This is a genomic window from Allomuricauda sp. ANG21, from assembly GCF_040705235.1.
GTDB classification, from domain to species: domain Bacteria; phylum Bacteroidota; class Bacteroidia; order Flavobacteriales; family Flavobacteriaceae; genus Flagellimonas; species Flagellimonas marina.
The window spans coordinates 634,386-692,056 of sequence record NZ_JBFCVT010000011.1; the positions used below are offsets into that span (position 1 = coordinate 634,386).

A 57,671-nucleotide genomic window follows, 5' to 3' on the forward strand; every position below is an offset into this window, starting at 1 on the left:
TAAACGATAGCCATATCCTCCAGATATGTCCTTTCGGTTTTCATCGATAAACTTGAACTGCAATTGACTACTGTAATTTTGGGAAGGTTCAACAACGGACCATCTAAAAAAACGGTCGCCCCCATTACATAGCGTACTTTGAGCAATGGTATATCTTCCGGTACTGTTATTGTCCCGAAAGAACCATTCACTACCCTCAAAGCAGATATCCTCGGCATCATTGAAGATGACGGATTTGAAATTACCCGAATTGTTTTCGTAAGAAATGTTGTCCAGGGACCAGGTACCGCTAAAAAGGTCTCGTTGGCCCCTCGCACTTTTGGAAACCGAGCATGACGCTAGTAGAATTCCTGCAAGCGCTACAAAAAAGAATTGTTTTACCATAAGAATTTGGAGTTTTAGTTTTTATATATACGAGTGAGACACCAGATTAGGTGTTTCGTCTTGTTAAAAAATAGTTAACCCTTTTTATCAATAGGCATGAAGATTCAATAATTCTGATTCGAAACGCTGCCTTGGCAAGTAATTTTCTTCCAATATTTTGGCAAAAGGAACGGGGGTTTCCAAACTCCCCACCCTTTTTATGGGCGCATCCAAATACTGAAAACATTCTTCCATGACCATTGCTGAAATATCACTGGCTATTCCGCCGAACAACGTATCTTCTTGTAAAATAATGAGCTTCCCTGTCTTTTTCACCGAGGAGTAGACAGTATCCATGTCAAGAGGTTGAAGTGTTCGTAAATCTACGAGATCTGCGTCAATAATTGGATGTTTTTCCAATACTTCCAAAGCCCAATGTATTCCAGCACCATAACTGACCACGGTAATGGAGTTTCCCGTTCTCAGCAGATTGGCTTTTCCAAAGGGTATGGTGTAATAATCCTTGGGCACATCGCCATAGACGCTTCGGTACAATCCTTTATGTTCGAAGAACAAAACAGGGTTTGGGTCATTGATGGCTGTGTTTAAAAGTCCTTTGGCATCTGCTGGAAAAGCTGGATAAACCACTTTCAATCCGGGGGTTTTGGTGAACCACGCCTCATTGGTCTGGGAATGAAAAGGTCCGGCCCCTACTCCACCCCCACAGGGCATCCGGATAACCACATCCGCTTTTTCGTTCCAGCGGTAATGGACTTTGGCCAAATAATTAACGATGGGATTGAATCCAGAACTGACAAAATCCGCGAACTGCATTTCAACCACGGCTTTCATTCCGTTGATGGACAATCCCATGGCTGTGGAGACGATACCAGATTCACAAATGGGTGTATTGCGCACCCGGCTCTTCCCAAACTTGGAAGTGAAGCCCTCTGTGATTTTAAAAACCCCTCCGTAATCGGCAATATCCTGACCCATAATAATCAATTCGTTATGGCGGTACATGGATTGCTCCAAACCTTGGGAAATAGCATCGACAAAGCGGATATTATTCACTTCTTCTTTTGATTCAATATGCTGGTAATCAAATTTATGGTAAACTTCACTTAATTCTTTGGTTTCATTAGAAGAAACTGGAGCCTCATCAAATGCCATCTTTAAATTTTCGTTGATTTCCTCTGAGATTTCCTCTTTGAGTTTATCAACCTCCTCTTGACTTATGATGTTTTCTTCCAACAGAAATGTCTCGTAATTGGCAATAGGATCTTTCTTTGCCCATTTGTTCATCAATTTATCCGGAACGTATTTGGTGCCGCTGGCCTCTTCATGGCCCCGCATCCGAAAGGTTTTGAACTCCAACAGCATCGGACGAGGACGCTTTCGCATGGCTTTGCAAAGTTCATCCACCTTAGAGAAGACTTCTAAAATATTGTTTCCATCAATGATTCGGGATTCCATGCCATACCCTTTGGCCCTATCCGCCAAATGCTCGCAATTGTATTGCTCGTTGGTAGGTGTGGATAGTCCATAACCATTGTTTTCGATACAGAACAAAACCGGAAGATTCCAAACGGAAGCAATGTTCAAAGCTTCATGGAAATCACCCTCACTGGTTGCACCTTCACCAGTAAACACGGCAGTGACCCGCTTTTTTCTACCCAATAAATCTGCAAGTGCTATTCCGTCTGCCACACCCAATTGAGGGCCCAAATGAGAAATCATCCCGACAATTTTATACTCTTGCGTCCCAAAATGAAAACTTCGGTCACGACCTTGGGTAAAACCGCTTTGCTTTCCCTGCCATTGGGAAAAAAGCCGGTGCAGTGGGATATTTCGGGAAGTGAACACACCCAAGTTGCGATGCATTGGAAGAATGTACTCTTCGTCTTTCAAGGCTTGGGTCACACCCACTGAAATAGCCTCTTGCCCTATACCACTGAACCATTTGGAAATCTTGCCCTGCCGGAGCAGAATCAACATCTTTTCCTCAATCATTCTGGGCTTTAGCATTCCCACGTAAAGATCCCGCATTTTTTGCTGATCTAAATCCCCAATGTGATATCGCATATCCTGAAAATTCTACGGGATAAATGTAGTAAAAAAGCCATCCATACTCCTGCAAATTTCTAAACGTTCGGCAATATTCATTACTTTTGAACGTAATCAAAAAATCATGGCATGAGTGCAATTCCAAGTGTAAACCTTGAAGATTTTGTCTCTGGGGACCCCGCCAGAAAAGAAAAGTTTGTCAAAGAAATCGGCGCCGCTTTCGAGGATATCGGGTTCGTGGCATTGAGCGGTCACTTTTTATCAGACCAACTTGTTGATGACCTGTATTCGGAAATTAAAAAGTTCTTTCAGTTGCCCCAGGAAATCAAGGACAAGTATGAAATTGAAGGGATTGGCGGACAACGAGGATACACTTCCTTCGGAAAAGAACATGCCAAAGGCAAAAAAGAAGGAGATCTAAAGGAGTTTTGGCACTTTGGGCAATATGTGGAGGATAATCCAAAGTTGGAGGCCGAATATCCAGATAATGTCACCGTTACAGAACTGCCCAAGTTCAACAAAGTCGGCAAGGAGACCTATAAGATGTTGGAAAAAACGGCCCAATATGTCCTTCGTGCACTGGCATTGCATCTAGGGTTGGAAGAAACCTACTTTGATGAATATATTAAAAATGGAAATTCCATTTTAAGGCCCATCCATTACCCGCCCATTACCCAAGAACCTAAGAATGCGGTGCGGGCAGCGGCGCATGGCGACATTAACCTTATCACCTTGCTCATGGGTGCCCACGGAAAAGGGTTGCAAGTAAAAAACCACGAAGGACAATGGGTAGATGCCATTGCCCAACCGGATGAATTGATGATCAATGTTGGCGATATGCTTTCACGATTGACCAACAATAAATTAAAATCCACCATTCACCAGGTGGTGAATCCACCGAAGGAACTTTGGGGCACTTCGCGGTATTCCATTCCATTTTTTATGCACCCCATAAGCGAAATGCCTTTAAACTGCTTGGAAAATTGCGTGGATGAAGAGCATCCTAAAGCTTTTGAAGATATCACCGCGGGGGAATTTCTTCATGAGCGATTGATAGAACTCGGATTGATAAAAAAATAAAGTATGGACCTTAAGGATCAACTCAAGAACCTGTTTCCAGATCATGTTCCTGAGGAAAACACGGAAAAGGAAAGTGAAAAACCCGATTATTGGCTTCAGGACGACCCCATTATCTGTAAATATGAAAAACGAAAGGGAAAACCCATTACTATTTTGGAAGGATACAATGGTGCCGATTCGGATTTCAAAAAATTAGCAAAAGATTTAAAGACTTTTTTGGGTGTAGGCGGTAGCTTCAAGAACGAATCCATCATTATTCAAGGGGATTACAGGGATAAAATCATGGTGTTTTTAAAGGATCATGGATTTTCCGTAAAACGAGTTGGTGGATAGGAGTTTGGAGCGCTTTACATGTTAAATTTTCATATTGAAAACCAATGTTTTACGAAAATTTTTTTGTGTTCTTGGCAGAGTACCTTACTTTTATTCTTCCTAACCAACGAAAACTGAACTGAAAATGAAATCACTGTTGCACATAACCAACGGGGACAGTTTCACGTCTAAATTACAATCGTTACAACTACAGGGAGATATTATTACATGGAGAGAGATGCTTTGCGAAGGCAAGACTTTGTGTACGGTTGGTAGTGAATCTTTCTGGAAAACACGATTTGAATTTTTGAGTAAAAACTACAAGATTTCCAAATCTTGGTTTGTTGAAAAAACGCTCAAAGAGTATCGTTCTTTATGCAACCACAAACAGCAAGACCAGATTGTACTTTGGTTTGAATATGACTTATTTTGCCAAATCAACATGCTGGCCGTGCTCAGTTGGTTAAAAACCCACAGAAGACATGCCGAAATCTCACTCGTGTGCAGTGGAAAAGAAGACGACAGCAATAAATACTATGGTCTTAGTGAATTGAGCGATGAAAAGCTCTTGGAGCTTTACGAAAATAGGACCATGCTCTCCCAAGACGATATAGAATACGCTGATTATGTTTGGCAACTCTATTGCAGCGACAACCCAATCCGGCTGGAGAACCTCATCAACAACGATAACTTTCAGTTTGAATATCTTTCAGATGCCCTTAAAACGCATTTAAAGCGATTCCCAACCATAAAAAATGGTCTGAACGAATTGGAGAACCATATTTTGGACTTAGCGGCAACGCAGAAGCCAAAATCCAGAAAGGAACTTTTAGGAAACCTTTTGACAGATCAGGGATTCTATGGATTTGGGGATTCTCAATATGAGCGTATTATTACTTCTTTAAAACCCCTCTTCAGCTCTTTCAGTCCTGTCAAATTGACCAAAAAGGGAATGGAAGTATTGGAGAATAAAAATAATTATTATTCGCAAATACGTGATAATCAATTATATCTAGGTGGCTCATTAAAGTATAACTTTCTATACAATACAGACACCAACCGTATTTTAAAACTCTAAATAGCATCCATGTCCTTAGGCAGCTCAGAATTGATTCTGAACCCTGATGGCAGCATCTATCATCTAAACCTTCTTCCCGATGATATTGCGGACATCATAATCACCGTGGGAGACCCAGACCGCGTACATGAGGTTTCCAAACATTTTGACTCTGTTGAACTGGAAAAGAAAAAGCGTGAATTTACTACCCATACCGGTATTCTTTCAGGAAAACGCATTACGGTTATTTCCACAGGTATTGGAACCGACAATATAGATATTGTTTTGAACGAGTTGGATGCTCTGGCAAATATTGATTTTGTCTCTCGGACCATCAACGAAAAAAAAAGACAGCTCAGTTTTATACGGATTGGTACATCGGGAAGTATTCAACCCAACCTCCCAGTTGACTCTTTTCTATTAAGTTCATCAGGGGTCGGTTTTGACGGGCTCTTGCATTTTTATGATAGTGGACACGCCCGAAACATTGATTTGGAATCCAGACTCAACGATTACTTAGGATGGAAGGAACAGAAAATCTATGCGTACGCCACTGATTTTGATAGGCAACTAGCCGGCAAATTCACTTCAAATCGTATACGATTAGGCATAACAGTAACAAATTCAGGGTTTTATGGGCCTCAGGGTCGGAATCTTCGCATAGCTTCCGCCTTACCCGATTTTAATGCTCGTCTTGCTGGGTTTTCCTATCAAAACCACCAAATCACCAATCTGGAAATGGAAACCGCCGGCATCTATGGGCTGGCCAAACTCCATGGACACAGAGCAATTTCATTAAGTGCCATACTCGCCAATAGAGCTACGGGAGAATTTTCAAAAAATGGGCAAAAAACAATTAATGACCTTATTCAATTTACATTGGAAAAAATAATCTCTTCTGATTTTGACTAACGTTTTTGTTGTATTATTTGCTCAGAAACAAAAGATACCAAGTGGAATCCATATTTTTATGAAACCTTAAAAAATCTCGTGAAGACTATACGAATAATTGGAGTTCCAGAGCATTTTAACCTTCCTTGGCATTTGGCTATGGAAGATGGCGCTTTTGAAGATCGCGGCATTAACCTTGAATGGACCGATATACCGGAAGGAACAGGTAAAATGTGTCAATTGTTGAAGGATAACAAAGCGGATTTGGCCATAATTCTCACAGAAGGCATCATTAAAAGTATTTCGCAGGGGAATCCAAGTAAAATTGTCCAAGAATTTATTTCCTCTCCCCTTCTATGGGGTATTCACGTAGCAGCTGAAAGCTCTAGAAATTCCATTCAAGATTTGCAGGATGATAAAGTAGCCATAAGCCGATTTGGAAGTGGCAGTCACTTAATGGCCTATGTAAATGCCCAAAATCAAGGATGGGATCCCGAGAAATTGCAATTTGAAATCATAAACAATCTGGAAGGTGCTGTTAAAAGCCTCAATGAGGGTTCTGGCGCTTATTTCATGTGGGAGCACTTTACTACCAAACCCCTGGTGGATAAGGGTATTTTTAAAAGATTGGGGGACTGCCCTACACCATGGCCCTGCTTTGTGATTGCCGCCACCGATTCGTTTTTAGGGTCTCAACCAGGAGCGTTAAAGCATATTTTGGAAGTCATCAATACCTATACCGAAGAATTCAAGCAAATACCTAGTATAGACCGCACTTTGGCCAACCGTTACGGTCAAAAACTGGATGATATTAAAAAATGGTTGTCCAAAACCATTTGGGGGCAACATCAACTATCGGAAGAAACACTACTGAACGTCCAAGAAAAGCTATTAAGTTTAAATTTGATTGAGGAAATTAAACAACCAGATACGTTCTTGCCTCCTAATCACTAAAAAAGTGCTTGGTTACCAAAGCCCGAAATTTAATATCCGACAAGGGTTTCTGAATCATTTCCGCAACACTGGGATGTGTCATGGCCATCGCATTATCATAAATGTCCATACTCGTTAGAACCACAATAACAACATCCTTTTCAAATCGGCCACCAAACTTTTCCGTATAGACATCCAAGAACTCCCAACCATTCATAACGGACATATTTACGTCCAACAACAGTAAGCATGGCAAATCTTCGCTGGGGGAAGCTCTTTGCAAAAACGCAATGGCCTCCTCTCCATTATTCACGTTGTTTACTTTTAAAGAACTGTCAAGTTGTCTAATAAAAAAGCTGTTGACCAAATTGGTGGTTTCGTCATCATCAACCAATAAAATAGATTTCAATCTCTCCAAATTGGGGCATTTTCAGATAAAGGGACCAAACATACAGAATTCCAGACAATTACAAAATCTGTTTAGCCGAACATCACCATTCTATAGATGTTCTCCCCATTTTTGACAATAAACTGTTGGTTTTACTAAAATGCTGGTTACCAAACCACAGTCCTCTATTGGCACTCAAAGGCGAAGGATGCCCTGAAGTTAGGATATGGTGCTTGCTCTTATCAATCAAAGTCGATTTTTTTTTGGCGAAGCCACCCCAAAGCAGGAAAACAACTCCTTCCAATTCATTGGAAACCGTTTTGATGACGGCATCGGTGAACTGCTCCCACCCTTTGTTCTGATGACTTCCAGCATTGTGTGCTCTAACCGTTAAGGTAGCATTGAGCAGCAGAACCCCTTGATTGGCCCACCGCTCTAGATTACCACTCTTGGGATAGGGTTTTTCCATATCTACCTTTATCTCCTTGAATATATTTACCAAGGATGGAGGATGTGGGATACCATCCTTTACCGAAAAACACAATCCGTTGGCCTGATTTGGCCCATGGTAGGGATCCTGACCAATAATCACCACTTTTGTTTCCTGGAATGGACAATAATCAAAAGCCGCAAAAATATCCTTACCCTTTGGGTAACAGGTATGATTCTGATATTCTTGCCGCACAAAATTAGTCAATTGTTGAAAGTAGGGCATCTCAAATTCGGGTTGCAAATGTGCTTTCCAACTTGGTTCAATGGAAACATCCATATACTATGTATTCTTTTTGGTCAAAATATTAAAATAGCCAAAGGGTCTGGCTGAAGCTTTGAGTTCTCGACACAAAATTCTTCAGGAATTTCACTCGAACTGACTAATTTCATTGAGCAGACCATTTGCGAAGTCAAATGTACACATTACTATGGTTTTACTTTTTGGATAAGAAAAAACAGCAAAATTCTATATTTGTCCTGCTAACAGAAAAAGATGCGCAACATTCACCCGAAAACCCTTCAAGATCTAGAATTTCCTACGGTGCTGCAACAGCTTTCCGCCCGATGCAATACCGAATTGGGTAAAGAAATGGCCTTGACCATAACACCCATTTCAGACCAAGAGGTTTTAAAGGAAGTTTTGGGACAAACCTCGGAGTATCTCGCCTCCTTTTCCAATGATAACCGAATACCCAATCATGGGTTCGATACTATCAATTCAGAATTGTCATTGCTCAAGATTGAAAACAGCACTTTGGAAATTTCCGGGTTTAGAAAGATTGGAGGAATCTGCAAAACGGTGTCCATCCACCAGAAGTTTTTGAAGAAATTTAAGGAATACTATCCATTGCTGCATAAAAAATCGGATGCACTGGAAGCCAACAGCGAAATTGCGGATGCCATTGACCATGTTATTGACAAGTTTGGTGAGATCAAGGATTCCGCTTCGGATGATTTAAAATACATTCGCTCCCAAATCAATGAAGTCCGTGGTAAAATCAACCAAAGCTTCGGCGCGGCTTTGACCCGTTACCAATCCTCTGATTTTTTGGATGATATTCGGGAATCTGTTGTAGAAAATAGAAGGGTATTGGCAGTAAAGGCGATGCACCGCCGTAAAGTCAAAGGAACGGTAATGGGCAGTTCAAAGACAGGCAGCATTGTCTACATCATTCCCGATACCACGGTAGGGTACACCCGCGAACTCAATAATTTGGAGTTTGATGAAAAAGAGGAAATACAGCGTATTCTCAATCAGCTTACGAATACCATCCGTCCTTTTGCTCCGTTGCTCAAGGAATACCAATCGTACCTTACTGATATTGACATCACGGCTTCCAAGGCGAAGTATGCCTCAGAAATGGATGCACTGTTGCCCGAAATCAGTGAAGAGCGAGAGTTATCCCTACGGGATGCCTACCACCCGCTGCTTTATTTGACGAACAAACGCAAGAACCACAAAACGTGGCCACAGACCATTCAACTGCATAAAGAAAACCGAATCATTGTCATTTCGGGACCCAATGCAGGCGGAAAAAGTATCACTTTGAAGACAATTGGGCTACTGCAAGTGATGCTTCAAAGCGGACTATTGATTCCGGTTCATGAACGAAGTACCGTTTGTCTTTTTGATAAGATCTTGACGGATATTGGAGATAATCAATCCATTGAAAATCATTTCAGCACATACAGTTATCGCTTAAAGAACATGAACTATTTCTTAAAGCGTTGCAACGACAAAACCTTATTCCTTATTGACGAATTTGGTACGGGGAGCGACCCTGAATTGGGCGGGGCTTTGGCCGAGGCGTTCTTGGAAGTGTTCTATGAACGCGAAGCGTATGGAGTCATCACCACCCACTATGCCAACTTAAAGGCTTTGGCCAATGAATTGCCACATGCCACCAACGCCAACATGCGATTTAATTCCCAAACCTTGGAGCCGACCTTTCAACTGGTGTTGGGTGAAGCCGGAAGTTCTTTCACATTTGAGGTAGCCCAAAAGAATGGCATCCCCTACTCCTTAATCAATAAGGCCAAGAAAAAGATAGAGCGTGGCAAGGTCCGTTTTGATGCTACGATTGCCAAATTGCAGAAAGAGCGCAATAAAATGGTTCAGACGGGTTCCAAACTCAAGGAAGAAGAATCCAAAGCCCGTGAAGAAGCCGGTAAACTGGAGCAATTGAACTCCAAAATCAAATCTAAGCTGGAAAGCTACCAAGAGTTGTACGATCACAACCAACGAATGATCCAATTGGGCAATAAAGTGAACAAGGCCGCAGAACAGTATTTCATCAACAACAAAAAGCGCCCCTTGATTTCCGAATTGCTACGCATTGTGGAAACTGAAAACAGTAAACGCAAAAAAACTACTGCCCGTAAGGCAAAAGAAAAGCAAAAACAACAACAGCAAGTAGCCCAAGAATTGGAACAAAAAATCAAAAAAGTACGGGTGGAGAAAAAGGTGGAAAAGAAAAAGGCCATCCAAAAAGAAAAAAACAAACCCAGACCTGTCTTTAAAATCGGGGACCGCGTCCGACTCATGGACGGAAAGGCAGTCGGCAGTATTGACACGCTTGAAAAAGGTAAGGCTGTGGTCAATTATGGGATGTTCACTACCAACGTAAGTGTGGACCAACTGGAACTGGTGGAGGCGAAAAAATAATTAATAAGAGTTCCGATATCCCTAGGCGTCATTTTTTTGCATAAACACTATCAATTTCAAGAATTTGAGAAGGCCCCCAAGCAAATTGAACAGTATTTTTCTATCTTGTTGAGCATATAAATTTTGCCCAACCTTATAAAAATGAAAAAAACACCCTCCTCCTCAAGCAGAAGAAACTTTATCAAAAAAACAGCAATCGCCTCCGGGATTTTTATTGTACCTCGCCATGTTTTGGGCGGTCCCGGTTATTTAGCCCCTAGTGACCGCTTACATTTGGCTGCCATTGGCTCTGGTGGCAAGGGCGCGAGCGATATTGCCAATGCTTCGGTGAATGGTCGTGAGCGTGTGGTTGCGCTTTGCGATGCCGACTTTTCTGGGTCTGCAAAAAGCACAGTGGAGAAGTTTCCAAAAGCAGAGTTGTTTAATGATTATCGTGAAATGCTAGATAAGGTTAAAGGGATTGATGCGGTGACCATCAGTACTCCCGACCACGTACACGGACCCGCTGCAGCCTACGCCATGGAGCGTGGCAAGCATGTGTACGTGCAAAAACCGTTGACACACAACATCCGTGAGGCTCGCATATTGACCCAAATGGCTCGGGACAAAAAGGTCGTGACACAAATGGGAAACCAAGGGGGTTCCAACCCCTTGTTGGGTCTCGTGCAAAAGTGGGTCGATTCTGGGGCTTTAGGAAGAATCACCAAGGTGGAAATTTGGACCAATCGCCCGGTTTGGCCACAAGGTTATGCTATGCCAAAGCCCGACCCAGCTAGCAAACCAGCGGATTTAAACTGGGATTTATGGTTGGGTCCCGCTCCAATGAAGCCTTACACTCCTAACTTACACCCCTTTAACTGGAGAGGCTGGTGGGATTACGGAACAGGCGCTTTGGGCGATGTAGGGTGCCACTTGATTGACATCCCGTACCGAACCTTGAACTTAAAATACCCCACCGCCGCAGAATGTAGTGTCGGGACGGTCTTCTCCCAAATGTGGAATCCCGATTACCACCCAGAGGGATGCCCGGCCACTTCATTCATCACATTAAATTATGAAGCGACAGACAAAACTGGCGCGCCTGTTACCATGACCTGGAGCGATGGAGGTATACGTCCCTCCCACCCTGAGATCATTCCGGCTGACAGTGATATTGGTGGCCCAGGAAGTTATAATGGGGTGCTGATTCATGGGGAACATGGTATCATTTCCACCAATATCAATGACAGTTCACCACTCACTCCCAAGTTGTATATGAACAACGGGGTTACCGAATTTGGTCCAGAGGTCGAAGACATGCCAGAGCCCGAATACGGCCACCAGCGCAAATGGGTGGATGCTTGCAAGGCAGGATTTGGAAGTCCCGAGCACCAAGAGTTGACCTCCTCTTTTGACTATGCCGGCCCCATGACGGAAACTGTGTTGATGGGCAACTTGGCCATCCGTAGTTATATGTTGCGAAGAGAGAATGGTGAAGGCAATATGGAATTTTATGGCCGTAAAAAACTGTTGTGGGATGGTGAAAACATGAAAATCACCAATTTTGAGGACGCCAACCAGTTTGTTACCCGAACCTATCGTGAAGGATGGAAAGTGTAAGCCATACCCCTTGAATGAAATTCAAATATCAAAAAAGGCCGCATGATGCGGCCTTTTATTTTGCAGTGCTTCTAGGAAGCATTTCGACATGAAGAAGTAACGAAGATTGCGAAATCTGAACAAAAAGAGATTTCTCGTCGCTTCACCCACTCGAAATGACAACACAAAACCATGGTCTTTTCGACATGAGGAAGCAACATCAATTGAGTAATCTAAATGGGGTTTCTCTCGCTCCTTCATATAGGGTTCGAAATGACAGAGAAAAATCCATTCCAATCTCTTAACCCTAACTGCTAAAAGTTAACCAGTTACATAAACCAATTACACAAAACCTAATCGTATTTTAACTATATTCACTTTCCCGATTTCAACAAGTACATCAAACTAAACATCATATGAAAACAAAAAACACACTCCTAGCCTTGGCCCTTATCGTTTTATTTGGGTTTACAAAAAATGAATCCGCCGATTACCCAAAAATTGAAAAAGGCATGATTAAAATGACCATTTTCTACCCCAATACCGAAGACGCAACGTTTAACATGGACTATTACATTAACAACCACATGGCCATGGCAGCCAATCTTATGGGTGATGACCTAAAAGCCATGATGATCGACAAAGGCCTCTCGGGTGGAGCGCCAGACAGCCCCTCCCCTTATGTAGCCGTAGGCTATTTTTATTTTGAAAGCATGGAAGCCTTCCAAAAGGCCATGGGACCCATCTCGGACAAGCTAAAGGCTGATGTGCCCAACTATACCAACATACAACCTGTGATTCAATTTAGTGAGGTGAAGACCGTTCAATAGTTTTTCAGAGTGTCAGTTGGAGATGTCATCCTGAGCGCAGTCGAAGGAGCCGTCGAGAACATTTTAAAAAAAATCCTAAATGACATCCCCCAAAATTCGTGTAATTTAAAATACGGCTTCCTCAAGATTCTATCTTGTCCCTTTGTTTTTAAGCCAAAAAAGGGTGAAATTAAGAGGCAGCTATATTTCATAACACACTAATCCTTTAACTCAGAAAAATGAAAAAAATAGTATTCGCACTGTTCATTACCTCGTTTTTAAGTCATTCGCAAGTAGGAAATCAGCCCATAATAGACATGCACCTACATGACTATACCGAACAAACGTATTTTGCCGCACCTGCGCCAGACGGAACAATGGCACCGAAGGACTACAAAACCTATAAGGAAGAATTGCTTAAAACCCTAAAGGAGAATAACATTCATAAAGCGGTAGTCAGCACCATTGGAGGACCAAATACATGGGATAATGATGGAATTATGATACCTGGATATTATACAAATTCCCCGCCAAATGACACCGTTGCTTTTAAGGAACTCATTGAATCTGGAAAATTGAAGGTTTTTGGAGAAATAGGGGCCGTTTATGATGGGCACACCTTGTCTGACCCGGAATTTGAACCCTTTTTAAAAATTTGCGAAAGGTATAACATTCCCGTGGCCGTGCATACGGGCGGAGGCCCCATGAACATTACGTACAGGTGCTGCCCAAATTTTAGAATACGATTTGGAGATCCATATACCATTGAAGATGTCCTTGCCAAATTCCCTAAATTGAGAATTTACATGATGCATGCCGGCGAAGTTTTTTACGAAAATGCATTGCGACTGATGCTTCAATACGCCCAATTGTATACGGATTTAGGAGTTATACTTTGGGTGGACAAGCAACCAATGGATTATGCAGAACAATTTTTAAGGAAAGCCAAAAAATATGGCTTGATGGATAGGATCATGTTTGGATCTGACCAAATGGTGTGGCCACACGCCATTGAAAAAAGTATAAACCAATTAAACAGCTACGACTTTTTGAATGAAGAGGATAAAAGGAAGATATTTTATGACAATGCAGTACGGTTTTTACGATTGAAGGAATGATTATATTAAATCTATAGGCCCCTCTGATTCACTCGTCTTATCCATTTTTAACCCAGAAATGGTTGTTTTAAATAAATTGAATGAAGATAGTATCTCTGCTCAAATCCAGAAAAGAATCTCTTGCAATCGATATGACATTGGAGAATGTTAAAAACCTATTTGATGAAAATGAGGAAAAATTTCATTTTAGATGGCAGTCTAAACACAGCTTTATCATTATTTAAAATTTTCTTTTGGCTCGAATCTGGTATTTGATACCAATTACTACAATACAAAAAGCAATATCATCGCCAATGGTGAATTGTCCCAGCTAACTGAAACAAAGACCAAAATACTACTTGAAACCAAAAGCAAGTATTTCTTGGGCGCCCTTGTTCTCATTTTACCAATGATTATACTCTTACTTCAGCAATTACTTAAAATGCCCTTTATCGTTTTCATTATCGCCCTCTTAATTTTTCCTCTATTTTCTTTTGTGATGCTGTATTTGGTTCAAATGGAAGAGAATAAATTAATACGCCTTTTTAAAGAATCCTTAAATCACAGTACAAAGGAAAAGGTCATTTCGATATGAGGAGTGCAACGACGATTGAGAAATCTCAACGCTCGGATTAGATTTCTTGTCGCTTCGCTCACTCGAAATGACATCCTCCAACATTCGTGTATTTTAAAATGCGGCTACCACAAGATTCTGTCTTGCCCCTTTGCTTTTGCCCCAGAAATGGGTAAAATTAAATAAATGCTTGCACTAGTTGGCAAGCAAGAGATTTCCGGTCCGCTGCACAATGACAAAACAACTACAAGGTCATTTCGACATGAGGAGCGCAACGACGATTGAGAAATCTAAATCTGACCAAAAATAGATTTCTCGTCGCTTCGCTCACTCGAAATGACATCCCCCAACATTCGTGTATTTCAAAAGACGGCTGCCGCAACATTCTATTTTGCCCCCTTTGCTTTTACCCCAGAAATGGGTAAAATTAAATAAATGCTTGCACTAGTTGGCACGAACTCGAAGTGACAGTTTCGGCCGCGATGTCATTTCGACATGAGGAGTGCAACGACGATTGAGAAATCTAGATTTCTCACACTCCCTCCGGTCGGTTCGAAATGACACCCTCCAACATTCATGATAATTTGTGCAATTCCTGCCTGCGGCAGACAGGCGTGTCGGTAAAAGAGGTTTTGTATCAAGTGTAGATTGACAAACCAGTCAATTTTTTAACCCTCCCCTCCTATAACTAAAGAGGCAGCACCTTCACATTCCGAAATTCTATTTTCATCACCGATCCATCGTGTATTTGAAACCCAATCATTCCTTCCTTTGACCCTTTAGGGTCATCATCCACAAAATCCATGATCTTTATCCCATTGATCCAATACTCCAACCGGTTGCCCCGTGCCCGAATGGTCATTCTATTCCAACCATCAGTGTCAACGGTTAGCGCAATAAGCTTTGAGTCGGCATAAACACGCAACTTGGGTCGTTTGTACCAATCGCCCAAAGAACCCCAATAGTTATTATTTGGGGCGGCATCAAACTCGTAACCAGAAGGTGCTTCAAAACGATCCCTAAAAAGAAAGGTGGATACCCGGTAGTAGATGCCCGTGTTTCGGTTGTCGTCACCCGTCAATTGTAACTCGCAGGTAAAGACAAAATCACTAAAACGCTGTTTGGTATAGAGCCACTCGGGTTTATCAAGTATTTTTCCGCCCGTATCGGCAACAATAACTTCGCCCTCCAAACGCCAATGACCTGATGGTACTGTCCAAGCCTCCAAACCATTTTCCACCAAATTGATTTCTCCTTCCTCAGATACAGAGGGTTCAGTGGCCTCATTCTTGGTTTGTGAAAAGGTAAATGGCATCACTAAACAAAAGACAGTGAAGTATATGATGTGTTTCATGCTATATTCATTTGTTTAAAAATAACCATATTATCCAAAGTAGGCTATGATTGGTTTGATTCAGGTGTGTTGTATCTTTGTAGCATGGAAAACGACAAGAAAATTATTCTTTTCGATGGCGTATGCAATCTTTGCAACGGGTCCGTTCAGTTTGTAATCAAGCGGGACAAAAAGGACGTGTTCCGCTATGCAGCCTTACAAAGTGAAATTGGTGAAAAACTGGTTTCAGAACGCAATATTGATACGAGCCAAGTGGATTCCATTATTTTGATTGAGCCCGGTGTGGCCTACTACACAAAATCGGATGCGGCCTTGGAGATTGCCCAAGAATTGGGTGGGTTATGGAAACTGAGCGCCATTTTCACGTGGATTCCCACTTCATTTCGGAATGCCATTTACGACTTTGTGGCCAAAAATCGTTATAAATGGTTTGGCAAACAAGAGTCGTGCATGATTCCCACCCCTGAATTGAAAGCCAAGTTTTTGGGTTAACTGCCTTTAACTTGATCTAAATGATCGTCCCAGTCTTCCACATGGGGGTCTCCCAGTTTACCAACAGATTTGGCCACCACCATGGAGACCATAGCATCGCCAGTTACATTTACAATGGTCCGGCACATATCCAAGGGGCGATCTACCGCAAAAATCAAGGCTAGACCGATGGCTAATTTATCTGACGGGAATCCAATGGATTCCAATACAATGACCAACATCACCATTCCAGCACCTGGAACGGCCGCGGAACCGATGGAAGCCAGCAGAGCTGTTAAAATAATGGTCAATTGACCTGAAAAAGTGAGGTCAAACCCAAGAGCCTGTGAAATAAAAACCGCGGCAACACCTTGGTACAAACTTGTTCCATCCATGTTGATTGTAGCCCCTACGGGCAACACGAAACTGGATACCTCCTTGTCCACACCAATATGTTCTTCCACACGTTCCATGGTTACGGGTAAGGTGGCTGCACTGGAACTGGTGGAAAAGGCCAATAACTGTGCCGGGCTCATCTCCTTTAAAAACCAAAACGGATTCTTTTTGGTGTATGCCGTTACCACAACGGAATAGAATACTATCATTAAAAAAAGTCCCAATACTACAACACCGGCATATTTTAATAGAGCCAATAATAAATCAGGATCACTGGAGGAAACCACAACCCCGGCCAAAAGTGCAAAAACCGCATAAGGCGCGGTGAGCATAATCAAATCCACCATCTTTAGGACCACATCATTCAAGGAATCAAAGAAATCCTTGAGGGGCTTTGCACTCTTCTCCCCAATCAACAACATGGAAATCGCCAGTATAATGGCAAAGAAAATCACTTGGAGCATAAGAGCATTATCACTCATGGCCGAAAAGGCATTGTCCGGCACCATGTCAATCAGAAATTGTAATGGACCACTTTCCTTTTGGCGAGAAGCTTCTTCCAGCTTAGAGGTAACTCCAACATCTCCTGCATAAGTATCGGTAAGTTTTGTCACCGTTTCTTCGGAAATCCCATTGCCTGGTTTTATAACATTCACCAAGAGCAATCCAATGGTAATGGCCACCACCGTTGTTACGATATACGTGCCAATGGTACGTAAACCAATATTCTTGAATTTTGATATATCCTTGAGGTCGGAAATCCCCTTGACCAACGACGCCAAAATCAGCGGAATCGCAATCAGTTTAAGTAGTTTCACAAAAATGGTTCCCAAAGGTTGGATCCAGTCCGATACAAAATCTATACCCCAAGTCACTTGGGTCATTGCAAATCCGAATAGGATACCTAGAAGCATCCCAATAAGAATCTGCCAGTGCAGTTCGAGTTTACGCATGAGTAGTTTTTAGGAAAGGAAGATAGTATTTTGGCGCGAAACGCCCTAATGCTCCTAAATTTTATTGGTGCGGGCCAATAGCGTAAAATCCGCCAAGACCAATGCTGCCATAGCTTCCACAATAGGCACCGCTCTGGGCACCACGCAGGGATCATGCCTTCCTTTACCTTGGGTGGTCACGGGTTCGCCTTCTTTATTAATGGTCTCATAGGACTGCAATATCGTGGCCACGGGTTTAAAAGCTACATTGAAATAGATGTCCATCCCATTGCTGATACCCCCTTGCACTCCCCCACTTCGATTGGTTTTTGTGGTACCGTCTTGGTTATAGGCGTCATTGTGCTCGCTGCCTTTCATCTTGATGCCCTCAAAGCCGCTCCCGTATTCAAAGCCCTTTACCGCATTGATGGAGAGCATGGCCGCTCCCAAAGTAGCATGGAGCTTATCAAAAACCGGCTCGCCCAAACCAATGGGTACATTTTGCGCAACACAGGTAATGACACCGCCTATGGTATCCCCTTCTTTTTTAATGGATTTGATGTAATCCTCCATTTTTTGGGCCATCTCTGGGTCCGGACAACGTACCGGATTGGATTCAATCAAAGAAAAGTCCAATTCTTGATACGATTTTCCCATTTTTAATTCCCCAACTTGGGAAACAAAAGCATTGATTTGAATATCGCTCAAAAATTGTTTGGCAATGGCGCCGGCCACTACCCTACTTGCAGTTTCGCGGGCCGAACTTCGACCCCCGCCTCTATAATCGCGAAAACCGTATTTTTTATCATACACATAATCTGCATGGGAAGGCCTGTATGAATCCTTGATGTGGGAGTAATCTTTGGATTTTTGATTGGTATTATGAATGGCAAAGCCTATGGGCGTACCCGTGGTCTTTCTTTCAAAAATTCCTGAATAGACTTCAACCGTGTCAGGTTCTTTGCGTTGGGTAACAATTGCGGATTGACCTGGTTTTCTTCGGTTTAATTCCAATTGGATTTTTTCGATATCCAATTCCACCCCAGCGGGGCATCCGTCCAACACGCCGCCAATGGCTTTTCCATGTGATTCACCAAAGGTGGTCAACCTAAAAAGTTGTCCAAAAGAATTTCCAGCCATCCGGTATAAAAATTAATGGTTGCCCAAAGGTAGATGTTCTCAGCCGAATTCAAAAGCAACTCCTTTAGTTAATCTTTAAGTAACATAGGTTTTGTGAACTTCATGTTTTATTAACCATATCCTCATGAATTATTGATTTGAAATTGATTTTAAGTTTATTCCTACACTGTTATTTTGCATACAAACCCTATTCATTTGAAAAAAAGGAAGATAGAACTGGCGGTTATTTCAGATGTCCACCTTGGAACCTATGGCTGCCATGCTGATGAACTCATTGCTTATCTTAACAGTATTCAGCCTAAAAAACTCATTTTAAATGGTGATATCATCGACATTTGGCAGTTTAGCAAACGTTATTTCCCGCCGTCCCATTTAAAGGTTTTGAGAAAGGTAATTGGAATGGCGTCCAAAGGCACCGAGGTTTACTATATCACTGGAAATCATGATGAAATGCTCCGTAAGTTCAGCGATACTTCAATGGGAAATTTTAAAATCACAAACAAGCTAGTACTCAACCTAGATGGCAAAAAAGCATGGATTTTCCATGGAGATGTGTTCGATGTCTCTATTCAAAATGCAAAATGGTTGGCCAAGCTGGGTGGGTACGGGTATGACCTTTTGATTTTGATCAACAGCTTTGTGAATTGGTGGTTGGTAAGGTTGGGGCGCGAAAAATATTCCTTGTCCAAACGTATCAAAAATAGTGTGAAAGGTGCGGTAAAATACATTAACAATTTCGAAAGAACTGCCGCCGACCTTGCCATAGAAAATGATTATGATTACGTGATTTGTGGGCACATCCATCAGCCTAAAAAAGAACATTACGAAAATAAATATGGTAGCTGCACCTATCTTAATTCAGGAGATTGGGTAGAGAACCTCACTGCCTTGGAATACTCCTTCAAGCGTTGGAGAATTTACCACTACAACCATGATAGACTATCCCCTTTCTTTGTGGATGAAGATCTTAAGGAGATGGACATGAACGAACTTATTGCCTCAATCACCGATAAGGAAGTGGACATGGAGGAAATCAACCAAGAAGATTTCTTTATTGAAAATCCCTTGGAAGACGAACCAACAAACGAACCCAACAAAAAAGGTTTAGACAATCAAGGCTTTACGCAGGATTGACACTGGATGCTCCGCATCTCTGTTGGTGCCATCCTTAATTTGATGCCTACAGCTGGTTCCATTGGCAGCAATCAAGGTGTTTTTCTCACTTTTTTGGACCGAGGGGAACAGTTTTAAACTCCCCACCTTCATACTGGTTTCATAATGCTCCTTTTCATAGCCAAACGAACCTGCCATACCACAGCAACCAGAGGAAATGATGGTGACCTTATAGTTTTTAGGAAGATTCAATACGTCAAAGGTCACTTTTTGATCGCTCAACGCCTTTTGATGGCAGTGGTTATGAATTTTCACCGTACGCTCCTCTTCTGTAAAACTCTCAGCAGTAATATAACCTTGAGCGATTTCTTTTGCCAAAAACTCCTCAATCAACAAAGATTGAGCCGCCAGCTTGGCCAATTGAGGTTTATCCTCATGGAGCCTTTGGTATTCATCCCTAAACGAGAGAATGGCCGAAGGTTCCAGACCAACTATGGGAATATTTTTATCCAAATACGGCGCTAGTTTCAACATGTTTTTGGACACCAACTTTTTAGCTTGCTTTAAAAAACCTTTGGATAAATAGGTTCGTCCGCTTTCGGCATAGAAGAGTTCCACATCATAGCCCAATTTGCACAAAAGCTCAATGGCATCCTTACCTACTTCAATGTCAAGATATTTAGTGAACTCGTCCAAATAGAGCACCACTTTCTTCTTGGAAAGGTCCGTGTTCTTAAGATTGAATTGTTCCAAATGTCGTTCAAAATTGAAGTTGTACACCTTGGGAAAACTTCGCTCGGAAGCTACGCCAGCGGTCTTTTTCAAGAATCCACCCAAAATTTTGGACTCATATACAGCATTGGTGATACCCGAAATCTTACTTCCCAAAGCATTCAACTTGGTGTTATGGGCAAACAGTTTACTGCGTAATGGATACCCATTGGATTCTTGATACTGATACAGGAACTCCGCCTTTAAAGTGGCTACATCAACATTACTTGGGCATTCGCTGGCACAGGCCTTACAGCTTAAACACAGGTCGAATACTTCCTTGAGTTCTTTTTGGTCGAACCGATTGGTTTTTTCAGATTGGGTCAAAAACTCCCGAAGCGCATTTGCCCGTCCCCGAGTTGTGTCCTTCTCATCTTTAGTGGCGTGATAACTCGGACACATCCCTCCAGACATGGTATGGTTTTTTCGGCAATCCCCGCTTCCGTTGCATTTTTCAGCAGCCTTTAAAATACCTTCACTGTCCGAGAAATCCATCAAGGTTTTTACCTCGGGTTCTTCCCGGTCCACTTCATAACGTAGGGATTCGTCCATAGGGAAGGCATCCACAATTTTGCCGGGATTAAAAATATTGTTCGGGTCGAACGTCTTTTTAACCCGTTTCAACAGCTCGTAGTTGGCATCGCCAATCATCAACGGGATAAATTCAGCACGAACAATACCATCCCCGTGCTCCCCACTAAAACTTCCTTTGTATTTTTTGGTGAGCTTGGCCACATCGGTGGTAATGGAACGGAACAAAACCACATCTTCCGACTTTTTTAGATTAAGGATAGGTCGTAAATGTAATTCTCCGGCTCCAGCATGAGCATAATATACCGCCTGCTGGTCATACCCCTTCATAATTTGTGAGAACTCCATGATGAAATCCTTCAAATCCTCCAAAGCAACCGCTGTATCCTCAATACAGGCAACCGCCTTTCGATCACCCACCATGTTCCCAAGTAAACCAAGACCTGCCTTACGCAATTCAATAGCCTTGTTAATGTCCTCTCCCATTAAAATGGGATTTGCATAACTCAAACCTGATTTTTCAATAGTTTGTAGCAATTCCTTTAGTTGCAATTGAAGGTCTTCTTCGGAATAAGCTTTTAATTCCAACATTAAGATTCCGGCGGGATCACCATCCACAAAAAAACGATTGGCCAACTGTGCCCTGTTGTTCTTGGTGCAGTCCAAAATCACCTTGTCCATCATCTCACAGGTATGCAGGTTATGCTGCATCACCGGCGCCACATCGCTCAAACAATCTTCCAAGGTTTTATAATGTGTGGCCACCATGGCGGACAATGGTGGTGGCAAATCATCCAATTGCAGGGTGATTTCGGTGGTGAAAGCCAGGGTTCCTTCACTTCCTGCCAACAACTTGCAGAGGTTGAAGTCCTCTTTCTCACTTCCGAAGAGATTATTTTTCAAAAGTTCATCCACCGCATAGCCTGTATTTCTTCGGTGTATGCTGGGTTTTGGGAACTCGGCCAGAATATTTTTTCTGTTCTCTCCATTGGAAAGTTCTTGTTCCAAGGATGCGTAAATCTTACCTTCCAAAGTGTCTTTCTGTTTTTTGACATCAAAAGTTGCTTTGGAAATGTCCGAGATTATTGCATCACTTCCATCAGAAAGCACACAGTGCATTGCTATGACCTTATCCCGGGTTACCCCATACTGAATGGAAGTGGTCCCCGAAGAGTTGTTGCCCACCATCCCTCCTATCATGCATCGATTGGAAGTTGAGGTATTCGGTCCAAAAAACAAACCGAATGGTTTTAAATATTGATTGAGTTCATCACGGACAACTCCAGGCTGAACTTTTATCTGCTTTTTTTCTTTGTCCAGTTCCAATATTTGAGTGAAATGCCTGGAAACATCCACCACAATACCATCACCCACACATTGGCCCGCCAAAGAGGTTCCAGCGGTTCTGGGAATTAGTCCAACCTTATGGGCATTGGCGAACTGAATCAGTTTTTTGAGGTCCAGTGTATTTTTAGGGTAAGCCACTGCAAGAGGTCGCTTTCTGTACACCGAAGCATCGGTGGAATATAATGCCCTGCTGAGGTCATCCACCATCAACTCCCCCTGTAGTTCTTCAGAAAGGGCTTTTAACAAATTTTTATTCAATTTGGAATACTTTTTGGGAACCAAAATGGTTTAACAAACGTAAATTTAGTTACAAAACTATCTCTAATTTTTAACTTAACGAGTAAACTTATGAAGATTACCACATTATTTGCTGCGCTTTTTTTGTTTGCAACAGCCTCCGTTAGTGCACAGGAGATTTCCGAGCACGCCCTAGGTCTCCGTTTGGGTGACAGTGACGGTTTTGGGGCCGAAATATCCTATCAGAAATCCATAGGAAGATATAATCGGGCAGAGTTCGACCTGGGCTGGCGTGATAGTAGGAACTTTGACGCTTTTAAACTTACCGGCGTTTATCAATGGGTACATCAACTGGATGGAAACTTTAACTGGTTTTACGGTGTAGGTGGTGGATTGGGTAGTGTTGATTTTGAACCAAACCCCAATTTTGACGACGACAATGATGGTCTTTTTGTGTTTGCTGCCGGTGATATTGGTGTGGAATACAATTTTGACATACCCCTGCTCATTTCATTGGATTTTAGACCTGAAATCGGACTAGTGGGCTATGATGGATTCGACAATGATTTTGACTTCGATATCGCCCTGGGAATTCGATATCAATTCTAACAAACAGCATAATTCTGAACTCACCCTTGACTTTCATAAGGTCAAGGGTTTTTTTATGCAATAAGTTATGAATACCTTAGCGGCTTAAACAACGAGAAATGAAAAAAGTATTTGCAATTGTGCTGGGAGTTGTGTTCTTGGCATCATGTGGTTCAAAATCCGATGGATATACGCTAAATGGCAAGGTTGACGGCGAATTGGAAAATGGTACGCCAGTATACCTAAAAACTACGGATTCCATCAATCAATTGGTTGATATAGACACGACCACGGTTGAAAACGGTGTCTTCAGTTTTAAGGGCACCCAAACTGAACCCAAACTACACTACATATTTTTGGAAGCCAACAGAGGCAACGTTCCTTTCTTTCTGGAAAACGGAGAAATCGACATCCAGTTCCAAAAGGATAGTATGAACTATGCAAAGCTTAAGGGTACTCCACAGAATGAGCTTTTTATGGACTTTTTGGATGAATCCAGAATCCTTTCCGATAGGGCCATGTCCATGCAAAATGATATGAGAACCGCTGCGCAACAGCGCGATACCGCAACAGTCAATGCACTTCGGGAAGAATTTATTGAATTCCAAGAAGAGGCAAAAAACTTCAACGTAGACTTTGCCAAGAACCATCCAGATGCTATGATTTCAGTGTTGATCATTGGAAATCTAATGATGAGCAAGGCACTTCCTGCGGATGAAATCAAAGCACTGTTCGAAGGACTGTCCCCAGAAATGAAGGCCACCAAGCCTGCCATGGAGCTAAAAGAACGTTTGGACAGTATGAAATCCACAGAAATTGGGGCAGTGGCCCCAGATTTTTCTGCTCCTACGCCAAGCGGTGAACCCTTGGCCCTTAGCGAGGTCACCAGTAAAGGCAAACTTACTTTAGTGGACTTTTGGGCTGCATGGTGCAGACCGTGCCGTATGGAAAACCCCAATATTGTATCCGTTTACAATAAGTACAAAGACAAAGGATTCAACGTGCTTGGCGTTTCTTTAGATACCCGTGCCGAAGATTGGAAAAGCGCCATTGAAGCCGATGGATTGGCATGGAACCATATATCCAACCTAAAGCGTTTTCAAGACCCCATAGCAGAAATGTATAATGTTGATGCCATACCTGCTGCTTTTTTATTGGATGAAAATGGAGTCATCGTGGCCAGGAACTTGCGCGGAGCTGCTTTGGAAGAAAAAGTGGCAGAACTTCTCAATTAAGACAAGATACTTTCAAAATAGAGAAGGTTCAGGTTTTACTTGAACCTTTTTTTATGGTTTAAATTTTACCCATCTTCTCCAAAACAAAGAGAATCAGAATAGGAACAGCCAAAAGAACAACTATAAAAGTATCCGTTACAAACAATTCTGGCCTGAACAACAACGTAGTGGCATAACCCCCAATGGCACCGCCAAAGTGGGCTGTATGGCCAATGTTGCCCAGTCTGCTTTTCATTCCGTAAATGGAATAGAGCAAATAAGCAATTCCCAGAACGTAAGCGGGCAATGGAATGGGAATGAACATTATCCCAAGTTGCATATCAGGATTCAACAGAATTGCAGCATATAAAATACCCGTGACGGCACCACTGGCCCCAACGGCACTGTAGTAGGGTTCATCCTTATGGAAAAACATGGCCAAGAGGCTTCCGGCAAGCAGGCTGATGAAGTAAATGATCAAAAACTTTCCGGGTCCAAACCAATTAATGACCACATTGGCAAAAAAATACAGGGTAAACATGTTGAAGAACAAATGGGAAATATCAACATGCAAAAAGCCCGATGTAACGGTTCTTTCCCGTTGTCCGGCACGTATGGCACCAATACTGAATTTATATCGGTCAAAAAAAATGGAGTCGCTAAAGCCGCGCAAGGACACAATTACATTGGCTGCAATAATGCCAATGGTTGCTATATGTAAATTGAACATGGTAACTCAGGTTTGGATTCAAATATAGCTATATTTGCACACAAGAATTACCAATGCAGCTAGTAGTTTATATCCTTTCTTATCCTTTACTCTGGTTGATTTCCAGGTTGCCTTTTAAAATCCTTTATGTCATTTCTGATGGAGTCTATGCCCTCCTCTACAATGCCATAGGATACCGTAAAAAAGTGGTGCGCAACAACTTGGCCCTTGTGTTTCCCGAAAAATCGGAAGAAGAGCGTTTATTGATAGAAAAGGAATTCTACAAACATTTCTGTGATATGTTTTTGGAGATGATAAAGACCTTGGGAATCACCACTGAACAAATAAAAAAAAGGTATGTTTTCACCAATGTTGAGGTTTTTCAAAAACTTGAAAATAGTGGTAAAAGTGTTATGATAATGATGCCCCATTATGCCAGTTGGGAATGGGTTTTCTCATTAAATACGCTAATAAGCTCAAAAGCTTATGCCATATATCAACCCATCCAAAATAAATATTTTGATAAGTTGGTCCGAGATATACGGAGCAAATATGGCACTACATTGATAAAGACCTCTGAGAGTCGAAAAATTATAGCCGATTCAAAAAAAGCATCCGAATTGATTACGGTCGGGATTATTAGCGACCAATCCCCTATGTTGAACAGAGCAAGACATTGGGCCAAATTCATGGGCATTTTGGTCCCCATACATGTTGGTGCGGAGGAAATCTGTAAAAGCACCGATATGATTCCGGTATACCTGAAGGTTAAAAAAACAGGGCGCGGATACTATGAAGCCACCTTTAAAGTTTTAGCCGAAAATCCCAGCGAAATACCGGATTATGAGATTTCAGAAGCTTTTATGAACGAAACAGAGAAAGTTATTCTTGAGGCACCTGAATATTATTTCTGGACACACAAACGCTGGAAACATAAAGATAAAGCTCCCAAAGCCCTACAAAATTCTTAAGCTTGTATAGAACAGCTACTTTCTTTAACGTAAATGTGCCTTAAATGGGTGTTGGTCGAAATTTTATAGACTTTTTTTCCAAGTTTTCTATTTTCTGTACCAACTAAACAAACCCACATGGAATTTTTAGAAACCCTTTATAACGAGATCATAGGCTTTCTGGGCATCTCGCAGGCCTTGGAGATTCTCCGCTCTGGGGATTATTCTACCTTTACCACTTATGACGGTATTGTTTCCCTAATTTACCCCATTATTCCCCTCTTGCTTATTCTTGAACTTATTTTGGGATTCATCTACAAAAAACCCCAGGCCAAGGTCTACAAGGTAAATTTCCTTATCTACATTTTCAATCGGTTTGTGGGTCGGTTTATTGCCATTGCCATGGTCGCCCTTTGTATTGGACTTTTTCAACAATACGCGCCGTTCCAGACCACAATGACGTGGTATTGGTTCATTTACGGGTACATTATTTGGGAACTGGGTCATTTTGTCTACCACTATCTGGGTCATAAAGTACGATTGTTCTGGTGTTTACATTCCACGCACCATGCCCCCGAGGACATGAACTTATCCGTGACCCATGCGCATTTCTTTTTGGAAGCTCCGTATGCAGACACCATTAGGACCACCGTTTGCATTCTCTTGGGCGTGCAACCGGAAATGTTGTTCCTTATCATGTTCATTGACGGCACGTATGGTGCCTTCATCCATATTGGGGAAAATATATTGAAAAACGGTCGCTTGGGCTTTTTGAACAAAATTATCTTGACCCCATCGCACCACCGGGTGCATCATGCCAAAAATCCACTCTATATGGATACCAATTTTTGCAATCTGCTCAATATTTGGGATAAGGTCTTCAAGACTTATCAAGAAGAGCAGCGCCATATCCAGATTGAATACGGCATTACACGCGAGATGGATTCCGGAAATTTTCTGGACGTATATTTTGGTGAAATCGTAGCCTTGGCCAAAGATGTCTGGAACGCTCCGGGCATGGGCAACAAGTTCCGGTATTTACTGATGCCCCCGGGCTGGAGCCATACCGGCAATCATAAAACCGCGAAAGTAGCACGTAGCACCTATTTGGAAAGCGCCAAAGCCAATTGATTCCAAAATGTCTAAAGGGTTCTGTAAGAACAGGCAAAATCTTATACTTTTCTTAAAAAGGAAGCTTGATCTAAGGATGTTTTATACATTGAACACAATTCAAACTTCAAAAAATGAAACAGTTAACTACACTCTTGCTCTTAGGTTGCTTTGCACTTTCTTATGGACAACAACCGCCAAAAGACATTCCCCAAGAAATCTTGGAGGCTATCAAAACTGATGTATGGATTCCCTTTATGGAAGCTTATGACCAATCCGACTCCCAAAAATTAAAATCCATCCACACCAATGATATTGTTCGAGTCACCTTGGATCAAAATCAGGTAGAGATGGGAGAAACCTATTTAGAGAGTTTCGGAAACTTTGTAGAGAGTGTAAAATCCAGAGGTGACCATGTTAATATTGCCTTTGCCGTAGTTTCCACGGCCATTAACGACAACTATGATGTAGCCCACCAAACCGGGTATTATCGGTTCAGCTCTAAACGCAGTGGTGAAGAGGCCTTTACAGTGAGAGGCTATGGCGAATTCAATGTAGGTCTTCGTAAAGAAAACGGTTCATGGAAAATTTGGCTGGATTCTGACAAACGGATCCAACTCTCTCCTGAAGATTTTAACGCGCAGGAAATCGTTTATGAATTAGGAAAATCCTAGCTCAACCCTGCCACTTCCTTTATTTCGTCAATAATTCGGTCTGCAAGATTGTTCGCCGCGTCCTGTGTTTTGGCTTCGGTGTAAATTCGGATAATGGGCTCGGTATTGGACTTGCGTAAATGCACCCAATTTTCAGGGAAATCAATCTTTACCCCATCAATGATTGATACTTCTTCGTCTTTATATTTTTGGTGCATGGCTTCCAATAGGGCATCCACATCCAATTCTGGGGTGAGTTCAATCTTCTTTTTGCTCATAAAATAGCTGGGGTAACTGGCCCTCAATTCGGCCACGGTTCCGCCCCGCTCTGCCATCAACATTAAAAAAAGAGCCGTTCCCACCAAGGCATCCCGTCCATAATGACTTTCAGGATAGATAATTCCACCATTTCCTTCTCCGCCGATAATGGCTTTGTTGGCTTTCATTTTAGCTACCACATTCACTTCGCCCACGGCAGCGGCCTCATAGGTTCCCCCATGTTTTTCAGTAACATCCCGCAAAGCCCTTGAAGATGACAAATTAGAGACTGTATTTCCTTTGGTCTTCCCCAAAACATAATCAGCGCAAGCTACCAGTGTATATTCTTCGCCAAACATTTCCCCATCATTGCTGATGAATGCCAAACGGTCCACATCGGGGTCAACCACAATACCAAAATCGGCCTTTTCTTCCACAACTTTCTTGCAGATATCCCCCAAATGTTCCTTTAAAGGCTCTGGATTATGCGGAAAATGACCCGTAGGGTCACAATACAGTTTCACCACTTCCGCGCCCAATTCTTCCAATAACTTGGGAATGGCAATGCCTCCTGAAGAATTTACGCCGTCCACTACCACTTTAAAACCAACTTTTTTTATGACCTCTGCATCCACCAAGGGAAGTGCCAATACTTCATCCACGTGAATGTCCATATACGAATCGTTTTTTGTGATTTCGCCCAAATCATCCACTTCAGCAAAATCGAAATCCTCTTTTTCTGCCAAAGCCAAAATTTTGGCACCTTGCTCAGCATCCAAAAATTCTCCCTTCTCGTTCAACAATTTAAGGGCATTCCACTGCTTTGGATTGTGACTTGCGGTAAGAATAATCCCTCCATCTGCCTTTTCAAGTGGTACGGCAATTTCAACGGTTGGTGTGGTAGACAAACCCAAATCAATCACATCAATTCCAAGCCCCACCAAGGTGGAGACCACCAGATTTTGAATCATTTCACCCGAGAGTCGGGCATCCCTTCCAATAACCACGGTGAGCTTATCTTTGTTGGCGTACGCTTTTAACCAAGTACCATATGATGCTGCAAACTTAACAGCATCCAATGGAGTAAGGTTGTTATTTGTTTTGCCACCTATGGTGCCTCGTATTCCCGAAATTGATTTGATCAGTGTCATAAATTGTTAAAAAAGTTTTTGCAAATATAGCGGGGCATTCGGTAATCCAAGTTTTGAATTTGTAAATTTCGACAGAAAAGAAAAAGCCCCGATGAACTTCTTGGCACATATTTATTTGTCCTTTGATGACGAAGAAATCACTTTGGGGAATTTTTTTGCCGACCATATTCGGGGGAATAAGTACAAGCACTTCCCGGATAAAATACAAAAAGGAATTCTCCTGCATCGTGAGATAGATACCTTCACCGATTCCCATCCCATTGCCAAGCAAAGTAGCAAACGGCTCCATAAAAACTACAGCCATTACAGTAGGGTCATCGTGGATATTTTCTACGACCATTTTTTGGCGAAAAATTGGAGTGATTATTCTCAGGTACCGCTTGAGGATTATGTGGAAAATTTTTATGACTTATTGGAAAACAATTATGAGATTCTTCCATTGGGTACCAAACGACTGATGCCTTACATGATTGCGGACAATTGGTTGTTGAACTATGCCAATCTTAACGGGATAGATCGAGTTCTCAATGGTATGAACCGAAGGACGAAGAACAAATCCAGGATGAATTTTGCCATCATGGACCTTGAAGAACACTATTCTGATTTCGAAAATGAATTCACCGCTTTTTTTAAAGAATTGATTACCTTTTCCCGGCAAAAATTTATTTCCCTATGCGAAGACTGATCCTCTTTCTGCCCCTCATCCTATTCATTCATTGTAAACAACAACCAGCTAGCCCAACCGGGCTGGTCACTGAAAAGGCCATGGTGGTCTCCGCACGTGAGGAAGCTTCCCAAATTGGGGTTGCCATCATGGAAAAAGGAGGGAACGCTTTTGATGCCATGGTTGCCACCGAACTCGCCTTGGCGGTGGCTTATCCCTATGCTGGAAATCTTGGCGGAGGAGGTTTTATGGTCTATCGAAAGAAGAACGGAGAAATTGGCGGATTGGACTACCGGGAAAAAGCCCCACTTGCTGCCCATAAGGATATGTATTTGGATTCCCTTGGGAATGTAATTCCTGACATGAGCACCTTAGGTGCTACAGCAGTGGGTGTACCAGGCACGGTAGCCGGGGTAATGGAGGTGCACAAAAAATTCGGGTCTCTTCCCCTACCGGAAATTTTGGAGCCCGTAATCAACTTGGCCAAAAAGGGGGTTGTAGTCACTCAGAAACAAGCAGAAAGATTAAAAAGTTATAAAGAGGCCTTTATAGAAGTAAACGGAGACAGTACCAAGTTTGCTACCAATTTTAAAGAAGGGGATACCATAAAATATCCCGAACTGGCCAGTACCCTGCAAAAAATCCTTGATAATGGAAGAGATGGTTTTTATAAGGGTGAAGTTGCCCAAAAACTAGCCGCTTTTATTCAGGAAAGCGGCGGTTTTATCACCGAAGAGGATTTAGCGAAGTATGAAGCCAAATGGAGAGACCCTATTGTTTTTGATTATAAGGATATCAAGATCATTTCCATGAGTCCACCCAGTAGCGGTGGGGTCACCATCAATCAGATTTTCAAGATGATGGAACCGTATCACCTATCCGATTTTGGCCATAACTCTGCCAAGACCATACAATTATTTACTGAAGCTTCGCGACGCGCTTATGCCGACAGAAATTATTTTTTGGGTGACCCTGATTTTGTGGACATTCCGTTGGACAGGCTTTTGGATGATACCTATCTGCAAACAAGAATGGCCGACTTTTCCTTTGATAAAGCTACGCCTTCATCTAAAGTGAGTCATGGTGAGATGGAGATTGTTGAAAGTGCTGAAACCACCCACTACTCCATTGTGGATAGCGAGGGTAATGCCGTTTCGGCCACTACCACCCTTAACGGTGGGTATGGCTCAAAACTTTATGCTGCAGAACTGGGCTTCTTTTTGAATAATGAAATGGATGATTTCAGTGCCAAACCCGGAGTTCCCAATATGTTTGGACTGGTAGGGGCCGAAGCCAACAGCATCGCGCCGGAAAAACGAATGTTGAGCAGTATGACGCCTACTATTGTGGAAAAAGATGGGGAGTTGTATATGGTCGTGGGCACCCCCGGGGGCTCAACCATCATCACAGCGGTGGCTCAGACCATTCTCAATGTATATGAATTCAACCTGAGCATGCAGGAGGCCGTGAATGCTCCTCGTTTCCATCACCAATGGCTACCTGATGTAGTTACGTTTGAAGAAGAAGGTTTTTCCAATACTTTAAAGACCGAACTGGAATCCAAAGGCTACGAAATCTTGGAGGGCCGTACCCCGGTTATCGGAAAAGTAGATGCCATTCGCGTACTGCCCAATGGCAAATTGGAAGGTGGCGCTGACAAACGCGGCGACGATACGGCAGTTGGTTTTTAAATACTATGGGTATGCGTTATGACGTGGTAGTACTTACCGATTCGAGGTACATCAATCCTAAAAAGCAAAGTGTTTATATCGATAATGTGCTCTTGGAAGACCGATTGGTTCTGGAAGCTCTACAAAATCAAGGGTTGAAGGCTATTCGCAAATCATGGGACGATCAAGAATTTGATTGGTCCTCTACCAAATATGCCCTCTTCAGAACCACTTGGGACTATTTTGACCGCTTTCCCGAGTTTGCCAAATGGTTGGAGGCCACTTCACAAAAAACCCAATTTATCAATTCCAAAAAGCTCATCCATTGGAATATTGACAAACACTATCTGCAAGATCTTTCTAAGGCTGGGGTCACCATTCCAAAAACCTATTTTGTGGAATCGGGTACAAAAATCACCTTGGAAGAGGCTTTTCAACATGCAATAAATACGATGGGATTTCAACCTTCAGCATTTATTTTGAAACCCTGTGTGTCCGGTGCAGCCCGGCATACGTACAAAATCAAGAAAGAATCCATTGAAGCACATGAAGCTGTATTTCAGAAATTAATTTCCGAAGAAGCCATGATGCTACAAGAATTTCAAGAGAATATTATAAAGGAAGGGGAAATCTCCATGATGGTCTTCAATGGAGAGTTCACCCATGCCGTATTAAAAGTTGCAAAACCGGGTGATTTTAGGGTGCAGGACGATTTTGGAGGAACCGTTCATCAGCATGAACCTACCCAAGAACAAATTGACTTTGCCACGAGTGTGGTACATGCCGCTCCTGAGCTTCCCATATATGCCCGTGTAGATATTTTTAAGGACAACGATGACGATTGGGCCTTGGCCGAACTGGAAATCTTTGAGCCAGAACTTTGGTTTCGACTCAATCCCAAAGCGGCAGATATTTTGTCACAATCTATAATGAAATCGTATTTTTAGTTGTGCTCCTCAGGTTCCTGCCCAGAGTTATGATTATATTTAATCCAGTAAATTATCAAAATGAAAAAAATAGCATTCCTAATGTTAGGAATAACACTGGGGTGTACAGCACAAGAAAAAGCTGCACCAAAATTAGTAGCCGAAAACGACGCATTTTACAATTATCTTGATGAAAATGCTGAAATAGAGGTTTTGGCCGAAGGCTTCACTTGGTCCGAAGGACCAGTTTGGATTAAGGAAGGGGGTTATCTTCTCTTTTCTGATGTTCCCAAAAACACCATTTTTAAATGGAAGGAAGGTGAAGGAATTTCCGAATTTTTAAAACCTTCAGGGTACACCGGCGTGCTGCCCTACAGTCGTGAGCCGGGCAGTAATGGTCTTACCATAAACAACAATGGTGAGTTGGTCGCCTGTGAACATGGTGATCGCAGAATTACCCGAATGCCATTGGTTGGAGGTGGAAAATTCACCTTAGCCGACACATGGCAAGGCAAACGGTTTAACAGCCCCAATGATGTGGTCCAAGCTTCCAATGGAACGTATTATTTTACAGACCCACCTTACGGCTTGCCCAAGCAACAGGATTCAGAAATTCGGGAAATCGATGCATTTGGTGTTTACAAAATAGGAACCGACGGCAGTGTGGAAATGGTAATCAGCAACCTTAACCGTCCCAATGGCGTAGCGCTTTCCCCAGATGAGAAAACACTCTATGTGGCCCAATCAGATTTCAATGCCCCTTATATTATGGCGTACAACATACAAGATGATGGCTCTGTGGATGAAGGAAAAGTGTTTTTTGATGCCAAAACTGTATTAAAACCCGATTTAAGGGGATTGCCCGATGGCTTGAAGGTAGCCAAAGACGGAACTATATTTTCCACAGGTCCCGGTGGTGTTCTAGTCATTACTTCGGAAGGCAAATACTTGGGAAGGATAGAAACAGGTCAACCCACGGCCAACTGCGCTTGGGGCGATGATGGTTCGGTACTTTACATGACCGCCAATAATACGTTGATGCGAGTTCAGACCAAAACGGTCGGTGATGGGTTTTAACTATTTGATTTGACCCATCTGCTTTTTTAATTCCTCCATGGATTGCTGCAATTGTTTCAGCAATCCAGTTTCTGTAGTGGCGTCTATATTGAAAGTAAGTTTGCTACTTACTTCCCATATTTCCTGAATTTGGAAGGGTTTAATATCGTACGGAGGATAAGACTCGTTCAGAGAAACCAAGGTAATGTTATTGGAATTCGGCTTTCGCTCAATTTTCTTCACCATCACCGAATCTTGAAGGACCACCACATACATTTTATTGGGGCTCACATAGTCTATATGCTCTATGGCACGCGCCAATACCCAATCATTGGGCCGTAAATTGGGCAACATACTGTCACCTTCAACCTGAAAACCACGATACGTAGCATTCCGAAACTCTGGAATGGGCATATCAAAAGCTGGAAGTTGTTGGTACCAACTCGTGTCTGTAATATTTTGAGGATACCCAGCAGCGGCTTTGGCATTGACCAATACCATATTATCCTGATCGGAACTATCTACAGTGACCACTTTTGGAATTACACTGGTTTTGGAGGTATCCAAATGTTTTTGGTCACTATCGCCAAAAAGCCACAGTGGGTTTATTTTGAACTGTTTCAATAGTTCCTCTACCACTTTCCCTGACAATTTGGTCCGGCCTCGCTCAATATCCGCAGTCGTATTTTTCACCCCCAACAACTGGGCGAACTCGGTTTGGGTATACCCCAATTCCCTTCGAATATCAATAAACCGTTTTAGTGTAAGTTCGTTTTCCATTTCTGCATTTTTGTGCCACTTCGGACTATCATCCTGAGCGCAGTCGAAGGAGCTTTCTAGAAGTCATTGACCTTTACCTTAAAATTAGGTCTCGACTGCGCTCGACCTGACATATATTTTCAAATATATACATTTTGGAATATTTCCAAAAATAAATTTGGATTATATCCATTTATTGGAATATTTCCATATCTTTGATTGGAATATTTCCAAGTTATGAAATTTGACAGAATACGGGAAAAATTAAATATCCTTGCGGACGCCGCCAAATACGACGTGTCCTGTGCCAGTAGTGGCAGTGACCGGACCAACAAGAACAAAGGGTTAGGGAATGCTTCACGCATGGGGATTTGCCATAGTTATACCTCAGATGGTCGCTGTATCTCCCTATTAAAGATTTTATTGACCAACCACTGCATTTTTGATTGCGCCTATTGCGTCACCCGAAAAAGCAACGATGTCAAACGTGCCGCATTTAAGATTCAAGAGGTGGTTGATTTGACCATCAATTTTTACCGAAGAAATTATATTGAAGGACTTTTTTTGAGTTCGGGAATCTTCAAAAGCCCTGATTACACCATGGAACGCCTAGTTGCTGTGGCCAAAAAATTGCGGGAAGAAGAAAACTTCAATGGGTACATCCATCTCAAATCCATTCCGGGAGCCAGTGACGAACTGATGTATGAAGCTGGTTTGTATGCAGACCGGCTTTCGGTGAATATTGAGGTGCCTACCATATCAGGTTTAAAGTTGTTGGCTCCTGATAAGAAGCATGAGGATTTTACCAAACCTATGCTAAAAGTCAAAAATGAGATTGTACGATACAAGTCAGAGAAAAAAATCATTAAGAGTACACCCAAATATGCTCCTGCGGGGCAAAGTACCCAAATGATCGTGGGGGCGTCTGGGGAAACGGACAAGGACATCATGTACTCAGCGACATATTATTATAAAAAATATGCGATGCGAAGGGTATATTATTCCGGATATGTGCCAGTGGCAGATGATGCCCGCCTTCCGGCCATTGGCTCGCAAGTCCCCATGCTTCGGGAGAACCGATTGTATCAAACGGATTGGCTATTGCGCTTTTACGGCTTTGCCGTGAATGAAATTTTGAACAATAACCATCCCAATTTAGATATGGAGGTAGACCCCAAACTTTCATGGGCTTTACGCAACCTGCATCACTTTCCTGTGGATGTAAACGTAGCGGATAAGCGGCTTTTGGCACGCATTCCCGGTGTTGGCATGCAATCCGTTGAAAAAATAATAAAAGCTAGAAAGTTTCGAAAATTGAACTGGGACCATCTCAAGAAAATTGGAGTGGCCCTCAACCGTGCCAAATATTTTATGGTGTGCGATTCCCGCCATTGGGAGCGCCGTGATTTGGATGCGGAGAAAATTAAAGGTATGATTCTACAGACTTCGTCTGGCAAGTTTCGGAATCAGTACAGTACACAATTGTCATTGTTCAATTGACAATGAGCAATGGATAGGAGTATGTCATTTCGAACGCATGTGAGAAATCTGGATTTCTCAGTCGTAGACTCCTTCGAAATGATATTGAAAAACTATAAAAACGAACACTATGAAACCCTCAACAACCTTAATTTACGACGGCAGCTTTAACGGTTTTCTCACAGCCGTCTTTGTCGCTTTTGATGAAAAACTTAATGTGGCCGATATTCAAAAAAATAGCGAATGTCAAAATGGTTTGTTTTCTGAAACCGAAACCATCTTCACCAACGTTGAAAAAGCCAAGCGCGTATGGAATGGTGTTCGGAACAAGAGCCATAATGCCATTGCCAATGTGTATTTTGCCTTTTTGAGCGAAACTGAGGGGGTGGAATTGATGCTGTATACCTACATCCAAAAATTGATGGCCGCCAAAAGTGGAAAACAGTTGGATTATTCGGACGGGATTGTGCTGCACATTAGCCAACTGGCGCGGAAAGTAGGTCGTGAAAAGCACCGTATGGAAGCCTTTGTCCGTTTTCAATTGACCAAGGACGATATCTATTTTGCCAATATTGAACCTGATTTTGATGTCTTGCCTTTAATCTCCAAACATTTTCGGGACCGTTACGCGGACCAGCAATGGCTGATTTATGATGTAAAACGGAAGTATGGCATCTTTTACAATCTGGACCATGTAGAAATGGTATCCCTAAACCTCAAGGACATCCACTACAACAAGACCGTTAAAGGTGATGCTTTTAAAACTGAGGAATACGATTACCAAACCTTGTGGAACGATTATTTTAAAAGCACCAGCATTAAATCCCGTATCAACCCTAAATTGCATACGCAACATGTACCGAAGCGGTATTGGAAGTATCTTAGTGAAAAGAAAGAAGCTGTTTAAATGCCAAACATGGATGTTTTCAAAGAATGGAAGCTAAATATCCTTGAGAGAAAGTGGAATACTGTACAGCACACAGAAAAGATTTTCTCAGAAAAGTTCATCAATGAGAAAATTAATATTATCAAATCTTTTTTTCATGCTGATGATTTAACGCCACCTAGTAAAAACAGTATATCTAATTTTTCGATTACAAACCCATCCAATTTGTGGATAATCTTCCTATTAAAACAAAGGAATATGGGCTCTTATGAACTTCTCATTCAAATATGTGAAGTAATTGAATTTTTCTTGGAAAAAGACCCAGAATATTTAACATTAAAACTTTTACAATCGGATGGAAGAATCAACAAGAAGGCTTTCAGAAATGACTTTTTTGAAGTGTGGTTAAATTACTGGCTCTATCAACAAAAAATTAAAGTTGACCTTAAAAAATGTTATCGAAATGATACAAATCCTTATAGTGAAGGTTTTGATTCTGCTTTTATCACTGATGAAAATAAATATATCGTTGAATGCTTGAAACTGCAGTCATGGAATGAAGAGGTTTGGGAACTTTCATATCAAATGATTAGAAATGTTTATATCTGGCAAGAGAAACTAAGTCGCACTTCGCAACCTTTTTTTGATTCATTTACAATTTTAGCAGAACCCAATGCCATCATTCACGATGGTGGTGTCGAACTAAGAAAACATCTTAAACAGTTTATTAAAAACAAGGAAGAATTATATATTTCATCTTCACAAAGTTTCTCTAAAATTTTCATTTTTAAAAATGACAACTCCAATGATATTGCAATCGAAAAATCAATAAAAAATAAAAATAGAGTCAAGCTTGTCACCAAATTTGTCGGATATGAGGCTAAAGATGTTAAGGGAAACATCTTAATTGATTTTGACCCTAAATCGGTTGAGGAAAAAGTTTTTTTTAATATCAGTGCTGAGTCCAAGCTAATTAGATCCCCTAAAAAGTTTGAAGAACATTTAATAAAAAAGGTAAAAAAGAAAATAGCTCAGCACAGGGATAGACTAAATCATCAAAAACTAATTATTGCAATAGAACTCGAAACTTTTAATGGGTTGACGGCATTTCCAATAAAAACTATAGAAAATTTCGAAAATCTTAAAAAGCTAACTAGTAATAAAATTTCAATACTTGTATTCTTTAAGAATTCTCAAGGGGAAAACCTCGAAATAAAAAGCCAGCATTTTCACCTCAAAGGAGATGAAATTTCCAATTTATTCTATTAATTACTCCTCTCCCCCACAAAATGGTCGCTCTTATTTTTAAACAGCACGTTAAAACTGGTTAAACTACCGTAAATGCGGGTAATGTATTGTTGTAGATCTATTTTTTCTTGGTCATCCAAGTTCTTGCTACTGTTGATTTTTTGCTCCATGACACGGATGCGGTCCCGCACCATTACTATCTTGTGAAAAAAAGTGTCAATGGGCATTTCCTTGTTCTGCGTAGCATCCCCAGGGTCCAAAATGAGTTTTCCACCTTTCCATTTATCTGCAATGGCCACTTTTTCATGGGTGTCGCTCCACTTTTCCAAAATCTTGACCAAGGAACGCTCAACCTCAAAAAAGCTTACAGTGTCCACTTCGTCTTCCACCGCTTCAATGGTTTCAAATTCGGAATCGAGGTCAATGGTTTCCAGTCCATTTTCCAAAAAAGTAACCCAATAATGCTTTGAGGATACGTTGGTCACTACCCCTTTTCCATATTCGGGGTGATCTATACGGGAGCCGATGCCTAGTAGTTTCATTTATTATAATTAATGTCATTTCGAAGAAGCTTTGCGACTGAGAAATCTAGATTTTTTCACTTATGTTCGAAATGACTGTTTCAAAACCCAAAAATAAATCAACAATTAAAAATAACGAAAACCAAACCTCTTTCTTTTTTACGCACCAAATCGCTATTTTTGAGGTTTGCTATGATTTATGATCAATTATGAAGAACATATTGAGGTTAGGGGCGCCAGAGTCCATAATCTTAAAAATATAGATGTTACCATACCCCGCGAAAAGTTGGTTGTAATCACCGGACTTTCGGGTAGCGGAAAATCTTCTTTAGCCTTCGACACCATTTATGCCGAAGGACAACGCCGGTACATAGAAACTTTCTCAGCCTACGCTCGGCAATTCTTGGGCGGACTGGAACGTCCCGACGTAGATAAAATTGATGGCCTCTCCCCAGTCATCGCCATAGAACAAAAAACCACTTCAAAATCTCCGCGCTCTACCGTTGGAACCATTACCGAAGTGTATGATTTTTTGCGTCTGCTTTTTGCCCGGGCCGGGGATGCCTACAGCTACAACACCGGGGAGAAAATGGTGAGCTACAGTGATGAGCAAATCAAAGATCTGATCATTGAATCGTATCTAGACAAAAAAATCAATGTGCTGGCCCCGGTGGTCAAGTCCAGAAAGGGGCATTATCGCGAATTGTTCGAGCAAATTGGCAAGCAAGGCTTTGTGAAAGTTCGTGTGGATGGCGAAATTTTGGATATCACCAAAGGCATGAAGGTGGACCGGTACAAGACCCATGACATTGAGATTGTCATTGACCGCCTAAAAGTTGGTGACACGGAAGATTTTCACAAACGACTCAGTGAAACCATCAACACGGCCATGTACAGTGGCGAAAATGTGCTTATGGTCTTGGAAGAGGGCGAAAGTGTCCCACGCTATTTTAGTAGGGACCTAATGTGTCCTTCATCGGGCATCTCCTACCCCACTCCAGAACCCAACACCTTCTCCTTCAATTCGCCGAAAGGCATGTGCCCCGCCTGCAGCGGATTAGGTCATGTTCACGAAGTGAACGAAAACAAAATCATCCCTAATAAAAAATTATCAATCAAGGCCGGAGGGCTGGCACCCTTGGGTGAGTACAAGAAATCATGGGCGTTCAAACAACTGGAGACCATTGCCCAGCGGTACGGTTTTGAATTGTCCGACCCTATTGAAAAAATTCCTGATGAGGCCATGGACATCATTTTAAATGGTGGAAAAGAAAGTTTTGAGGTCGATTCCAAAACATTGGGGGTAAAACGGCAGTACAAAATCGACTACGAGGGCATTTCCAATTTTATAAAGACCCAGTTTGAAGAAGCCAACTCCACTTCCATAAAACGGTGGGCGAAGGATTATATGGACAAGGTGAAATGTCCAGAATGTGAAGGTGCCCGTTTGCGTAAGGAATCGCTCTATTTTAAAATTGGCGAAAAGAACATTGCCGAACTCGCCCACATGGACATAGCCGAGCTGGCCCAGTTTTTTGAACAGTTGGACAACTCCCTTGAGGGCAACCAAAAAATTATAGCAGAAGAAATCATTAAGGAAATCAGGACCCGTATCCAATTCTTGTTGGATGTGGGTTTGGACTACCTTTCCCTGAACCGAGGTTCCAAATCGCTATCAGGTGGAGAGGCACAACGTATCCGATTGGCCACACAGATTGGGTCCCAATTGGTGGGGGTACTCTACATCTTGGACGAGCCCAGCATCGGTCTGCACCAAAGGGACAATGAACGTCTGATTCACTCTTTGGAATCCCTTCGGGATATTGGAAATTCTGTGATTGTGGTGGAACATGACCGAGATATGATCGAGAGTGCGGACCATGTTATTGACATTGGCCCAAAAGCAGGAAAACATGGCGGGGAAATCATTTCCGAAGGAACACCGCAAGAATTAAAGGACCATCATACACTCACAGCCCAATACATTACCGGGGAATTGGAGATTCCGGTACCTGCAGAGCGACGAAAAGGTACAGGGAAAAAAATCGTACTCTCCGGTTGTACGGGTAACAATCTTAAAAATGTTACCGCTGAATTCCCTTTGGGAAAATTGATTGGTGTTACGGGCGTTTCAGGAAGTGGCAAATCCACCTTGGTCAACGAAACCCTTTATCCTATCATGAACGCCCATTATTTCAACGGGGTGAAAAAACCGATGCCCTACAAAAAAATTACGGGGCTGCAACATATTGACAAGGTCATCGACATTAACCAATCACCTATTGGAAGGACACCACGCTCCAATCCGGCTACGTATACTGGGGTTTTCAGTGAGATTCGGGCTTTATTTGCAAAGACTACCGAAGCTTCAATACGGGGATACAAACCCGGGCGGTTCAGTTTTAATGTGGCCGGAGGCCGATGCGAAACCTGTCAGGGTGGCGGATTAAAGGTGATAGAAATGAACTTTTTGCCCGATGTGTATGTGGAATGTGAGACCTGCAACGGCAAACGTTTTAACCGCGAAACCTTGGAGATTCGGTATAAAGGAAAATCCATTGCCGATGTATTGGAGATGACCATCAATGAAGCGGTGGACTTTTTTGAGAACATTCCCAAAATACATCGTAAGTTAAAGACAATAAAAGATGTAGGACTCGGTTATATATCATTGGGGCAACAGTCCACTACCCTTTCCGGCGGAGAAGCGCAACGGGTGAAGTTGGCCACTGAACTATCCAAACGCGACACCGGGAACACATTTTATATCCTCGACGAACCTACAACCGGACTACATTTTGAAGACATCCGTGTGCTCATGGAGGTTTTGAACCAACTTGTAGATAAAGGAAATACCATTTTGGTGATTGAACACAATATGGATGTCATTAAAATGATGGACCACATCATAGACATAGGTTACGAGGGTGGTCGTGGTGGTGGGATGGTCATTGCAACCGGCACACCAGAAGAAATTGCCAAGGACAACAAAAGCTATACGGCAAAGTTTTTGAAGAAGGAATTGGAAAGTAATAAGCAAAAAATAGCAAAAGCCGTTTAAATAAAAAGATATTCAAATGCGAAAAGAACAGCACACCAAAGGCTGGAACGAGATAAAGACCAATGACTCATGGGCCATTTTTAAAATTATGGGTGAATTTGTCTACGGTTTTGAAAAAATGAGTGCCATTGGCCCCTGTGTCTCAATATTTGGCTCTGCCAGGGTCAGGGAGGGTCAACCCTATTATGATTTAGCCGTAAAAGTGGCCCAAAGAGTAGCCGAAGCGGGGTATGGAATCATCACAGGAGGTGGGCCTGGTATTATGGAAGCTGGTAACAAAGGAGCACATTCAGCGGGAGGTACTTCTGTGGGCTTAAACATTGATTTGCCCTTTGAACAACACGATAACCCCTATATTGATGATGACAAGAGCTTGGATTTTGATTATTTCTTTGTTCGAAAAGTCATGTTCGTAAAATATTCCCAAGGCTTTGTAGTTATGCCCGGTGGATTTGGAACCTTGGATGAGTTCTTTGAAGCACTCACCCTGATACAAACCCACAAAATACACACGTTCCCCATAATCTTGGTAGGTTCCGAATTTTGGAAAGGTCTAATGGATTGGATTAAAGACACCATGCTCGCAGCAGGCAATGTAAGCCCTAGGGACCTTGACCTTATCAAATTGGTGGACACAGAGGACGAAGTAGTGGAAATCTTGGATTCCTTCTACAAAGAACGCGACCTCAGTCCAAATTTCTAAATCATACCCTATTGATTACCCGTTGCACTCCATTTAGATTGTTCCTAATCCTTTTTGCATTTTGCTCCCAGTTGTGGGCACAACACCGCAATGAGGTAACGGCCCTATTGGATGGAGATGCCCACGACATTAAAATTACCCAAAAGTTCACCTATGTAAACGAATCTACCGAAGGGCTTTCCGTGTTGTATTTCAACGATTGGAACCATGCCTACTCCAACAAGAATACCGCATTGGCCAAACGTTTTGGGGAAGAGTTCAATCGTAGTCTTCATTTGGCAAAGGACCGGGAAAGAGGATTTACCGATATCAAGAGTGTGGTTGCCAACGATTACGCTGGGTTGGATTGGAAACGTTTAGGAAACAGGGATATCATATCTGTCACCTTAAATGAAATACTCCAACCCAATGATTCCATTGAGTTGTTCTTTACATATACCATTCAGCTTCCAGATGCTAAATTCACCTCCTATGGTTATTCGCCCGGTTTTGGCTACAACCTAAAGAACTGGTATCTGACCCCAGCGGTTTATAGGGGTGAATGGAAATTGTATGACAACATCAATTTGGATGACCTCTACACAGGCATCACAGAAAGTGTCATCAACTTCACCTATCCAGAAAAACTACATCTGGTGTCCAATTTTGGCGAATCTAGCAGTACAAAATTCCCTGGTGGACAATATGCCAAGCTTATTGGAAGGAACAGAAAGAGTTGCGAGATCATTCTAACAACAACCGACCGATTTACCAAGCACAAATTTGAAAATCTTACGGTAACCAGTGATTTGGAATCCAATAAATATGATGACGTATATCAGGGCATCTCAATCAACAAAATAATACACTATTTGCATGAGCACCTAGGTGAATATCCTCATGACAACCTGCTGGTCAGTGAATTTGATTACAGCCGTTCTCCTCTATACGGAGTAAATCAGCTTCCTTCATTCATAAGGCCGTATGAAGAGCAGTTCCAGTTTGAAATGAAATTCTTAAAAACGGCCATCCGCAATTATTTGCAAGAAACACTCTTCCTTAACCCTCGAACAGAGCGTTGGGTAAATGATGCCATCACGTACTATCTCATGATAAAATATGTGGAAGAGTACTATCCGAATCAAAAATTGGCTGGGAAACTTTCCAAAATCTGGGGTTTCAGAGGGTTTCATTTGGCCCAAATGGGCTTCAATGAACAATATACCATGCTAAGTATGCTTTCGGCAAGAAAGAATATAGACCAGGCATTGACCACACGCAATGACTCCTTGATAAAGTTCAACGAGAAAATTGCAAACGGGTACAAGGCCGGGTTGGGTATGTCCTATCTATCAGAATATCTCGGGGAGAGAAAAATTGATAGCAGCATCACCACATTCTACAAAGAATTTCATTTGGAGTCAAAAGTGACCGCAGATGATTTTAGAAAAACTATAGAAAAGTTTTCAAACAAAGACATTGACTGGTTTTTTGATGAGTATGTTGCCACTGACAAAAAAATCGACTTTAAAATCAAAAGTATACAAAAGACAGAGGATTCCATCTCTTTGATCATTAAAAACAAGAGGGGTACAAATGTTCCCATTTCGTTGTTTGGCCTTCAGAATGATTCTGTGATTTCCAAATACTGGTTTACGGATATTGACACTACTAAGTTGGTGACCATTCCTCGAAACGGAGAAGATCGCATGGTACTCAACTACGATCAAAAAATTCCAGAATTCAATCAACGGGACAACTGGAAAACCCTCAATGGTTTTTTCTCCAGTAACAAAAAATTAAAATTCCAGTTTTTTAAGGACACAGAGGACCCGTATTACAATCAAATCTTTTACGTGCCCATTGCCAACTTTAACCTTTATGATGGTATCACCCCAGGAATGCGCATTTATAACAAGACCTTTTTGGAGCGGCCCTTCCAATACGACATCGCCCCAACTTACTCGTTTTTGGAGCGTACCATGGTGGGCAAGGCAGGATTTCGTTATCGGAAATATCACAAAAAAACAGGTCTTTATGTGTCGGAGTATTCCATTTCAGGTTCTACCTCCCACTTTCAGGAAAATTCGCGCTTTTCCACACTTACTCCTGCAATAAGTTTTGGATGGAGACCCAATGATCTTATATCCAATCGCAGACAAACTTTACTTTTTCGGTACAGAAATGTGTTCAGAAGTATTGATGAGAATATTGCCGATGAGATTGATACTGATCCTGATTATGGCGTTATGAATGTCCGTTTCATAGATAGGGACAACAACATTTTAAACTATAACTCATGGTTCTTGGATGCGCAGCATTCCAACAATTTTACAAAACTTTCCTTTGAATATGAGTATCGGAAGTTGTTTCAAAGCAACAGACAGTTAAATTTTAGACTTTTTGCAGGGAAGTTTTTACGAAATAACACGGAGTCTGACTTTTTTAGTTTTGCGCTGGACAGACCAACCGATTACATGTTTGACCTTGCATATTTAGGCAGATCTGAGAGTTCTGGACTATATAGCCAACAAATCATTATTGCCGAAGGTGGGTTCAAATCCAAGTTGGAGAACCCTTTTGCCAATGATTGGATCGTGACCACAAATGCCAGCACAAACATCTGGAGATGGGTTGAGGCCTATGGTGATCTTGGGTTTATTCGAAGTAAAGGACAAGATGCCCGCTTTGTTTATGATTCAGGTATTCGATTGAATTTAGTGACGGATTATTTTGAACTCTATTTCCCAGTTTACTCAAATAGAGGTTGGGAAATTGCCCAAGATGACTACGGGCAACGAATACGTTTTGTGGTTACCATAAGCCCTAGAACACTTATAGGCCTATTCACCCGAAAGTGGTTTTAATATTATAATATCCGCAACAAAACCACTGTTAAGCACATCTATTTTACAGTATTCTCTTTTAATAGTCTCTGTTTTTATTAAATTGATATTTTATTAACAAGGTTTGATATTGATAAATTGAATGTATTTTAGTAATTTCGCAGAAATACACTAAAGCCTACATGAAACCTGACCCAAGTACGAGCAACGATATTTCCTTTGCAGATTTTCAATCACAGATTCTTCAAGATTACGAGACTGCGGTTATAAGCCGGGAATGCAGCTTATTGGGAAGGCGTGAGGTACTATCAGGAAAAGCTAAATTTGGGATTTTTGGAGATGGAAAAGAACTTCCACAATTGGCGATGGCTCGGGCTTTTCAGGATGGAGATTTTAGAAGCGGCTATTATCGTGACCAAACTTTTATGATGGCCCTTGGCTATCTAAGCCCAAAGGAATTCTTCCATGGCCTATATGCCACTACTGATTTGGAAAAAGAACCGATGAGCGCTGGAAGGCAAATGGGAGGACATTTCGTGACCCACAGCCTTAACGAAGATGGTTCTTGGAAAGACCTTACCCAACAAAAAAACAGTAGCGCCGATATTTCCTGTACTGCCGGGCAAATGCCCAGATTGGTCGGGTTGGCCCAAGCGTCAAAAATATACAGAAATGTAAAGGAAATAGACCAAACCAATTTCTCAAAGAATGGCAATGAGGTGGCTTGGGGTACCATAGGAAACGCAAGTACAAGCGAAGGACACTTTTTTGAGGCGCTTAACGCCGCTGGTGTTATGCAAATACCTATGGTCATCTGCATTTGGGACGATGAGTATGGAATTTCGGTTCCGTCTGAGTATCACACCACCAAAGGAAACATCTCCGATGCATTAAAGGGATTTCAACGAACGGAGGATAAGGACGGATTTGAAATCTTAAAGATCAAGGGATGGGATTACACGGGACTTATCCATGCTTTTGAGAATGCCGCTGATATGGCAAGGGAAAGTCATGTCCCCGTTTTGATTCATGTGACCGAACTGACCCAGCCCCAAGGACATTCCACATCCGGTTCGCATGAGCGGTACAAATCGCCCGAACGTTTGGAATGGGAACGGGAGAACGACTGTAATAAAAGGTTTCGGGAATGGATTCTTGAAAACGGCATCAGTACGGAAGAGGAACTTAAAAAATTGGAGCGTGAAATCAAGCATAAAGTGCGCTCTGCAAAAAAAGAGGCTTGGAGCGAGTTTTTAAAACCTCACTTGCAGGCTAAAAAGGAGCTTGTACATTTACTGGAAAGTGTTGCTGGTCAAAGTCCAAATCGTTCGTTTATCACAAAAATAAAGAACGATCTCATTGCTATTGAAGAACCCTTGAAAAAGGATTTGGCCTCCAAATCCAGAAGTGGGCTGCGCTATCTTTTGGGCGAATCAAGTCCAGAGAAAAAACAACTTCAAGAGTGGGTAAACACATTTTTAGCTACTACACAGCCAAAATATAGCTCGCATCTCTATAGCGAATTGCCCAACAAGGCCACGAAAATTGATTTGGTTGCGCCAACGTATGAGGACACAAACGAAGAGGTGGACGGCAGAATCATTCTCCGCGATAATTTTGATGCCCTATTCTCAAAGTATCCAGAAGCCTTGGTTTTTGGGGAAGATACAGGAAACATTGGAGATGTGAACCAGGGGTTGGAAGGGCTACAAAAAAAATACGGCGATATGCGGGTTTCCGACACTGGAATCCGGGAAACCACGATTATTGGTCAAGGTATTGGGCTTTCCCTGAGAGGTTTACGTCCAATTGCTGAAATTCAATATTTGGATTATATCCTCTATGCCATTCAAACATTGAGTGATGATTTAGCATCGCTGATGTATCGCACCGTGGGCAAACAAAAGGCGCCACTCATTGTCCGAACACGAGGGCACCGTTTAGAAGGGATTTGGCACTCAGGGTCACCAATGTCTGGATTGATAAGCTTATTAAGGGGAATGTATATTTTGACCCCTAGAAATATGACACAAGCTGCTGGTTTTTACAATACCTTAATGAAAAGTGATGAGCCCGCCTTGGTTATTGAAAGTCTAAACGGATATCGACTCAAAGAAAAGAAACCCACCAATTTGGGCGAATTCTGCACTCCCATAGGTAAGGTGGAAACCCTAAAAATGGGGGCTGACATAACCCTGCTGTCCTATGGGTCAACTTTGAGAATCGTTGAAAAAGTTGCACAAGACCTATTGGAAGTGGGAATAGATGCTGAGGTAATTGACGCACAATCTTTGTTGCCATTCGATTTGGACCACGATGTTGTTAAAAGTTTAAAAAAGACAAACCGACTTTTAATAGTGGATGAAGATGTTCCTGGTGGATGTTCGGCCTATTTATTACAGGAAATCCTTGAAAACCAAAAAGGGTATAGATATCTGGACAGTGCTCCAAAAACCCTCACGGCAAAAGCGCATAGACCGGCCTATGCTTCGGATGGGGACTATTTCTCCAAACCCAATGCTGAGGATATTTTTGAAAAAGCATATGAAATCATGCATGAGGCCGACCCAAATTCCTATCCCAAGCTCAGGTAGTTGAATTTCAACGAAAATATCAATTGAGAACCATATTTCATCAATTATTTTTATCAGCATTACGACAGAATTCATACTTTCACGTGAATTAAAAATTCCCCATAATGAAAAATAATGCTTTGGTTCACTTGGGATTGGCCATTTTGAGAATAGTGCCCTCTGTTTTTATGATCACCCATGGATACCCAAAACTCTTGAACTTAATCAATGGCAACACAGAATTTGCCAATCCATTTGGAATCGGTCAGGCACCTAGCCTATTTTTAACCGTTATTGCCGAGTTTCTATGCCCAGTTCTGATGATCATCGGGTTTAAAACGCGATGGGCCGCTATACCGACAGCATTTACCATGTTCGTTGCTGCCTTCGTAATTCACGGAGCAGACCCATTCGGTACCAAGGAAATGGCGCTGCTTTATTTTACCGTTTTTTTGGTGGTCTTTTTGTTGGGCCCTGGCAAATACAGCGTGGACAAAAAGTAGCCTTAGATTATTTCGGTGAGTAATTCTTTGAGAAGTTCTGATTGTGCCATGTTATTGGCACCCACACCTTTACTTTTCAAATCCAGCGCTCTCAAACTTGAAATGATTCCACTGACACGTTTCATGGGATAGTTTCTCGCCGCTACAGTGTACTCTTTTACAAAATAGGGGTTAACCCCCAATACCTTGGCCACATTACCCGGGGAATGGTCTTTTAACCCATGATATTGCAATAACTGCGTAAAGAAAGTGTTCAGTAAGGTTACCGTTACCACAAACGGGTTGTCCTTAGGGTTTTGGGCAAAATAATCGATGATTCGGGAAGCTTTGCCCACATTCCGTTCACCAATAGCCTTCTTGAGCTCGAAATTATTGAAGTCCTTACTGATGCCAATGTGCTGTTCTATCAATTCTGGAGTGATTTCAGTGGTAGGCGGAACCACCAAGGCTAATTTGTTGAGTTCATTGTTGATTTTGCTCAAATCTGTTCCCAAAAACTCCACAAGCATTACACAAGCCTTAGGTGAAATCTTGTAATTTTTGCCGCTCAACGTTTTACGAATCCATTCTGCGACCTGATTTTCATACAGTTTTTTGCTCTCAAAAAGCTCTCCATTCTTTTGAACGGCCTTGTATAACTTCTTGCGTTTGTCAAGTTTTTTGTACTTATAACAAATGACCAGAACTGTAGTTGGTTGAGGATGTTCCACATATGCCGTTAGGTTCTCAATGGTTCGGGAAAGGTCTTGGGCCTCTTTAACAATGACCACCTGATGCTCGGCCATCATGGGAAACCGTTTTGCGTTGGAAATCACCTCATCCACAGAAGTATCACGGCCATAAAGCACCATTTGGTTGAAGCCTTTTTCATCCTCGGAAAGCACGTTATCAGAAATATATTGACAGATTTTATCAATATAATACGGTTCCTCCCCCATTAAAAAGTAAATTGGTTTTGGATTTCCCGAATCAATTGCCGCTACTATTTCCTTTACCTTGTCCATTCCGAAAAAAAAATCATCAATTTTGTCCAATGCAACCGTTGAACTTTCCTGCGTATTCATTTCGAATCAAAAATAGCCAAAATAGGCACTACATTTTTGACGGCATCCGTAAAAAATTTGTTTTGCTACAACCCGAAGAATGGGTGCGCCAGCATGTGGTCCATTTTCTGGTCTTCACTAAAAATTATCCCAAGAGCCTCATTAATGTGGAAAAGCAATTGCTTGTGAACAGAATGAAAAAGCGATATGACATTGTGGTTTTCAATCCTGATGGCTCTATTTTTCTTTTGGTGGAATGCAAGGCTCCAGAAATTAAAATTGACCAATCCACATTTGACCAGATAGCGCGCTATAATTACGAATTACAATCCAACTATTTAATGGTGTCCAACGGACTGGAACATTACTACTGCCAAATGGACCATGAAAATGAAAAATACACGTTTTTGAAGGATATTCCTGATTTTAGCCGTTAATTTGCCCTCGTTTTGAAAATTGCCGTAGTCATACTAAACTGGAACGGGGAATCCTTGCTCAAACAGTTCCTTCCCTCGGTCATGGCCCACTCTACCGGGGCAAATATCTACGTGGTGGACAATGCCAGTTCGGATGGTTCCGTTGCTTTCTTAAAAAAGGAGTATCCAGAGATTGGGATTGTGCAAAATTCAGAAAATGGAGGTTTTGCCAAAGGGTACAATGATGGCCTAAAACATATTCAAGCAGATATTTTCTGTCTTCTTAATTCTGATGTAGAAGTTACACCAAATTGGCTGGAACCCATTCGCAAAGCATTCAGTAGTTTTCCAGAAGCTGCCATCATCCAACCCAAAATATTAGACCTAAAAAACAAAGACTATTTTGAATACGCCGGTGCTGCTGGCGGTTTTATCGACATGCTCGGCTATCCCTTCTGTAGGGGGAGAATTTTCCAAGCTTTGGAAAAGGATAAAGGTCAGTATGATGACATTACAGAAATTTTCTGGGCCACTGGTGCCTGCATGTTCATAAAAAGTGAGGTTTTCAACTCTCTTGACGGATTTGATGAGGACTATTTTGCCCATCAGGAAGAAGTGGATTTATGTTGGCGTGCAAAAAACGCGGGGCATAAAGTCCTTTATGTGGGGAAAAGCCATGTATTTCATTTGGGCGGCTCAACCTTGAGCAACATGAACCCCAAGAAGACCTTCCTTAACTTCAGGAACTCACTCTATTCCATTACTAAAAACTTACCAAGAAAAAAAGCGTTTCCCATTATCGCCATGCGACTATTACTGGACGGTATAGCTGCGCTTCGATTTGTATTTCAGTTGAAGTTTGAACATTGTTGGGCCATTCTCCGTGCACATATCAGTTTTTATGGTAACTTTAGAACACTTTACAAGAAGCGGGAAAAAGCTAATTTTTTATTAAAGTACTATACTACGACATCCATAGTCTGGTCGCATTTCGTAAATCAAGTAAAGAATTTTAACATTTTAGTAAAAGATTAACTATAGCGAAATATGGACATTTTGCTTTTTATCTAATTTTGGCTAACAAATTTTAACATTGATATATCTAACAATCCTTAAATTATACATTGAACTATGAAAAAAGTTTTTCTAGGAACATTGGCTATGGCCGTCTTATTATCATCATGCGTATCCCAAAAAAAATACGCCGAGCTTGAAGCCAAACACAAAGAAACCCAAGATTTATTGAACTCTGCCACCGTTAAACTTAACGACTGCTTGGAAGAAAAAGCTACAGCAAGTTCAAGATTGAAAACTCTCGAAGATCAAAACGCATTTTTGAAAGCGAACAACCAAGAACTCATCAACAACATGGGTAACTTGACAACGCTTACCACCAAAGGTGCAGAAAACCTTGAAAAATCTTTGGAGAGCCTTAAAGAAAAAGACCTTACCATCAGAAAATTGCAAGATGCGGTTACCCGAAGAGATTCTGTAAACCTTTCTTTGGTACAAAGTCTAAAAGGTGTATTGGGCAACTTGGATGATGAGGATATTGAAATCAGCGTTGAGAAAGGCGTGGTATTCGTTTCCATCTCTGATAAATTGTTGTTTAGAAGTGGTAGCTATAACGTAACCAGTGCAGCCAAAGAGGTATTGGGCAAAGTGGCCAAAGTAGTGAACAACAAGCCTGATTTTGAATTTATGGTTGAAGGTCACACAGACAATGTACCATATCGTAGCGGTGTCCTTTTGGACAACTGGGACTTGAGCGCGAAAAGAGCAACATCTGTGGTCAGAATCCTTCAAAACGATTTTGGCGTAGATCCAGCTAGAATGACAGCTGCAGGACGTAGCTACTACGTACCATTGGTTAGCAACGATACTTCTGCTGATAGAGCCAAAAACAGAAGAACCCGAATTGTAGTACTTCCAAAAATCGATCAGTTCTATAGCATGATTGAAGAAGGCATGAAAGACCCTGCCATCAACGGAGGTCAATAAGACCAGATAATTTATATTGAAAAGCGGCCCGTGAGGCCGCTTTTTTTATGCTAAAATATTTCAAGGCTACCTTTCCCTTCACGTATCACCCCGGGAATGCTTTCAGAAAGGTCAATCACTGTGGAAGCTACATTGTCCCCATACCCCCCATCAATCACCACATCAACCAAGTTCTGCCACTTCTCAAAAATAAGTTCGGGGTCTGTGGTATATTCCAAAATATCATCTTCATCATGGATAGAGGTAGAAACAATGGGATTGCCCAACTCCATAACCAAAGCCCTAGCGATATTGTTATCGGGAATCCGTATCCCAACCGTTTTCTTTTTTTTAAAATCTTTAGGTAGATTGTTGTTCCCAGGTAAAATGAAGGTGTATGGCCCTGGCAGGACACGTTTTAAAATTTTAAATGTGGAGGAATCTATTTGCCGCACATAATCCGAGAGGTTGCTCAGGTCAGCACAAACAAAGGACCAATTGGCCTTTTCCAGCTTCACCCCCTTAATCCGTGCTATTCGCTGTAACGCCTTGGAATTGGTAATGTCACATCCCAACCCATAGACCGTATCCGTAGGATATATGACAAGTCCGCCCTTCCGAAGCACATGGCCAATCTTTTCAATTTGCCTCGGATTTGGATTTTCTTCATAAAGTTTTACGAATTCTGCCATGTCGTTTACGAATATCATACAAAGTAAGAAAGAATGTGGTCATGTTGCATGATTAAGGTCAAGAGAAAATGTTAAAAACAGCTTTATGAGCCAACCTTTTATCATAGAGCAACTCCATAGTAATGCAGTATACATCAATTGAAAATGGGTATTCATGCATTTACCCCCATACACTCAACCGAAAATAAACAGTTTTGTACACAATCCTTATCAAAAATAAAATGAGACGCATCGACCTTATAAAATCCATACTTGTAGTTCTATTGATTCCAATAGTCCTGAATTGCAGTCTTCAAAAAAAACAAAGAAATAAATTAGAATCCGGAGAAGCCATTGTGAAGCATCTGGACAGCCTATTCGGTGTATTATCCAACACAAATAGTAACACCAAAGATTTCCAGGAAACTATTGTTTCTGTTAACGAAAACATCAGACAGGCCATTGAACACAACATAACCAGTCCACGGATAGTAAGCGAAATCAATTCATATTATTCTAAGGGAAAGCATGACTTTTCTTTTGCGCAAAGTGCGGACAAGGGCTTTACAGTGTTCTCCTGGAATACGCGAAAATTAGACTATCCAATAAAAAGTATTGGTTTCTATGTAAGTGAGAACAGAACCATACCTACTTCCCTTTTTGGAAAACCTTTACGATATGACCAAATAGAAATCATTGAAAACAGATCTGGAATACACACATACATCCTTGGCGGGCTTGCAAACCCATCAAATCACCCGAACCAATACCAGTTAAGCGCATATAGGGTTCTAAAAGACGGCATTGAGGAAGCTAAGGTTTTTCCAAGCGGTGAGAGTGCGGTTATGGTTCGGTGTTCAGAAAAAGACTCAACAACATGTTTGGGCAACGTGCCTGCAAAATCCCTTTACAAAGCCATTGCACAAGAATCATTGGCTTATACTAATGGTGAATATGTCCTAAATTGATTATTCTACAAGTATTGATTCCTGCTCCATTACAGGGGTGGTATAAATCCCAATATCATCTATTACCACAATGCCCAGTGAATCTTTATCGAACATCAAACTAATGGTTTTAAGCTTACTAAGGTCTAGTTTTTCATTCTTTGCCATAAATGTTGAAATAGGCACAAAACAGCTTTTCAATTGAACTTCCCAGTCGCTACCAATCATATCTTTATCCAAGAACTTGAATTTCGTGAACTTACTTCTAATGGGTACGGGTAGAACATTAGTACTGCCCAAATCTATTGAGGCCTTGTTGCCCAAGCTATCTTTTAGGAGGATGCTGAAATTAAATCCAGGATTTGAAACATCTTTTTCCTTTTCTTCTAAATCCAGTTCTGAAATATCCCCAACTCCAACAGACAAAGCCAGTGTATCCATACCACTGAAATTTTTCAAAGTATCGGGTATGTGGATATGATATTGGGGCAACGAATCTTTTCCTGCTTGTTTTAGATACTTCCACCCCAAAACCAAGGCATTATTTTGCTGTTCGCCATCATCACGGGACTTTAGTTCCTCTTCCCGCCATATCTTAAAATTCTCCGCAGTAATTTGAAGACCATGTTTTCCTGAAGTTATATCGATGTCATCCTCAAAATCTAATAGTATTTTCTTGGAAGCATCCGCATATTGACTTAAATAGGTATCATTGGGCAACCAATTTTTGACGCCATCCACGCTTTTAAATACGTTTCTATACACCTTTTTGCCCTTTAAAACAGCCTCCACAAAAGCACTGACATACACCTTTGCCATCTGACGCTGCTCCTCTCCAGACACTAACGGTTGGAGATTCAACAACCATTTCATCGGTGCTCCAAAATCTGAACGCCCCCATGTGGAATTGAACTGTCCGTGATTGGCATGGTTCATATACACTCCAGCCTTAAAGCCATCAAAATCATCCGAAAATTTTAGCCGATGATAAGGCCGCATACCCCAAAAACTTACTTCATCCGAATCATAAGCACCTTGCAGAGACAAATAATTAATGTTTTTTAGTGTGATTTCCCGGTCATACCGATAGTCTGTTGGTGCAATGGAAATGACCCCTTTAATTCCGAATCCAAAATTGAAGGTTTCTTGGGCATTATCGGGAAATCGCTCCAATTCATTAAACGCCGCTGCAATAGAAACAGCTTCCCCTCCTCTGGAATGGCCCACCAAAACAATATTGCCCATATCCACTTTTCCTGCCAAATCAGCATGGTCTCCGTTATTCCATTTTTGCCATTGTTCCAAATGCTTCAACAAAAGCCACGCCCTTGCTGGCATTTCTTTCCCCCTGAAATCTCCGGACCAATGGGCATTGATGAAATTTTCATCAACAGAAACCGCAATGGAACCTCTGCTGGCCAATAATTCTCCAAGATAGGCGTAGCCTGCATCGGAAAAATCAATCATACTATGATTGCCGTGAACCATAAGCACAAGCGGAAATCGACCATCCCCCTTTGGCATATACACTCGCCCATTCAATGGGAAGTTTTCCACCCCAAAACCCCAGAATTTTTCGCGCCACTTTTTCTTTTTGCCCTTCCATTCGGGTAAAATTCGAGATGCATCAACTGTGGGTGTTTTTATCTTTACAAGCTCGGCATATTCGGGTCGTTTTTCATCTGTTCCGCTGCCATAGGTAAAAGTCGCTATCTCAAATGAGCCTTTTTTTGAAGGGTCTTCCAACCCCATTTCCGAAAGCATGGTAATTTGCGGGCTTATTTCTGACCCTGTTCTCGCTTGAATGTATGGGTCACCTTCCAAACTGTTGAATCCATAAAAGCCCAATGCCACAATTAACAATGATACGATAACCAATATCCAACCCTTACTGTCCTTGTTTTTGATAACTTTATTCAATCCAAAAGTCAATAGTAAGCAACATACAAAACCCCATGCCGCCAAGACGTAATACATTGATGAAGGCCAACGAAAGGCATACGATTTTAAAATAACCAAAGCCAACAAACCGCTTAAGAAAGTTGTGAGAAAACCAATAGAAATCGTTTTGAACAAGGGTTTGGCCAAGGAGATGAGGAGCTTTAGGCCGACTAGGATAACAATTCCAATGATACTCCCCAGCACCATTCCCATTAATGGTGGAAATCCCAACTCAAAATGATATCCTGCAATTCCAAAAAGAAATACAACAAGTAAAATGGCGGCCAGAAAAATAGGATCGGAGAACAGTTTTTTCATAGGAGTTTGGTATGCTATTCAAAAAGTAATTGGTTTTGAATTTAAACATTTTTTTAGCCTCCTACTCCTTTAGCAAACTATTTTACATCATCCCTAATCCGAAGCAAGTTTGATTATGGTAATGAATTTAGAACCCAGCCAAAATTGGTTTATGTGTTATCAATGACCTCCAACTTGGCAAAACGGAGCAACAGTTTCTTCATTCCACCTTGCTCAAATTGAATTTCAGCCTTTTTGTCATTGCCCAAACCTTCAATCTTAAGCACCTTGCCCCTTCCGAACCGGGTGTGGTTCACCAAAACCCCCTCCGCTAAGTTTGAATCTACAACGTTGTTATTTGTAGTCGATGTGGAAAGCTCTGGTTTTAGCTTTCGTAACTTTCGCAATTGGTTCTCGTTGGGTCTATGGGTACTGGGTGGGGTTCCGCTTTTGGGTTTTATCTGCCGAAGTTTGCTTTTGTCTACCTCGCCAAAAATGTCGGCGTTTAACATAGATTTATAGCGGTAACCATCATTTAGGGGAGTCAGGTTTTCCACATATTGCTCATCAATTTCCTCTAAAAACCGGCTGGGTTCCGCATCAATCAACTTTCCCCATCGGTAGCGGTTTTGGGTATAGGTGAGGGTGGCCTGTTTTTCAGCCCGAGTTAAGGCCACGTAGAACAATCGGCGCTCTTCTTCCAATTCGCTGCGTGTGTTCATGCTCATGGCAGATGGAAACAAATCTTCTTCCATCCCAACCACAAATACGTAGGGAAACTCCAATCCTTTGGCTAAGTGGATGGTCATCAAAGCGACGCGATCATCATCCCCGACCTCTTTGTCCATATCCGTTGCCAAAGCCACATCTTCCAAGAACTCGGTCAAGCTGCCGGTGGCATCAGCCAACTCTTTTTGCCCCTCTACAAAATCCTTGATCCCGTTCAAGAGTTCCTCAATGTTCTCCATTCGGGCAATACCTTCTGGGGTTCCATCTTTTTTGAACTCCAACAACAATCCCGTTTTTTTGGAAACATGCTCTGCAAGCGTAAAAGCATCCGAACCTTCATTCATGATTTGGAAACTCTTGATCATAGTCACGAAATCCCCCAGTTTGCGCTTGGTGCCTGCATTGATATTCAGGTTGAGCTTGTCCAAATGTTCCATCACTTCAAAAATGGACCGCCCATAATGATTTGCAGCTACAACAAGTCGGTCTATGGTGGTTTGACCAATACCTCGTGCCGGAAAATTGATGACCCGTTTTAACGCCTCTTCATCCTTTGGGTTGACGATCAAACGTAAATAGGCCAATACATCCTTGATTTCCTTACGCTGATAAAAAGAAAGTCCTCCATAAATTCGATATGGAATGTCCCGCTTTCTTAGCGCATCCTCAATGGATCGCGATTGTGAGTTGGTTCGGTACAACACGGCAAAATCCCCATTTTGAAGCTGTTCCTGCATTTTCATTTCAAAAATGGAACCTGCCACGTACCTTCCTTCCTCGGCATCGGTGGGACTTCTGTGGATTTTTATCTTGTGGCCCTCACCATTGGAGGTCCAAACGACTTTCTCCAACTGATCACGGTTTTTGGCGATGATGGAATTGGCCGCGTTGACAATATTTTTGGTGGATCGGTAATTTTGTTCCAATCGGTATACGGCCACGTCGTCATAATCCCGTTGAAAGTTGAGAATGTTGCTGATGTTCGCCCCACGGAAGGAATAAATACTTTGGGCATCATCCCCCACCACACAGATATTTTGGTAGCGGTCCGACAATGCTTTTACAATCAAATACTGCGAGTGGTTGGTATCTTGGTACTCATCCACCAAAATATACCGGAACCTATCTTGATATTTCATCAAAACCTCTGGAAAACGGGTCAACAGCTCGTTGGTGCGTAGCAAAAGGTCATCAAAATCCATTGCACCCGCTTTAAAGCAACGATCTACATAATTCTTGTAAATCTCTCCCATTCTGGGTCTTTTGGCCATGGCATCCGCTTCCACCAATTCAGGATTTTGAAAATAAGCCTTTACAGTAATTAAGCTGTTTTTATAGGATGAAATTCGGTTTTGAATCTGCTTGTATTTATAAATATCCTTGTCCAACCCCATCTCTTTAATGATGGCTGCAATCAACCGCTGGGAATCCTGAGTGTCATAAATGGTAAAGTTGCTTGGGAATCCCAACTTATCGCCATCATACCGCAACAATTTGGCAAAAACAGAGTGAAACGTACCCATCCAAAGGTTTTTGGCTTCA

The 57,671-nt window shown here is 41.8% G+C and carries 49 protein-coding genes (2 of these 49 cut by a window edge); 33 read left to right on the plus strand and 16 right to left on the minus strand.

Features of this window, described 5'->3' with window-relative positions; genetic code table 11:
• Nucleotides 1-384, minus strand: the 5' portion of a protein-coding gene (locus AB1A65_RS11700; protein WP_366589253.1) for a lipocalin family protein. 99 nt of this gene lie to the left of the window's left edge; the window shows 384 of its 483 coding nt (coding positions 1-384); its start codon is at nucleotides 382-384; its stop codon lies off the left edge, out of view.
• A gap of 87 nt (nucleotides 385-471) precedes the next feature.
• On the minus strand, nucleotides 472-2,448 hold the full coding sequence (locus AB1A65_RS11705) for a dehydrogenase E1 component subunit alpha/beta (protein WP_366589256.1): 1,977 nt from the start codon (nucleotides 2,446-2,448) through the stop codon (nucleotides 472-474).
• A gap of 111 nt (nucleotides 2,449-2,559) precedes the next feature.
• On the opposite strand from AB1A65_RS11705, the gene AB1A65_RS11710 reads away from it, so the two are divergent.
• The 5 genes from AB1A65_RS11710 to AB1A65_RS11730 all read left to right on the plus strand — a co-directional run bounded on the left by AB1A65_RS11710 (nucleotide 2,560) and on the right by AB1A65_RS11730 (nucleotide 6,724).
• Nucleotides 2,560-3,510: a 2-oxoglutarate and iron-dependent oxygenase domain-containing protein gene (locus AB1A65_RS11710; protein WP_366589259.1), complete on the plus strand. Its 951-nt coding sequence runs from the start codon at nucleotides 2,560-2,562 to the stop codon at nucleotides 3,508-3,510.
• 3 nt (nucleotides 3,511-3,513) lie between these two features.
• Entirely contained in the window at nucleotides 3,514-3,843 is a 330-nt protein-coding gene (locus AB1A65_RS11715; protein ID WP_366589261.1) for a translation initiation factor, read from the plus strand.
• Nucleotides 3,844-3,967: 124 nt separating this feature from the next.
• Nucleotides 3,968-4,900, plus strand: coding sequence for a DUF1835 domain-containing protein (locus AB1A65_RS11720; RefSeq protein ID WP_366589264.1), 933 nt, complete (start codon nucleotides 3,968-3,970; stop codon nucleotides 4,898-4,900).
• Nucleotides 4,901-4,909: 9 nt separating this feature from the next.
• On the plus strand, nucleotides 4,910-5,791 hold the full coding sequence (locus tag AB1A65_RS11725; RefSeq protein ID WP_366589266.1) for a nucleoside phosphorylase: 882 nt from the start codon (nucleotides 4,910-4,912) through the stop codon (nucleotides 5,789-5,791).
• A gap of 78 nt (nucleotides 5,792-5,869) precedes the next feature.
• Nucleotides 5,870-6,724, plus strand: a complete 855-nt coding sequence (locus tag AB1A65_RS11730) for a substrate-binding domain-containing protein (protein WP_366589268.1) — start codon at nucleotides 5,870-5,872, stop codon at nucleotides 6,722-6,724.
• Here the strand turns inward: AB1A65_RS11730 and AB1A65_RS11735 are convergent.
• Together AB1A65_RS11735 and AB1A65_RS11740 are read right to left on the minus strand one after the other, a co-directional pair.
• Complete coding sequence (locus tag AB1A65_RS11735; RefSeq protein ID WP_366589270.1) at nucleotides 6,714-7,112, minus strand: response regulator; 399 nt, start codon at nucleotides 7,110-7,112, stop codon at nucleotides 6,714-6,716. The genes AB1A65_RS11730 and AB1A65_RS11735 overlap by 11 nt on opposite strands.
• A gap of 82 nt (nucleotides 7,113-7,194) precedes the next feature.
• A complete protein-coding gene (locus tag AB1A65_RS11740) occupies nucleotides 7,195-7,860 on the minus strand; it encodes a uracil-DNA glycosylase (protein ID WP_366589272.1) in 666 nt (221 codons plus the stop codon).
• 216 nt (nucleotides 7,861-8,076) lie between these two features.
• On the opposite strand from AB1A65_RS11740, the gene AB1A65_RS11745 reads away from it, so the two are divergent.
• The 5 genes from AB1A65_RS11745 (at nucleotide 8,077) to AB1A65_RS11765 (ending at nucleotide 13,977) form a co-directional block, all read left to right on the plus strand.
• Nucleotides 8,077-10,248: a DNA mismatch repair protein MutS gene (locus AB1A65_RS11745; RefSeq protein ID WP_366589275.1), complete on the plus strand. Its 2,172-nt coding sequence runs from the start codon at nucleotides 8,077-8,079 to the stop codon at nucleotides 10,246-10,248.
• A 141-nt stretch (nucleotides 10,249-10,389) separates the two neighbouring features.
• Nucleotides 10,390-11,847, plus strand: coding sequence for a Gfo/Idh/MocA family oxidoreductase (locus AB1A65_RS11750; RefSeq protein ID WP_366589278.1), 1,458 nt, complete (start codon nucleotides 10,390-10,392; stop codon nucleotides 11,845-11,847).
• A 395-nt stretch (nucleotides 11,848-12,242) separates the two neighbouring features.
• Nucleotides 12,243-12,656, plus strand: a complete 414-nt coding sequence (locus AB1A65_RS11755) for an EthD family reductase (RefSeq protein ID WP_366589281.1) — start codon at nucleotides 12,243-12,245, stop codon at nucleotides 12,654-12,656.
• 218 nt (nucleotides 12,657-12,874) lie between these two features.
• Nucleotides 12,875-13,753, plus strand: a complete 879-nt coding sequence (locus AB1A65_RS11760; protein ID WP_366589283.1) for an amidohydrolase family protein — start codon at nucleotides 12,875-12,877, stop codon at nucleotides 13,751-13,753.
• Nucleotides 13,754-13,833: 80 nt separating this feature from the next.
• Nucleotides 13,834-13,977 carry a hypothetical protein gene (locus AB1A65_RS11765; RefSeq protein WP_366589286.1) on the plus strand — a complete coding sequence of 48 codons (144 nt, stop codon included), beginning with the start codon at nucleotides 13,834-13,836 and terminating at the stop codon, nucleotides 13,975-13,977.
• Between the two features lie 1,017 nt (nucleotides 13,978-14,994).
• Here AB1A65_RS11765 and AB1A65_RS11770 read toward each other — a convergent pair.
• A complete protein-coding gene (locus AB1A65_RS11770; protein WP_366589288.1) occupies nucleotides 14,995-15,660 on the minus strand; it encodes a DUF1080 domain-containing protein in 666 nt (221 codons plus the stop codon).
• 84 nt (nucleotides 15,661-15,744) lie between these two features.
• On the opposite strand from AB1A65_RS11770, the gene AB1A65_RS11775 reads away from it, so the two are divergent.
• Complete coding sequence (locus AB1A65_RS11775) at nucleotides 15,745-16,152, plus strand: thiol-disulfide oxidoreductase DCC family protein (protein ID WP_366589290.1); 408 nt, start codon at nucleotides 15,745-15,747, stop codon at nucleotides 16,150-16,152.
• On the opposite strand, the gene AB1A65_RS11780 is transcribed toward AB1A65_RS11775, so the two are convergent.
• Nucleotides 16,149-17,480 (minus strand): dicarboxylate/amino acid:cation symporter, encoded by a 1,332-nt coding sequence (locus tag AB1A65_RS11780; protein ID WP_366589292.1) that lies wholly within the window; start codon nucleotides 17,478-17,480, stop codon nucleotides 16,149-16,151. The two genes, AB1A65_RS11775 and AB1A65_RS11780, sit on opposite strands and share 4 nt — an antisense overlap.
• 54 nt (nucleotides 17,481-17,534) lie before the next feature.
• Entirely contained in the window at nucleotides 17,535-18,599 is a 1,065-nt protein-coding gene (gene aroC / locus AB1A65_RS11785; RefSeq protein WP_366589294.1) for a chorismate synthase, read from the minus strand.
• Between the two features lie 195 nt (nucleotides 18,600-18,794).
• Between aroC and AB1A65_RS11790 the strand changes: the two genes are divergently transcribed.
• Nucleotides 18,795-19,733 carry a UDP-2,3-diacylglucosamine diphosphatase gene (locus tag AB1A65_RS11790; RefSeq protein ID WP_366589297.1) on the plus strand — a complete coding sequence of 313 codons (939 nt, stop codon included), beginning with the start codon at nucleotides 18,795-18,797 and terminating at the stop codon, nucleotides 19,731-19,733.
• On the opposite strand, the gene AB1A65_RS11795 is transcribed toward AB1A65_RS11790, so the two are convergent.
• Entirely contained in the window at nucleotides 19,704-22,619 is a 2,916-nt protein-coding gene (locus AB1A65_RS11795) for an FAD-linked oxidase C-terminal domain-containing protein (RefSeq protein ID WP_366589299.1), read from the minus strand. The genes AB1A65_RS11790 and AB1A65_RS11795 overlap by 30 nt on opposite strands.
• Nucleotides 22,620-22,709: 90 nt before the next feature.
• On the opposite strand from AB1A65_RS11795, the gene AB1A65_RS11800 reads away from it, so the two are divergent.
• Both AB1A65_RS11800 and AB1A65_RS11805 read left to right on the plus strand, forming a co-directional pair.
• Nucleotides 22,710-23,207: a hypothetical protein gene (locus AB1A65_RS11800; RefSeq protein WP_366589301.1), complete on the plus strand. Its 498-nt coding sequence runs from the start codon at nucleotides 22,710-22,712 to the stop codon at nucleotides 23,205-23,207.
• 98 nt (nucleotides 23,208-23,305) lie between these two features.
• Nucleotides 23,306-24,421, plus strand: a complete 1,116-nt coding sequence (locus tag AB1A65_RS11805; RefSeq protein WP_366589303.1) for a TlpA disulfide reductase family protein — start codon at nucleotides 23,306-23,308, stop codon at nucleotides 24,419-24,421.
• Between the two features lie 58 nt (nucleotides 24,422-24,479).
• On the opposite strand, the gene AB1A65_RS11810 is transcribed toward AB1A65_RS11805, so the two are convergent.
• Nucleotides 24,480-25,130 (minus strand): rhomboid family intramembrane serine protease, encoded by a 651-nt coding sequence (locus AB1A65_RS11810; RefSeq protein ID WP_366589305.1) that lies wholly within the window; start codon nucleotides 25,128-25,130, stop codon nucleotides 24,480-24,482.
• 53 nt (nucleotides 25,131-25,183) lie between these two features.
• Here AB1A65_RS11810 and AB1A65_RS11815 point away from each other — a divergent pair, with 53 nt between their 5' ends.
• The 3 genes from AB1A65_RS11815 to AB1A65_RS11825 all read left to right on the plus strand — a co-directional run bounded on the left by AB1A65_RS11815 (nucleotide 25,184) and on the right by AB1A65_RS11825 (nucleotide 27,843).
• Nucleotides 25,184-26,080 carry a lysophospholipid acyltransferase family protein gene (locus AB1A65_RS11815; RefSeq protein ID WP_366589308.1) on the plus strand — a complete coding sequence of 299 codons (897 nt, stop codon included), beginning with the start codon at nucleotides 25,184-25,186 and terminating at the stop codon, nucleotides 26,078-26,080.
• A 117-nt stretch (nucleotides 26,081-26,197) separates the two neighbouring features.
• Nucleotides 26,198-27,190 carry a sterol desaturase family protein gene (locus AB1A65_RS11820; RefSeq protein WP_366589310.1) on the plus strand — a complete coding sequence of 331 codons (993 nt, stop codon included), beginning with the start codon at nucleotides 26,198-26,200 and terminating at the stop codon, nucleotides 27,188-27,190.
• A 113-nt stretch (nucleotides 27,191-27,303) separates the two neighbouring features.
• On the plus strand, nucleotides 27,304-27,843 hold the full coding sequence (locus tag AB1A65_RS11825) for a hypothetical protein (protein ID WP_366589313.1): 540 nt from the start codon (nucleotides 27,304-27,306) through the stop codon (nucleotides 27,841-27,843).
• Here the strand turns inward: AB1A65_RS11825 and glmM are convergent.
• The gene (glmM, locus tag AB1A65_RS11830) at nucleotides 27,840-29,231 is read right to left on the minus strand and encodes a phosphoglucosamine mutase (RefSeq protein ID WP_366589315.1); all 1,392 of its coding nucleotides are present in this window, start codon (nucleotides 29,229-29,231) and stop codon (nucleotides 27,840-27,842) included. The two genes, AB1A65_RS11825 and glmM, sit on opposite strands and share 4 nt — an antisense overlap.
• A gap of 91 nt (nucleotides 29,232-29,322) precedes the next feature.
• Here glmM and AB1A65_RS11835 point away from each other — a divergent pair, with 91 nt between their 5' ends.
• From AB1A65_RS11835 to AB1A65_RS11850, 4 genes are read left to right on the plus strand one after another with little or no spacing between them, the layout of a single operon-like run.
• Nucleotides 29,323-29,916: an acyl carrier protein phosphodiesterase gene (locus tag AB1A65_RS11835; RefSeq protein ID WP_366589317.1), complete on the plus strand. Its 594-nt coding sequence runs from the start codon at nucleotides 29,323-29,325 to the stop codon at nucleotides 29,914-29,916.
• The gene (ggt, locus tag AB1A65_RS11840; protein WP_366589319.1) at nucleotides 29,904-31,586 is read left to right on the plus strand and encodes a gamma-glutamyltransferase; all 1,683 of its coding nucleotides are present in this window, start codon (nucleotides 29,904-29,906) and stop codon (nucleotides 31,584-31,586) included. Before AB1A65_RS11835 ends, ggt begins: the two co-directional genes overlap by 13 nt.
• Before the next feature lie 11 nt (nucleotides 31,587-31,597).
• On the plus strand, nucleotides 31,598-32,512 hold the full coding sequence (locus AB1A65_RS11845) for a hypothetical protein (RefSeq protein ID WP_366589321.1): 915 nt from the start codon (nucleotides 31,598-31,600) through the stop codon (nucleotides 32,510-32,512).
• A 60-nt stretch (nucleotides 32,513-32,572) separates the two neighbouring features.
• Nucleotides 32,573-33,568 carry an SMP-30/gluconolactonase/LRE family protein gene (locus AB1A65_RS11850; RefSeq protein ID WP_366589323.1) on the plus strand — a complete coding sequence of 332 codons (996 nt, stop codon included), beginning with the start codon at nucleotides 32,573-32,575 and terminating at the stop codon, nucleotides 33,566-33,568.
• Here AB1A65_RS11850 and AB1A65_RS11855 read toward each other — a convergent pair whose 3' ends face one another.
• Nucleotides 33,569-34,327, minus strand: coding sequence for a LexA family transcriptional regulator (locus AB1A65_RS11855; protein ID WP_366589325.1), 759 nt, complete (start codon nucleotides 34,325-34,327; stop codon nucleotides 33,569-33,571).
• 216 nt (nucleotides 34,328-34,543) lie between these two features.
• Between AB1A65_RS11855 and AB1A65_RS11860 the strand changes: the two genes are divergently transcribed.
• The 3 genes from AB1A65_RS11860 (at nucleotide 34,544) to AB1A65_RS11870 (ending at nucleotide 37,940) form a co-directional block, all read left to right on the plus strand.
• Nucleotides 34,544-35,806: a putative DNA modification/repair radical SAM protein gene (locus AB1A65_RS11860; protein WP_366589327.1), complete on the plus strand. Its 1,263-nt coding sequence runs from the start codon at nucleotides 34,544-34,546 to the stop codon at nucleotides 35,804-35,806.
• Nucleotides 35,807-35,915: 109 nt separating this feature from the next.
• Nucleotides 35,916-36,692 (plus strand): TIGR03915 family putative DNA repair protein, encoded by a 777-nt coding sequence (locus AB1A65_RS11865; protein ID WP_366589329.1) that lies wholly within the window; start codon nucleotides 35,916-35,918, stop codon nucleotides 36,690-36,692.
• 9 nt (nucleotides 36,693-36,701) lie between these two features.
• Entirely contained in the window at nucleotides 36,702-37,940 is a 1,239-nt protein-coding gene (locus AB1A65_RS11870) for a hypothetical protein (protein WP_366589332.1), read from the plus strand.
• On the opposite strand, the gene AB1A65_RS11875 is transcribed toward AB1A65_RS11870, so the two are convergent.
• Entirely contained in the window at nucleotides 37,937-38,461 is a 525-nt protein-coding gene (locus AB1A65_RS11875) for a hypothetical protein (RefSeq protein ID WP_366589335.1), read from the minus strand. The genes AB1A65_RS11870 and AB1A65_RS11875 overlap by 4 nt on opposite strands.
• 178 nt (nucleotides 38,462-38,639) lie before the next feature.
• Between AB1A65_RS11875 and uvrA the strand changes: the two genes are divergently transcribed.
• From uvrA to AB1A65_RS11900, 5 genes are all read left to right on the plus strand, one after another.
• Nucleotides 38,640-41,501 (plus strand): excinuclease ABC subunit UvrA, encoded by a 2,862-nt coding sequence (uvrA, locus tag AB1A65_RS11880; RefSeq protein ID WP_366589338.1) that lies wholly within the window; start codon nucleotides 38,640-38,642, stop codon nucleotides 41,499-41,501.
• Nucleotides 41,502-41,517: 16 nt separating this feature from the next.
• Nucleotides 41,518-42,204 (plus strand): TIGR00730 family Rossman fold protein, encoded by a 687-nt coding sequence (locus AB1A65_RS11885; protein WP_366589341.1) that lies wholly within the window; start codon nucleotides 41,518-41,520, stop codon nucleotides 42,202-42,204.
• An 11-nt stretch (nucleotides 42,205-42,215) separates the two neighbouring features.
• Nucleotides 42,216-45,050 (plus strand): metalloprotease, encoded by a 2,835-nt coding sequence (locus tag AB1A65_RS11890; protein WP_366589343.1) that lies wholly within the window; start codon nucleotides 42,216-42,218, stop codon nucleotides 45,048-45,050.
• A gap of 161 nt (nucleotides 45,051-45,211) precedes the next feature.
• Nucleotides 45,212-47,623: a thiamine pyrophosphate-dependent enzyme gene (locus AB1A65_RS11895; RefSeq protein WP_366589345.1), complete on the plus strand. Its 2,412-nt coding sequence runs from the start codon at nucleotides 45,212-45,214 to the stop codon at nucleotides 47,621-47,623.
• 104 nt (nucleotides 47,624-47,727) lie between these two features.
• Entirely contained in the window at nucleotides 47,728-48,105 is a 378-nt protein-coding gene (locus AB1A65_RS11900; protein WP_366589348.1) for a DoxX family protein, read from the plus strand.
• A gap of 2 nt (nucleotides 48,106-48,107) precedes the next feature.
• On the opposite strand, the gene holA is transcribed toward AB1A65_RS11900, so the two are convergent.
• The gene (gene holA / locus AB1A65_RS11905) at nucleotides 48,108-49,109 is read right to left on the minus strand and encodes a DNA polymerase III subunit delta (RefSeq protein ID WP_366590197.1); all 1,002 of its coding nucleotides are present in this window, start codon (nucleotides 49,107-49,109) and stop codon (nucleotides 48,108-48,110) included.
• Between the two features lie 29 nt (nucleotides 49,110-49,138).
• Between holA and AB1A65_RS11910 the strand changes: the two genes are divergently transcribed.
• From AB1A65_RS11910 to AB1A65_RS11920, 3 genes are all read left to right on the plus strand, one after another.
• Nucleotides 49,139-49,585 carry a type I restriction enzyme HsdR N-terminal domain-containing protein gene (locus AB1A65_RS11910; protein ID WP_366589350.1) on the plus strand — a complete coding sequence of 149 codons (447 nt, stop codon included), beginning with the start codon at nucleotides 49,139-49,141 and terminating at the stop codon, nucleotides 49,583-49,585.
• 12 nt (nucleotides 49,586-49,597) lie between these two features.
• Complete coding sequence (locus AB1A65_RS11915) at nucleotides 49,598-50,599, plus strand: glycosyltransferase family 2 protein (RefSeq protein WP_366589353.1); 1,002 nt, start codon at nucleotides 49,598-49,600, stop codon at nucleotides 50,597-50,599.
• 96 nt (nucleotides 50,600-50,695) lie between these two features.
• Nucleotides 50,696-51,565 (plus strand): OmpA family protein, encoded by an 870-nt coding sequence (locus tag AB1A65_RS11920; protein ID WP_366589356.1) that lies wholly within the window; start codon nucleotides 50,696-50,698, stop codon nucleotides 51,563-51,565.
• A 50-nt stretch (nucleotides 51,566-51,615) separates the two neighbouring features.
• Here the strand turns inward: AB1A65_RS11920 and AB1A65_RS11925 are convergent, their stop codons facing one another.
• Nucleotides 51,616-52,236, minus strand: coding sequence for an L-threonylcarbamoyladenylate synthase (locus tag AB1A65_RS11925; protein ID WP_366589359.1), 621 nt, complete (start codon nucleotides 52,234-52,236; stop codon nucleotides 51,616-51,618).
• 221 nt (nucleotides 52,237-52,457) lie between these two features.
• On the opposite strand from AB1A65_RS11925, the gene AB1A65_RS11930 reads away from it, so the two are divergent.
• Nucleotides 52,458-53,183 (plus strand): hypothetical protein, encoded by a 726-nt coding sequence (locus tag AB1A65_RS11930; RefSeq protein WP_366589361.1) that lies wholly within the window; start codon nucleotides 52,458-52,460, stop codon nucleotides 53,181-53,183.
• Here AB1A65_RS11930 and AB1A65_RS11935 read toward each other — a convergent pair whose 3' ends face one another.
• Both AB1A65_RS11935 and AB1A65_RS11940 read right to left on the minus strand, forming a co-directional pair.
• The gene (locus AB1A65_RS11935; RefSeq protein WP_366589364.1) at nucleotides 53,184-55,421 is read right to left on the minus strand and encodes a hypothetical protein; all 2,238 of its coding nucleotides are present in this window, start codon (nucleotides 55,419-55,421) and stop codon (nucleotides 53,184-53,186) included.
• A 149-nt stretch (nucleotides 55,422-55,570) separates the two neighbouring features.
• Nucleotides 55,571-57,671, minus strand: partial view of a UvrD-helicase domain-containing protein gene (locus tag AB1A65_RS11940; RefSeq protein ID WP_366589366.1) — the 3' portion only. 233 nt of this gene lie beyond the right edge of the window; only the last 2,101 of its 2,334 coding nucleotides appear in the window; its start codon lies beyond the right edge, outside the window; its stop codon occupies nucleotides 55,571-55,573.

Excerpts from the sequence above, each read along its gene's own strand:
- AB1A65_RS11800 (WP_366589301.1), top strand. The coding sequence starts at position 22,710 with ATGAAGATTACCACATTATTTGCTGCGCTTTTTTTGTTTGCAACAGCC.
- AB1A65_RS11745 (WP_366589275.1), top strand. The coding sequence starts at position 8,077 with ATGCGCAACATTCACCCGAAAACCCTTCAAGATCTAGAATTTCCTACG.
- AB1A65_RS11770 (WP_366589288.1), bottom strand. The coding sequence starts at position 15,660 with ATGAAACACATCATATACTTCACTGTCTTTTGTTTAGTGATGCCATTT.
- AB1A65_RS11865 (WP_366589329.1), top strand. The coding sequence starts at position 35,916 with ATGAAACCCTCAACAACCTTAATTTACGACGGCAGCTTTAACGGTTTT.
- AB1A65_RS11720 (WP_366589264.1), top strand. The coding sequence starts at position 3,968 with ATGAAATCACTGTTGCACATAACCAACGGGGACAGTTTCACGTCTAAA.
- ggt (WP_366589319.1), top strand. The coding sequence starts at position 29,904 with ATGCGAAGACTGATCCTCTTTCTGCCCCTCATCCTATTCATTCATTGT.
- glmM (WP_366589315.1), bottom strand. The coding sequence starts at position 29,231 with ATGACACTGATCAAATCAATTTCGGGAATACGAGGCACCATAGGTGGC.
- AB1A65_RS11835 (WP_366589317.1), top strand. The coding sequence starts at position 29,323 with ATGAACTTCTTGGCACATATTTATTTGTCCTTTGATGACGAAGAAATC.
- AB1A65_RS11815 (WP_366589308.1), top strand. The coding sequence starts at position 25,184 with ATGCAGCTAGTAGTTTATATCCTTTCTTATCCTTTACTCTGGTTGATT.
- AB1A65_RS11740 (WP_366589272.1), bottom strand. The coding sequence starts at position 7,860 with ATGGATGTTTCCATTGAACCAAGTTGGAAAGCACATTTGCAACCCGAA.
- AB1A65_RS11810 (WP_366589305.1), bottom strand. The coding sequence starts at position 25,130 with ATGTTCAATTTACATATAGCAACCATTGGCATTATTGCAGCCAATGTA.
- AB1A65_RS11705 (WP_366589256.1), bottom strand. The coding sequence starts at position 2,448 with ATGCGATATCACATTGGGGATTTAGATCAGCAAAAAATGCGGGATCTT.
- AB1A65_RS11820 (WP_366589310.1), top strand. The coding sequence starts at position 26,198 with ATGGAATTTTTAGAAACCCTTTATAACGAGATCATAGGCTTTCTGGGC.
- AB1A65_RS11715 (WP_366589261.1), top strand. The coding sequence starts at position 3,514 with ATGGACCTTAAGGATCAACTCAAGAACCTGTTTCCAGATCATGTTCCT.
- AB1A65_RS11925 (WP_366589359.1), bottom strand. The coding sequence starts at position 52,236 with ATGGCAGAATTCGTAAAACTTTATGAAGAAAATCCAAATCCGAGGCAA.
- AB1A65_RS11780 (WP_366589292.1), bottom strand. The coding sequence starts at position 17,480 with ATGCGTAAACTCGAACTGCACTGGCAGATTCTTATTGGGATGCTTCTA.
- AB1A65_RS11900 (WP_366589348.1), top strand. The coding sequence starts at position 47,728 with ATGAAAAATAATGCTTTGGTTCACTTGGGATTGGCCATTTTGAGAATA.
- AB1A65_RS11750 (WP_366589278.1), top strand. The coding sequence starts at position 10,390 with ATGAAAAAAACACCCTCCTCCTCAAGCAGAAGAAACTTTATCAAAAAA.
- AB1A65_RS11825 (WP_366589313.1), top strand. The coding sequence starts at position 27,304 with ATGAAACAGTTAACTACACTCTTGCTCTTAGGTTGCTTTGCACTTTCT.
- AB1A65_RS11930 (WP_366589361.1), top strand. The coding sequence starts at position 52,458 with ATGAGACGCATCGACCTTATAAAATCCATACTTGTAGTTCTATTGATT.
- AB1A65_RS11855 (WP_366589325.1), bottom strand. The coding sequence starts at position 34,327 with ATGGAAAACGAACTTACACTAAAACGGTTTATTGATATTCGAAGGGAA.
- AB1A65_RS11895 (WP_366589345.1), top strand. The coding sequence starts at position 45,212 with ATGAAACCTGACCCAAGTACGAGCAACGATATTTCCTTTGCAGATTTT.
- AB1A65_RS11805 (WP_366589303.1), top strand. The coding sequence starts at position 23,306 with ATGAAAAAAGTATTTGCAATTGTGCTGGGAGTTGTGTTCTTGGCATCA.
- AB1A65_RS11765 (WP_366589286.1), top strand. The coding sequence starts at position 13,834 with ATGAAGATAGTATCTCTGCTCAAATCCAGAAAAGAATCTCTTGCAATC.
- AB1A65_RS11935 (WP_366589364.1), bottom strand. The coding sequence starts at position 55,421 with ATGAAAAAACTGTTCTCCGATCCTATTTTTCTGGCCGCCATTTTACTT.
- AB1A65_RS11875 (WP_366589335.1), bottom strand. The coding sequence starts at position 38,461 with ATGAAACTACTAGGCATCGGCTCCCGTATAGATCACCCCGAATATGGA.
- AB1A65_RS11885 (WP_366589341.1), top strand. The coding sequence starts at position 41,518 with ATGCGAAAAGAACAGCACACCAAAGGCTGGAACGAGATAAAGACCAAT.
- AB1A65_RS11910 (WP_366589350.1), top strand. The coding sequence starts at position 49,139 with ATGCAACCGTTGAACTTTCCTGCGTATTCATTTCGAATCAAAAATAGC.
- AB1A65_RS11775 (WP_366589290.1), top strand. The coding sequence starts at position 15,745 with ATGGAAAACGACAAGAAAATTATTCTTTTCGATGGCGTATGCAATCTT.
- holA (WP_366590197.1), bottom strand. The coding sequence starts at position 49,109 with ATGGACAAGGTAAAGGAAATAGTAGCGGCAATTGATTCGGGAAATCCA.
- AB1A65_RS11845 (WP_366589321.1), top strand. The coding sequence starts at position 31,598 with ATGCGTTATGACGTGGTAGTACTTACCGATTCGAGGTACATCAATCCT.
- AB1A65_RS11755 (WP_366589281.1), top strand. The coding sequence starts at position 12,243 with ATGAAAACAAAAAACACACTCCTAGCCTTGGCCCTTATCGTTTTATTT.
- AB1A65_RS11850 (WP_366589323.1), top strand. The coding sequence starts at position 32,573 with ATGAAAAAAATAGCATTCCTAATGTTAGGAATAACACTGGGGTGTACA.
- uvrA (WP_366589338.1), top strand. The coding sequence starts at position 38,640 with ATGATCAATTATGAAGAACATATTGAGGTTAGGGGCGCCAGAGTCCAT.
- AB1A65_RS11725 (WP_366589266.1), top strand. The coding sequence starts at position 4,910 with ATGTCCTTAGGCAGCTCAGAATTGATTCTGAACCCTGATGGCAGCATC.
- AB1A65_RS11870 (WP_366589332.1), top strand. The coding sequence starts at position 36,702 with ATGGATGTTTTCAAAGAATGGAAGCTAAATATCCTTGAGAGAAAGTGG.
- AB1A65_RS11920 (WP_366589356.1), top strand. The coding sequence starts at position 50,696 with ATGAAAAAAGTTTTTCTAGGAACATTGGCTATGGCCGTCTTATTATCA.
- AB1A65_RS11860 (WP_366589327.1), top strand. The coding sequence starts at position 34,544 with ATGAAATTTGACAGAATACGGGAAAAATTAAATATCCTTGCGGACGCC.
- AB1A65_RS11710 (WP_366589259.1), top strand. The coding sequence starts at position 2,560 with ATGAGTGCAATTCCAAGTGTAAACCTTGAAGATTTTGTCTCTGGGGAC.
- aroC (WP_366589294.1), bottom strand. The coding sequence starts at position 18,599 with ATGGCTGGAAATTCTTTTGGACAACTTTTTAGGTTGACCACCTTTGGT.
- AB1A65_RS11760 (WP_366589283.1), top strand. The coding sequence starts at position 12,875 with ATGAAAAAAATAGTATTCGCACTGTTCATTACCTCGTTTTTAAGTCAT.